The organism is Mycobacterium sp. NGS16 (assembly GCF_059813225.1).
This window is the reverse complement of record NZ_JCALEE010000005.1, coordinates 167,719-222,961: the sequence shown is the minus strand read 5'-3', so window position 1 is coordinate 222,961 and position 55,243 is coordinate 167,719. Positions and strand designations below refer to the sequence as shown.

The 55,243-nt window shown below is 68.9% G+C and carries 54 protein-coding genes, 2 tRNA genes and 1 pseudogene (2 of these 57 running past the window's edge); 32 read left to right on the top strand and 25 right to left on the bottom strand.

The window, feature by feature from the left end:
* The 3 genes in view from dnaJ to AC5Y4Q_RS14645 are tightly spaced (at most 3 nt apart) and all read left to right on the top strand, a layout consistent with a single transcriptional unit that may run on beyond the window.
* On the top strand, positions 1-718 hold the 3' portion of the coding sequence (gene dnaJ / locus AC5Y4Q_RS14655; RefSeq protein WP_064922040.1) for a molecular chaperone DnaJ. Its footprint begins 428 nt before the window's first position; only the last 718 of its 1,146 coding nucleotides appear in the window; its start codon lies off the left edge, out of view; the stop codon is at positions 716-718.
* 3 nt (positions 719-721) lie between these two features.
* Positions 722-1,465 (top strand): 16S rRNA (uracil(1498)-N(3))-methyltransferase, encoded by a 744-nt coding sequence (locus AC5Y4Q_RS14650; RefSeq protein ID WP_499959419.1) that lies wholly within the window; start codon positions 722-724, stop codon positions 1,463-1,465.
* Positions 1,458-2,159, top strand: a complete 702-nt coding sequence (locus AC5Y4Q_RS14645; protein ID WP_499959417.1) for a helix-turn-helix domain-containing protein — start codon at positions 1,458-1,460, stop codon at positions 2,157-2,159. The genes AC5Y4Q_RS14650 and AC5Y4Q_RS14645 overlap by 8 nt, the downstream gene beginning before the upstream one ends.
* Here AC5Y4Q_RS14645 and AC5Y4Q_RS14640 read toward each other — a convergent pair.
* From AC5Y4Q_RS14640 to AC5Y4Q_RS14630, 3 genes are read right to left on the bottom strand one after another with little or no spacing between them, the layout of a single operon-like run.
* Positions 2,138-2,785, bottom strand: a complete 648-nt coding sequence (locus tag AC5Y4Q_RS14640) for a class I SAM-dependent methyltransferase (protein ID WP_064922037.1) — start codon at positions 2,783-2,785, stop codon at positions 2,138-2,140. The genes AC5Y4Q_RS14645 and AC5Y4Q_RS14640 overlap by 22 nt on opposite strands.
* 48 nt (positions 2,786-2,833) lie before the next feature.
* Positions 2,834-3,217 carry a type II toxin-antitoxin system death-on-curing family toxin gene (locus tag AC5Y4Q_RS14635; RefSeq protein ID WP_064922036.1) on the bottom strand — a complete coding sequence of 128 codons (384 nt, stop codon included), beginning with the start codon at positions 3,215-3,217 and terminating at the stop codon, positions 2,834-2,836.
* A complete protein-coding gene (locus AC5Y4Q_RS14630) occupies positions 3,214-3,411 on the bottom strand; it encodes a hypothetical protein (RefSeq protein WP_064922035.1) in 198 nt (65 codons plus the stop codon). The genes AC5Y4Q_RS14635 and AC5Y4Q_RS14630 overlap by 4 nt, the downstream gene beginning before the upstream one ends.
* Before the next feature lie 151 nt (positions 3,412-3,562).
* Between AC5Y4Q_RS14630 and AC5Y4Q_RS14625 the strand changes: the two genes are divergently transcribed.
* The 6 genes from AC5Y4Q_RS14625 to AC5Y4Q_RS14600 all read left to right on the top strand — a co-directional run bounded on the left by AC5Y4Q_RS14625 (position 3,563) and on the right by AC5Y4Q_RS14600 (position 9,625).
* The gene (locus AC5Y4Q_RS14625) at positions 3,563-4,615 is read left to right on the top strand and encodes a PhoH family protein (protein ID WP_499959414.1); all 1,053 of its coding nucleotides are present in this window, start codon (positions 3,563-3,565) and stop codon (positions 4,613-4,615) included.
* The gene (ybeY, locus tag AC5Y4Q_RS14620; RefSeq protein ID WP_064922033.1) at positions 4,612-5,148 is read left to right on the top strand and encodes an rRNA maturation RNase YbeY; all 537 of its coding nucleotides are present in this window, start codon (positions 4,612-4,614) and stop codon (positions 5,146-5,148) included. The genes AC5Y4Q_RS14625 and ybeY overlap by 4 nt, the downstream gene beginning before the upstream one ends.
* A complete protein-coding gene (locus tag AC5Y4Q_RS14615) occupies positions 5,145-6,443 on the top strand; it encodes a hemolysin family protein (RefSeq protein WP_064922032.1) in 1,299 nt (432 codons plus the stop codon). The genes ybeY and AC5Y4Q_RS14615 overlap by 4 nt, the downstream gene beginning before the upstream one ends.
* Positions 6,444-6,544: 101 nt before the next feature.
* Positions 6,545-7,441, top strand: coding sequence for a GTPase Era (gene era / locus AC5Y4Q_RS14610; protein ID WP_064922063.1), 897 nt, complete (start codon positions 6,545-6,547; stop codon positions 7,439-7,441).
* Between the two features lie 49 nt (positions 7,442-7,490).
* On the top strand, positions 7,491-8,165 hold the full coding sequence (locus AC5Y4Q_RS14605) for a DUF5642 family protein (protein ID WP_165604331.1): 675 nt from the start codon (positions 7,491-7,493) through the stop codon (positions 8,163-8,165).
* 2 nt (positions 8,166-8,167) lie between these two features.
* Positions 8,168-9,625 carry a flavin-containing monooxygenase gene (locus AC5Y4Q_RS14600; RefSeq protein WP_499959411.1) on the top strand — a complete coding sequence of 486 codons (1,458 nt, stop codon included), beginning with the start codon at positions 8,168-8,170 and terminating at the stop codon, positions 9,623-9,625.
* Positions 9,626-9,633: 8 nt separating this feature from the next.
* On the opposite strand, the gene AC5Y4Q_RS14595 is transcribed toward AC5Y4Q_RS14600, so the two are convergent.
* From AC5Y4Q_RS14595 to AC5Y4Q_RS14585, 3 genes are all read right to left on the bottom strand, one after another.
* The gene (locus AC5Y4Q_RS14595) at positions 9,634-10,512 is read right to left on the bottom strand and encodes a sulfurtransferase (protein ID WP_499959409.1); all 879 of its coding nucleotides are present in this window, start codon (positions 10,510-10,512) and stop codon (positions 9,634-9,636) included.
* Positions 10,513-10,525: 13 nt separating this feature from the next.
* Positions 10,526-10,864: a hemophore-related protein gene (locus AC5Y4Q_RS14590; RefSeq protein WP_064922029.1), complete on the bottom strand. Its 339-nt coding sequence runs from the start codon at positions 10,862-10,864 to the stop codon at positions 10,526-10,528.
* 140 nt (positions 10,865-11,004) lie between these two features.
* Complete coding sequence (locus AC5Y4Q_RS14585) at positions 11,005-12,441, bottom strand: amidase (protein WP_064922028.1); 1,437 nt, start codon at positions 12,439-12,441, stop codon at positions 11,005-11,007.
* A 76-nt stretch (positions 12,442-12,517) separates the two neighbouring features.
* On the opposite strand from AC5Y4Q_RS14585, the gene recO reads away from it, so the two are divergent.
* The 5 genes from recO to AC5Y4Q_RS14560 all read left to right on the top strand — a co-directional run bounded on the left by recO (position 12,518) and on the right by AC5Y4Q_RS14560 (position 16,677).
* Positions 12,518-13,324, top strand: a complete 807-nt coding sequence (recO, locus tag AC5Y4Q_RS14580) for a DNA repair protein RecO (RefSeq protein ID WP_064922027.1) — start codon at positions 12,518-12,520, stop codon at positions 13,322-13,324.
* 112 nt (positions 13,325-13,436) lie between these two features.
* On the top strand, positions 13,437-13,955 hold the full coding sequence (locus AC5Y4Q_RS14575; protein WP_165604330.1) for a hypothetical protein: 519 nt from the start codon (positions 13,437-13,439) through the stop codon (positions 13,953-13,955).
* A 136-nt stretch (positions 13,956-14,091) separates the two neighbouring features.
* Complete coding sequence (locus AC5Y4Q_RS14570) at positions 14,092-15,315, top strand: class I SAM-dependent methyltransferase (RefSeq protein ID WP_064922025.1); 1,224 nt, start codon at positions 14,092-14,094, stop codon at positions 15,313-15,315.
* An 82-nt stretch (positions 15,316-15,397) separates the two neighbouring features.
* The gene (locus AC5Y4Q_RS14565) at positions 15,398-16,285 is read left to right on the top strand and encodes a decaprenyl diphosphate synthase (protein ID WP_064922024.1); all 888 of its coding nucleotides are present in this window, start codon (positions 15,398-15,400) and stop codon (positions 16,283-16,285) included.
* Positions 16,285-16,677 (top strand): hypothetical protein, encoded by a 393-nt coding sequence (locus AC5Y4Q_RS14560; RefSeq protein ID WP_064922023.1) that lies wholly within the window; start codon positions 16,285-16,287, stop codon positions 16,675-16,677. The genes AC5Y4Q_RS14565 and AC5Y4Q_RS14560 overlap by 1 nt, the downstream gene beginning before the upstream one ends.
* Positions 16,678-16,689: 12 nt before the next feature.
* On the opposite strand, the gene AC5Y4Q_RS14555 is transcribed toward AC5Y4Q_RS14560, so the two are convergent.
* A complete protein-coding gene (locus AC5Y4Q_RS14555; RefSeq protein WP_064922022.1) occupies positions 16,690-17,082 on the bottom strand; it encodes a Fur family transcriptional regulator in 393 nt (130 codons plus the stop codon).
* Positions 17,079-17,435 carry an ArsR/SmtB family transcription factor gene (locus AC5Y4Q_RS14550; protein WP_064922061.1) on the bottom strand — a complete coding sequence of 119 codons (357 nt, stop codon included), beginning with the start codon at positions 17,433-17,435 and terminating at the stop codon, positions 17,079-17,081. The genes AC5Y4Q_RS14555 and AC5Y4Q_RS14550 overlap by 4 nt, the downstream gene beginning before the upstream one ends.
* 148 nt (positions 17,436-17,583) lie before the next feature.
* Between AC5Y4Q_RS14550 and AC5Y4Q_RS14545 the strand changes: the two genes are divergently transcribed.
* Positions 17,584-18,993: a glycine--tRNA ligase gene (locus AC5Y4Q_RS14545; RefSeq protein ID WP_499959405.1), complete on the top strand. Its 1,410-nt coding sequence runs from the start codon at positions 17,584-17,586 to the stop codon at positions 18,991-18,993.
* 478 nt (positions 18,994-19,471) lie between these two features.
* Positions 19,472-20,974 (top strand): PGRS repeat-containing protein, encoded by a 1,503-nt coding sequence (locus AC5Y4Q_RS14540; protein ID WP_165604329.1) that lies wholly within the window; start codon positions 19,472-19,474, stop codon positions 20,972-20,974.
* A 97-nt stretch (positions 20,975-21,071) separates the two neighbouring features.
* On the opposite strand, the gene AC5Y4Q_RS14535 is transcribed toward AC5Y4Q_RS14540, so the two are convergent.
* Positions 21,072-21,812 carry a hypothetical protein gene (locus tag AC5Y4Q_RS14535; RefSeq protein WP_064922019.1) on the bottom strand — a complete coding sequence of 247 codons (741 nt, stop codon included), beginning with the start codon at positions 21,810-21,812 and terminating at the stop codon, positions 21,072-21,074.
* Positions 21,813-21,850: 38 nt separating this feature from the next.
* Entirely contained in the window at positions 21,851-23,842 is a 1,992-nt protein-coding gene (locus tag AC5Y4Q_RS14530) for a TPM domain-containing protein (RefSeq protein ID WP_499959403.1), read from the bottom strand.
* 126 nt (positions 23,843-23,968) lie between these two features.
* On the opposite strand from AC5Y4Q_RS14530, the gene AC5Y4Q_RS14525 reads away from it, so the two are divergent.
* Positions 23,969-25,222, top strand: a complete 1,254-nt coding sequence (locus tag AC5Y4Q_RS14525) for a deoxyguanosinetriphosphate triphosphohydrolase (protein WP_082952632.1) — start codon at positions 23,969-23,971, stop codon at positions 25,220-25,222.
* Between the two features lie 6 nt (positions 25,223-25,228).
* Here the strand turns inward: AC5Y4Q_RS14525 and AC5Y4Q_RS14520 are convergent, their stop codons facing one another.
* Entirely contained in the window at positions 25,229-26,023 is a 795-nt protein-coding gene (locus AC5Y4Q_RS14520) for a sensor domain-containing protein (protein ID WP_064922017.1), read from the bottom strand.
* An 82-nt stretch (positions 26,024-26,105) separates the two neighbouring features.
* Here AC5Y4Q_RS14520 and dnaG point away from each other — a divergent pair, with 82 nt between their 5' ends.
* Entirely contained in the window at positions 26,106-28,019 is a 1,914-nt protein-coding gene (gene dnaG / locus AC5Y4Q_RS14515; RefSeq protein ID WP_125224842.1) for a DNA primase, read from the top strand.
* Positions 28,020-28,243: 224 nt separating this feature from the next.
* On the opposite strand, the gene AC5Y4Q_RS14510 is transcribed toward dnaG, so the two are convergent.
* Positions 28,244-28,495 carry a hypothetical protein gene (locus AC5Y4Q_RS14510; RefSeq protein ID WP_125224840.1) on the bottom strand — a complete coding sequence of 84 codons (252 nt, stop codon included), beginning with the start codon at positions 28,493-28,495 and terminating at the stop codon, positions 28,244-28,246.
* Between the two features lie 129 nt (positions 28,496-28,624).
* On the opposite strand from AC5Y4Q_RS14510, the gene AC5Y4Q_RS14505 reads away from it, so the two are divergent.
* Positions 28,625-28,700: transfer RNA gene (locus AC5Y4Q_RS14505), tRNA-Asn, on the top strand.
* A 25-nt stretch (positions 28,701-28,725) separates the two neighbouring features.
* Here AC5Y4Q_RS14505 and AC5Y4Q_RS14500 read toward each other — a convergent pair.
* A complete protein-coding gene (locus AC5Y4Q_RS14500) occupies positions 28,726-29,130 on the bottom strand; it encodes a hypothetical protein (protein ID WP_125224839.1) in 405 nt (134 codons plus the stop codon).
* Between the two features lie 238 nt (positions 29,131-29,368).
* Positions 29,369-31,288 (bottom strand): acyl-CoA dehydrogenase family protein, encoded by a 1,920-nt coding sequence (locus AC5Y4Q_RS14495; protein ID WP_064922013.1) that lies wholly within the window; start codon positions 31,286-31,288, stop codon positions 29,369-29,371.
* Positions 31,289-31,340: 52 nt separating this feature from the next.
* On the opposite strand from AC5Y4Q_RS14495, the gene AC5Y4Q_RS14490 reads away from it, so the two are divergent.
* The 3 genes from AC5Y4Q_RS14490 (at position 31,341) to AC5Y4Q_RS14480 (ending at position 34,013) form a co-directional block, all read left to right on the top strand.
* Positions 31,341-32,471: an esterase-like activity of phytase family protein gene (locus AC5Y4Q_RS14490; protein ID WP_125224858.1), complete on the top strand. Its 1,131-nt coding sequence runs from the start codon at positions 31,341-31,343 to the stop codon at positions 32,469-32,471.
* 187 nt (positions 32,472-32,658) lie between these two features.
* A complete protein-coding gene (locus AC5Y4Q_RS14485) occupies positions 32,659-33,345 on the top strand; it encodes a TetR family transcriptional regulator (protein ID WP_064922011.1) in 687 nt (228 codons plus the stop codon).
* The gene (locus AC5Y4Q_RS14480) at positions 33,345-34,013 is read left to right on the top strand and encodes a TetR family transcriptional regulator (RefSeq protein ID WP_064922010.1); all 669 of its coding nucleotides are present in this window, start codon (positions 33,345-33,347) and stop codon (positions 34,011-34,013) included. Before AC5Y4Q_RS14485 ends, AC5Y4Q_RS14480 begins: the two co-directional genes overlap by 1 nt.
* A 4-nt stretch (positions 34,014-34,017) precedes the next feature.
* Here AC5Y4Q_RS14480 and AC5Y4Q_RS14475 read toward each other — a convergent pair whose 3' ends face one another.
* The 3 genes from AC5Y4Q_RS14475 to AC5Y4Q_RS14465 form a co-directional block, all read right to left on the bottom strand.
* The gene (locus tag AC5Y4Q_RS14475; protein ID WP_109535675.1) at positions 34,018-34,383 is read right to left on the bottom strand and encodes a PAS domain-containing protein; all 366 of its coding nucleotides are present in this window, start codon (positions 34,381-34,383) and stop codon (positions 34,018-34,020) included.
* A gap of 417 nt (positions 34,384-34,800) precedes the next feature.
* Complete coding sequence (locus AC5Y4Q_RS14470; protein WP_064922059.1) at positions 34,801-36,609, bottom strand: putative bifunctional diguanylate cyclase/phosphodiesterase; 1,809 nt, start codon at positions 36,607-36,609, stop codon at positions 34,801-34,803.
* Positions 36,610-36,835: 226 nt separating this feature from the next.
* Positions 36,836-37,285, bottom strand: a complete 450-nt coding sequence (locus AC5Y4Q_RS14465) for a MarR family winged helix-turn-helix transcriptional regulator (protein ID WP_064922008.1) — start codon at positions 37,283-37,285, stop codon at positions 36,836-36,838.
* Between the two features lie 138 nt (positions 37,286-37,423).
* On the opposite strand from AC5Y4Q_RS14465, the gene AC5Y4Q_RS14460 reads away from it, so the two are divergent.
* From AC5Y4Q_RS14460 to AC5Y4Q_RS14450, 3 genes are all read left to right on the top strand, one after another.
* The gene (locus tag AC5Y4Q_RS14460) at positions 37,424-39,418 is read left to right on the top strand and encodes an ATP-binding cassette domain-containing protein (protein WP_064922007.1); all 1,995 of its coding nucleotides are present in this window, start codon (positions 37,424-37,426) and stop codon (positions 39,416-39,418) included.
* A complete protein-coding gene (locus AC5Y4Q_RS14455; RefSeq protein ID WP_499959398.1) occupies positions 39,415-40,224 on the top strand; it encodes a CbiQ family ECF transporter T component in 810 nt (269 codons plus the stop codon). Before AC5Y4Q_RS14460 ends, AC5Y4Q_RS14455 begins: the two co-directional genes overlap by 4 nt.
* 198 nt (positions 40,225-40,422) lie before the next feature.
* On the top strand, positions 40,423-41,295 hold the full coding sequence (locus tag AC5Y4Q_RS14450; RefSeq protein ID WP_125224837.1) for a type IV toxin-antitoxin system AbiEi family antitoxin: 873 nt from the start codon (positions 40,423-40,425) through the stop codon (positions 41,293-41,295).
* 50 nt (positions 41,296-41,345) lie between these two features.
* Here AC5Y4Q_RS14450 and AC5Y4Q_RS14445 read toward each other — a convergent pair whose 3' ends face one another.
* The 3 genes from AC5Y4Q_RS14445 to AC5Y4Q_RS14435 are packed head-to-tail and all read right to left on the bottom strand — an operon-like array spanning position 41,346 to position 44,345.
* Positions 41,346-42,677 carry an ABC transporter substrate-binding protein gene (locus AC5Y4Q_RS14445; RefSeq protein WP_064922005.1) on the bottom strand — a complete coding sequence of 444 codons (1,332 nt, stop codon included), beginning with the start codon at positions 42,675-42,677 and terminating at the stop codon, positions 41,346-41,348.
* The gene (locus AC5Y4Q_RS14440; protein ID WP_064922004.1) at positions 42,674-43,486 is read right to left on the bottom strand and encodes a carbohydrate ABC transporter permease; all 813 of its coding nucleotides are present in this window, start codon (positions 43,484-43,486) and stop codon (positions 42,674-42,676) included. Before AC5Y4Q_RS14440 ends, AC5Y4Q_RS14445 begins: the two co-directional genes overlap by 4 nt.
* Positions 43,473-44,345, bottom strand: a complete 873-nt coding sequence (locus AC5Y4Q_RS14435; RefSeq protein WP_065019223.1) for a carbohydrate ABC transporter permease — start codon at positions 44,343-44,345, stop codon at positions 43,473-43,475. The genes AC5Y4Q_RS14440 and AC5Y4Q_RS14435 overlap by 14 nt, the downstream gene beginning before the upstream one ends.
* A 33-nt stretch (positions 44,346-44,378) precedes the next feature.
* Here AC5Y4Q_RS14435 and AC5Y4Q_RS14430 point away from each other — a divergent pair, with 33 nt between their 5' ends.
* Entirely contained in the window at positions 44,379-45,893 is a 1,515-nt protein-coding gene (locus tag AC5Y4Q_RS14430; protein ID WP_065019222.1) for a TldD/PmbA family protein, read from the top strand.
* A complete protein-coding gene (locus AC5Y4Q_RS14425; RefSeq protein ID WP_064922001.1) occupies positions 45,890-47,272 on the top strand; it encodes a metallopeptidase TldD-related protein in 1,383 nt (460 codons plus the stop codon). The genes AC5Y4Q_RS14430 and AC5Y4Q_RS14425 overlap by 4 nt, the downstream gene beginning before the upstream one ends.
* A gap of 10 nt (positions 47,273-47,282) precedes the next feature.
* Here the strand turns inward: AC5Y4Q_RS14425 and AC5Y4Q_RS14420 are convergent, their stop codons facing one another.
* Complete coding sequence (locus AC5Y4Q_RS14420; RefSeq protein ID WP_234786447.1) at positions 47,283-47,753, bottom strand: nuclear transport factor 2 family protein; 471 nt, start codon at positions 47,751-47,753, stop codon at positions 47,283-47,285.
* Positions 47,754-47,811: 58 nt separating this feature from the next.
* Here AC5Y4Q_RS14420 and htpG point away from each other — a divergent pair, with 58 nt between their 5' ends.
* Complete coding sequence (htpG, locus tag AC5Y4Q_RS14415) at positions 47,812-49,749, top strand: molecular chaperone HtpG (protein WP_065019221.1); 1,938 nt, start codon at positions 47,812-47,814, stop codon at positions 49,747-49,749.
* A gap of 2 nt (positions 49,750-49,751) precedes the next feature.
* On the opposite strand, the gene AC5Y4Q_RS14410 is transcribed toward htpG, so the two are convergent.
* The gene (locus AC5Y4Q_RS14410; RefSeq protein ID WP_065019220.1) at positions 49,752-50,756 is read right to left on the bottom strand and encodes a synaptic vesicle VAT-1 family membrane protein; all 1,005 of its coding nucleotides are present in this window, start codon (positions 50,754-50,756) and stop codon (positions 49,752-49,754) included.
* Between the two features lie 105 nt (positions 50,757-50,861).
* On the opposite strand from AC5Y4Q_RS14410, the pseudogene AC5Y4Q_RS14405 reads away from it, so the two are divergent.
* A pseudogene (locus tag AC5Y4Q_RS14405) lies at positions 50,862-51,536 on the top strand (carboxymuconolactone decarboxylase family protein); the annotation flags it as partial.
* Here the strand turns inward: AC5Y4Q_RS14405 and AC5Y4Q_RS14400 are convergent.
* Positions 51,529-52,401, bottom strand: coding sequence for an alpha/beta fold hydrolase (locus AC5Y4Q_RS14400; RefSeq protein WP_064921997.1), 873 nt, complete (start codon positions 52,399-52,401; stop codon positions 51,529-51,531). The pseudogene AC5Y4Q_RS14405 and the gene AC5Y4Q_RS14400 overlap by 8 nt on opposite strands.
* 114 nt (positions 52,402-52,515) lie before the next feature.
* On the opposite strand from AC5Y4Q_RS14400, the gene mddA reads away from it, so the two are divergent.
* Complete coding sequence (gene mddA, locus AC5Y4Q_RS14395; RefSeq protein ID WP_064921996.1) at positions 52,516-53,307, top strand: methanethiol S-methyltransferase; 792 nt, start codon at positions 52,516-52,518, stop codon at positions 53,305-53,307.
* On the opposite strand, the gene AC5Y4Q_RS14390 is transcribed toward mddA, so the two are convergent.
* Positions 53,249-53,632, bottom strand: coding sequence for a DoxX family protein (locus AC5Y4Q_RS14390; protein WP_065019218.1), 384 nt, complete (start codon positions 53,630-53,632; stop codon positions 53,249-53,251). The two genes, mddA and AC5Y4Q_RS14390, sit on opposite strands and share 59 nt — an antisense overlap.
* A gap of 79 nt (positions 53,633-53,711) precedes the next feature.
* Here AC5Y4Q_RS14390 and AC5Y4Q_RS14385 point away from each other — a divergent pair, with 79 nt between their 5' ends.
* Both AC5Y4Q_RS14385 and AC5Y4Q_RS14380 read left to right on the top strand, forming a co-directional pair.
* Positions 53,712-54,587, top strand: coding sequence for a sigma-70 family RNA polymerase sigma factor (locus AC5Y4Q_RS14385; RefSeq protein ID WP_065019217.1), 876 nt, complete (start codon positions 53,712-53,714; stop codon positions 54,585-54,587).
* A 126-nt stretch (positions 54,588-54,713) separates the two neighbouring features.
* Positions 54,714-54,787 (top strand) — tRNA-Ile (locus tag AC5Y4Q_RS14380).
* 94 nt (positions 54,788-54,881) lie between these two features.
* Here the strand turns inward: AC5Y4Q_RS14380 and AC5Y4Q_RS14375 are convergent.
* A protein-coding gene (locus tag AC5Y4Q_RS14375; RefSeq protein ID WP_064921993.1) for a PE-PPE domain-containing protein crosses the window boundary here: on the bottom strand, positions 54,882-55,243 show its 3' end. It continues 376 nt past the right edge of the window; only the last 362 of its 738 coding nucleotides appear in the window; its start codon lies off the right edge, out of view; the stop codon is at positions 54,882-54,884.

The window sequence follows — 55,243 nt, the reverse complement described above, 5'->3', positions numbered from 1 at the left end:
TGATCGCTGCCAGGGCCGCGGCACCCACGGTGATTCCCGGCCGATGGCCTGCGACACCTGCCACGGCCGCGGCGAGGTGCAGACCGTCCAGCGGTCGCTGCTCGGCCAGGTGATGACGTCGCGGCCGTGCCCGACCTGCCGTGGCGTCGGTGAGGTGATCCCCGACCCGTGTCACCAGTGCGGGGGCGACGGCCGGGTGCGGGCCCGCCGCGATATCAGCGTGAAGATCCCCGCCGGAGTCGGTGACGGCATGCGGGTCCGGCTGGCCGCCCAGGGTGAAGTCGGGCCCGGCGGCGGACCGGCCGGTGACCTCTACGTCGAGGTGCACGAGCAGCCCCACGAGATCTTCGCCCGCGACGGCGACGACCTGCACTGCCACATCTCGGTGCCGATGGTCGACGCCGCGCTGGGCACCACGGTGGCGGTGGACGCCATCCTCGACGGCCCCACCGAGATCACCATCCCGCCCGGCACCCAGCCGGGGGCCACCATCGCGCTGCGCGGCCACGGCATGCCGCAGCTGCGGTCCGGTGCGCGCGGAGACCTGCACGCCCACATCGAGGTGGTGGTGCCGGAGCGGCTGGACAATCACGACGTCGAGCTGCTGCGCAAGTTCAAGCAGCACCGGGAACGCGAGACCGCCGAAGTCCGCTCGGCGCACGCTGCGCACAGCGGTGGACTGTTCAGCCGGCTGCGCGAAACGTTCAGCGGCCGCTGAGCCTTGGGCGGCCTGTTCTACGTCGAGGCGCTGCCCGAAGTGGGGGCGCTGGCCGACGTCGGTGGCGACGCCGGCTTCCATGCCGCGACGGTGCGCCGAATCCGGCCCGGGGAAGACCTGACCCTGAGTGACGGCGCCGGTGCGGTCGCCGAATGCCGGGTCGAGGAGGCCGATCGCGGCGGGCTGCGGGCCCGGGTGCTGCAGCGCCGGACGGTCGAGGCACCCGTGCCGCCGGTCACCGTGGTGCAGGCCCTGCCGAAATCGGAGCGCTCTGAGCTGGCGGTCGAGCTGGCCACCGAGGCCGGTGCCGACGCGTTCGTGGCTTGGCAGGCCGACCGCTGCGTGGCCCGCTGGGACGGCCCGCGGGCCGACAAGGGGCTGCGGCGCTGGCGTGCGGTGGCCCGGGCGGCGGCCGGCCAATCCCGTCGGGCCTGGGTGCCGCCGGTGGACGGCGTGTGGGGCACCGCGGCGCTGGTGGCCTGGGTCGGCGAGCAGGTTGCCGCGGGTACGACGGTGCTCGTGCTACACGACGCGGCCGGATCCGGGTTGCCCGACGTTGCCGCTGCTCCGGCATTGGCGGTGGTGGTCGGCCCGGAGGGCGGTCTCACCGACGCCGAGCTGGCGGCGCTCACCGGCGCCGGGGCCGTTGCCGCACGGCTGGGGCCCACCGTGTTGCGCACCTCGACCGCGGCGGCGGTCGCGCTGGGCGCGCTGGGGGTGCTGACCCCGCGCTGGCGCCGTGGATAGCCGGCCGGATTCGGCGCCGTCGCTGGTCATCGACGACGGCTACGCGGTCTATCGGGGTCCGGTGGGCAGCGGCGGCCCGATTCACCGTCACGGCGCATTTCAGATCGTGGTCGCCGGAGGAGGCGAACTCGCGATGGTCGACGCCTCCGGAATCCGCCACCAGGCGGCCGCGCTGGTGGTGTCACCGATGGCGCCGCACCGCATCCTGGCCGCGCGGGAGCTGGTCACCTACTTCGTCGAGCCGCACTGCCTGTTCGCCGACCGGTTGCGCCGGCGCTACGGCGTGGGGGTCGCTGCCGCACCCGAGTTGGGTGAACTGACCGAGCAGGACGTTGCCGACGCGTGCCGCCGACCGTCACGAGACCTCGATGCGCGCCTGGTGACGGCCCTTGCCATGCTGGCCGACAGCACCGTCTCGATGCCGAGACTGGCTGCGGCGGTGGGTGTTTCCCCGCAACGGCTGCGGGCGCTGGCCCGCCAGGAACTGGGGATGCCGCTGACCCGGTGGCGCGTCTGGTCACGGCTACGGCGGGCCGTCGAGGCGTTGCAGTCCGGTGCACCGCTCGCCCAGGCCGCGGTCATCGCGGGGTTCGCCGACCAGGCCCACTTCACCCGGCAGATGCGGGAGATGATGGGGCTGACGCCGGCGCTGGTGTTGCACGCCCTGAGCGATCAGCGTTTGCGGGCGACGTAGATCGAGATCGAGCCGTTAATGGTGGACACCAGGTCGGCTTCGCGCACGTCGGTGAAGCCGGCGGCCGAAATCAGCTGCGGGAGAACGCCGTCGGCGTTGGGTTGGGTATCGGTCTTGCCGTCGGCGAACTGGACGAACCGAAACGCCAGGCGCATCAGCGGTGTCCGTTGTAACCCGAAGTCGGTGATCACCAGCCGGCCGCCCGGCCGCAGCACCGCGAACATCGACGCCAGGATGGCGCGTTTGACGTCCATCGGGCATTGGTGCAGCACCAGGCTGGACATCACGCCGTCCATCGACTCCGCGCCCACCGATGCCACCAGGTCGTCGCCCATCCCGGTCAGCCAGCGGACCCGGTCCTGCGTGTCCTTGTCGCGCGCCACCGCCAGGATCTCCGGATCGGGGTCCAGGCCCACGACCGTTGCCTGGGGTTCTACCCGGGCGGCGAGCAGCGCCAGCGATCCGGTGCCGCAGCCCACGTCGAGGATCGCGTCGCCGGGCCGCGGCGCCAGGTGCATGACGGTCAGGCTCCGCCACAGCCGCTCACGCGTCATCGCCACTACGTAGTCGAAGAATCGGGCCGGGGCCAGGCGGCCCAGGGCAGGGGTGAAGGTTTCCTCGCTCATGGCTGTCAGTCTGCGGGCCCCGAGGCGGTCGCGTCTTGAACGAAGCGCTCAGCGAGCCGCGAATGACGACAGGGGGGCGGCGATGTCCTCGATCGGGAGCTCACCGCGCTGTGCGACGTGGTTCATGAATGCCTCGGCCGCGTCGACATCGAAGTCAGGGGAGAGCTCAATGCCATTGAGATACAGGAAGGTCCATGCTGACGCCCAGGCAGTGCGCTTGTTCCCGTCCACCAGGGCATGGTTGCGGGCCAGCGACTGCAGCAGCGCCGCCGCCTTGGCGTACAGATCGGGATAGGCGTCCACACCGAAGACGGTCGCCTGGGGACGGGCGACGGCGGCGTCGAGCAGCCCGTAGTCACCGATCTCGCACGCGTGACCCAGGGCGAACGCACCGGCGACCAGCACGTCGTCGCGGTCGAGAAATTCGGTCAAGCCAGGCGGCGATTCAACTCGGCGGAGCGTTGCGCGATCAGGGCGGCCCCCTCCGCGACCCGGCGCCGGTGTTCGCTGGCCGCGCTGACGACTGCACGGTGCGCGAAGACTCGCAGCGAGACGTTCTCTTCCCCGGCGGCGGCGCGGACGGCGGCGAGTTCCTCGTCGGTGAAGGTGATGTTCAGAGACGGCACTCGACAATGGTACCGCGGACAGTACTGAAACCGGTACCGCAAGGGGCAGGATGAATGCCTGGGGCGTGACAGGGCCCGACGGTAGACTCACAGCATTCGTTTGACCCGCGGATCCCCCGCAAAAGCCAGGAAAGCAGGTATCGGAAACCCCGTGACGCCCCGCGATACCCCCGCTGCCGAACCCGTCGTTCGCAGCAGCGTCGACATTCCACCCGACCTGGTCGTGGGTCTGCTGGGTTCCGCCGATGAGAACCTGCGGGCGCTGGAACGCCTGCTGGCCGCCGACCTGCATGTGCGCGGCAACGCGGTCACGTTCGCCGGGGCGCCGGCCGACGTCGCGCTGGCCGAGCGGGTGATCTCCGAACTGGTGGCGATCGTGGCGGGCGGCCAATCGTTGACGCCCGAAACGGTGCGGCACAGTGTCGGCATGCTGACCGGCGCCGGCAACGACAGCGCATCGCCGGCGGAAGTCCTGACCCTCGACATCTTGTCCCGGCGCGGCAAGACGATCCGGCCCAAGACGCTCAACCAGAAACGCTACGTCGACGCCATCGACGCCAACACCATCGTGTTCGGCATCGGCCCGGCCGGCACCGGCAAGACCTATCTGGCGATGGCCAAGGCGGTCAGCGCGCTGCAGAGCAAGCAGGTGACGCGCATCATCTTGACCCGCCCGGCGGTGGAAGCCGGTGAGAGCCTTGGCTTTCTGCCCGGAACGTTGAGCGAGAAGATCGACCCGTATCTGCGCCCGCTCTACGACGCGCTTTACGACATGATGGATCCGGAGCTGATTCCCAAGCTGATGAACTCCGGGGTGATCGAGGTGGCGCCGCTGGCCTACATGCGGGGCCGCTCGCTCAATTCGGCGTTCATCATCCTCGACGAGGCACAGAACACCACCGCCGAGCAGATGAAGATGTTCCTGACCCGGCTCGGGTTCGGCTCCAAGATGGTGGTCACCGGCGATGTCACCCAGATCGACCTGCCCGGCGGCGCGAGGTCGGGCCTGCGGGCCGCGGTGGACATTCTCGAGGACATCGACGACATCTGTGTCGCCGAGATGAGCAGTGTCGATGTGGTGCGCCACCGGCTGGTCTCCGACATCGTCGACGCCTACTCCCGCCACGAAGCCGAACACAGCGGGCCGGGTCTGACGATGAACCGGGCGGCCCGGCGCGCCTCGGCGGGCAGGTCGCGCCGGTGAGCATCGAGGTCTCCAACGAATCCGGGCTGGATGTCTCGGAAGTCGAGCTGATCAGCGTCGCCAAGTTCGTGCTGGCCCGGATGGACGTCAACCCCGGCGCCGAGCTGTCGATGGTGCTGCTGGACACGGCGGCGATGGCCGACCTGCACATGCGCTGGATGGATCTGCCCGGGCCCACCGACGTGATGAGCTTCCCGATGGACGAACTCGAGCCCGGTGGCCGTCCCGACGCCCCCGAGCCCGGCCCGTCGATGCTCGGTGACATCGCACTGTGCCCGGAGTTCGCCGCCGAACAGGCCGCCGCGGCCGGGCATTCCCTGGGCCAGGAACTGGCCTTGCTCACCGTGCACGGGGTACTGCATCTGCTGGGCTACGACCACGCCGAGCCGGACGAGGAAAAAGAGATGTTCGCGCTGCAGCGTCGGCTGCTCGAGGAATGGGTCGCCGACCAGGTCGAGGCCTACCGGGCCGAGACCCAGAGCGAAAAAGATCGCCGGCTGCTCGACAAGACCAGGTACTTCGACGAACCGTGACCGGAACACCGCTGCTAGTCAGCGTGATCGCGCTGATCGGTCTGGGCGGGCTCTTCGCGGCGATCGACGCCGCGGTGAGCACGGTGTCGGTGGCGCGGGTCGAGGAACTGGTCCGCGCGAAACGTCCGGGCGCGGTGTGGCTGGCCAAGCTGATGGCCGAACGGCCCCGCTACATCAACCTGGTGGTGCTGCTGCGCATCACCTGCGAGATCACCGCCACCGCGCTGCTGGTGTTCCTGCTGCACGCGGTGCTGGGCCTGGACTGGGGACTGTTCGCCGCCGCGGCGATCATGGTGGTGGTGAGCTTCGTGGTGATCGGGGTGGGGCCGCGCACCCTGGGCCGGCAGAACGCCTATTCGATCGCGCTGGCCTCAGCGCTTCCGCTGCATGTGGTTTCGGTGTTGCTCACCCCGATCAGCCGACTGCTGGTGGTGCTGGGTAACTTGCTGACGCCGGGCCGGGGCTTCCGCAACGGGCCGTTCGCCTCCGAGGTCGAGTTGCGTGAAGTGGTGGATCTGGCGCAGCAGCGCGGGGTGGTGGCCGCCGACGAGCGCCGGATGATCCAGTCGGTGTTCGAACTCGCCGACACCCCGGCCCGCGAGGTGATGGTGCCCCGCACCGAGATGGTGTGGATCGAACATGACAAGTCCGCTGGCCAAGCCACCTCATTGGCGGTGCGCAGCGGGCATTCGCGCATCCCGGTGATCGGCGAGAACGTCGATGACATCCGCGGCGTCGTCTACCTCAAAGACCTTGTCCAACAAACCTATTACTCGACCAACGGTGGACGCGACACCACGGTGGCGCAGGTGATGCGCCCGGCGGTGTTCATGCCCGACTCCAAGGCGCTCAACGCACTGCTGCACGACATGCAGCGTGGCCGCTACCACATGGCGTTGCTGGTCGACGAGTACGGCGCGATCGCCGGACTGGTCACCATCGAGGACGTGCTGGAGGAGATCGTCGGCGAGATCGCCGACGAATACGACCAGGGTGAAGTAGCGCCGGTGGAGGAGTTGGGCAGCAGCAGGTTTCGGGTTTCGGCGCGGCTGCCCATCGAGGACGTCGGCGAACTATACGGTGTGCAGTTCGACTCCGGACTCGACGTCGACACGGTCGGCGGCCTGCTGGCGCTGGAGCTGGGCCGGGTTCCGCTGCCCGGCGCCGAGGTAACCTCACACGGGCTGCGACTGCAGGCCGAGGGCAGTCGCGACAGCCGGGGGCGGGTGCGGATCAGCACCGTGCTGGTGAGCCCGGTCGACCCCGAGGGTGAGGAGGCCGCAGGTGAGCGGTGAACCGGGGATGAGCATGCGCCGAGTGTGCGGTTTGGTACGCGACACGCCGGTGCGGGCGTATCAAACCGCACACCCGGCCAACAACTCCCGGGCGGGTGACCATGGCTGAATTCCATTCCGGCTTCGTGTGTTTGGTCGGCCGGCCGAACACCGGCAAGTCCACCCTGACCAACGCGCTGGTCGGCCAGAAGGTGGCGATCACCTCGAACCGGCCGCAGACCACCCGGCACACCATCCGCGGCATCGTGCACCGGGAGGATTTCCAGATCGTCCTGGTCGACACCCCGGGCCTGCACCGCCCACGCACCCTGTTGGGCAAGCGGCTCAACGATCTGGTCCGCGATACCTACGCCGAGGTCGACGTCATCGGCTTGTGCATCCCCGCCGACGAGGCGATCGGCCCGGGGGACCGCTGGATCATCGAGCAGATCCGGACGGTGGCACCCAAGACCACCCTGGTCGTCGTCGTCACCAAGATCGACAAGGCCAGCCGCGACAAGATCGCCGCGCAACTGCTCGCGGTCGGCGAGCTGGCCCCGGAAGCCGAGATCATTCCGGTCTCGGCCGTCACCGGCGAGCAGGTCGACGTACTGATCGATGTGCTGGCCGCGGCGCTGCCGGTCGGCCCGGCGTTCTATCCCGACGGCGAGTTGACCGACGAGCCCGAAGAGACCCTGATGGCCGAGTTCATCCGGGAAGCCGCCCTGGAGGGGGTGCGCGACGAACTGCCGCATTCCCTGGCGGTGGTGATCGAGGAGGTGGAGCGACGCGAAGGCCGGGACGATCTCATCGACGTGCACGCCGTGCTCTACGTCGAACGGGACAGCCAGAAGGGGATCGTGATCGGCCGCGGCGGTGCCCGGCTGCGTGAGGTGGGCACCGCTGCGCGTACCCAGATCGAAAAGCTCTTGGGCACCAAGGTTTTTCTCGACCTGCGGGTGAAGGTAGCCAAGAACTGGCAGCGCGACCCCAAGCAGCTGGGCCGGCTGGGCTTCTAAAAGGGGTGGGCCACCTGCGCTGGAAAGCGGCATTGGGTACATTCCAGGGGTGCCGGAACGCAAGCCGTTGGTTGTCGCCGCTGTTGCCTTGATCATGTGCGCGCAAGCGCTGACCGGCTGCGGGGGATCCCATAAGCCGCTCGATACCACCAAGCTGTTCAACGTCGAGTCGACGTTCGGCTCGGACTTCAAGACCCAGACCAAGGGACCCAACGACATCGATCCCAAAATCCTCGGCCCGCAGAAGATGCCGCCCGGCGTGACCTTCGATCCCGCCGACTGCGCCGACTACGCGGCCAGCAGCGGACGGCCGCCCAAGGGCATCCGCGGCAAGATGTCGATGGTCTCGGTCGTCGGCAACGGCAACCAGTTCGTCGCGATCGCCATGCAGGCCGACCAGGACCTGCCGTATGACGCGGCGGCCGCCGAGAAGTGCAAGCACGTCTCGTTCCAGGCCGGCAAGCTCACCGGCTACCTGGACGAGACGGACGCCCCGCAGATCGACCGCGCCCAGACCACGGGCTCGCACTCGGAGATCGAGATCACCGGCAAGGACGGCCAACAACAGTCCCGGGAGTCCTACACCTTCACCGCCTACCTCGGCAGCGCCCTGGTGCAGGTCACCGCGAACCCGCAGCCGGTGCGCGGGCAGCCGCTGGCGATGGTGGATGCCGACCGGGCCCGCCAGCTGCTGGTCGACGCGGTGTCGGCGCTGCGCAGCTAACCATGCCGGCACGCGAACCCCGCGTGGTCGTGATCGGCGCGGGCGTAGCCGGCATCACCACCGCCCACCTGCTGCGGGAGCGCGGGTTCACCGACATCACCGTGCTGGAGAAGGGCTCCGACGTCGGCGGCGTCTGGTACTGGAATCGGTATCCGGGGCTGCGCTGCGATGTACCGTCGCAGATCTACCAGTTCGGGTTCGCGCCGAAACCCGACTGGCGGGATACCTGGGCGACCGGTGCGTCGATCCAGCGCTACCACCGCGACGTCGTCGATCAGCTTGGGCTGGCGCCGCTGATCCGGCTCGACACCGAGGTGACCGCAGCGGAATGGGATGAGCAGCGCCACTGGACGCTGACCACCGCCAGCGGTGAGCAGCTGACCGCTGACTTCGTGATCTGCGCGACCGGCGTGTTGCACCACCCGTTCACTCCCGACCTTCCCGGGCTGGCCGACTTCGCCGGCCCGGTGGTGCACACCGCCCGCTGGGACGATGAGCTCGACACCGACGGAAAGCGGATCGCGGTGATCGGTACCGGATCGACCGGCGTACAGGTGGTTTCCGCGCTACAACCGGACGCCGCGTCGCTCGACCACTACGTGCGGTCGGCGCAGTGGATCCTGTGGGCGCCCATGTCGCTGCGGCAGCTGCCCGGGGCGGCCGCGGTGCTGGCGCGTTTCCCGAAGCTGCACCGGACGCTCTACCGGTTGATGGCGCTGGGCGGGTCGGCCCTGTTGACCGACGTCACGACCCGCCCGTCGTGGCGGCGCCGGGCGGTGCAGGCCTATGCCCGAGCGTGCCTGCGAATCCAAGTCCGGGACAAGGCATTACGGGCCAAACTCGAACCCGATGACCAGCCGTTGTGTAAGCGTCAGGTGGTGTCGGGAAGCTATTACCGGGCGATTCGCGCCGCCAATGCCGAGCTGATCACCGACGGCATCGCCGAAATCACCCCGCGCGGCATCCGCACCGCCGACGGCACCCACCGTGACACCGATGTCATCGTGCTGGCAACCGGGTTCCACGCCCATAACTACATGCGCCCGATGCGGTTGATCGGCCGAGACCGGATCAGCATCGACGACGCCTGGGCCAAAGGGCCGCGGGCCTACCGGATGACCACGATCCCCGGGTTCCCCAATCTGTTCACCGTGCTGGGACCGAATTCGCCCACCGGATCGATCTCGCTGCAGTACACCGCGGAGGTGACCGCGCGCTATATCGCGCAGTGGCTGGAGAAGTTCCGCACCGGGGAGCTGACCAGCGTCGAGGTCACCGAGCAGGCGACCACCCGGTTCAATGACGACGTCGCCGCCGCGATGGGCCCGACCGTGTGGAACACCGGCTGCAACTCGTGGTACCTCACCGCCGGCGGCGCGGTGGACCTGTGGCCGTTCGATCGGGCGACGATGACGACGATGCTGGGCAGTCCGGACCCAGCGGATTTCCACCTGGGCTGACCGAGGGCTCAGGCTTCGCCGCGGGCAATCGGACGGGACGGATCCGAACTCCACTGCGACCACGACCCCGGGAACAGCGCGGCCGGCCGGCCGGCGGCGGCCAGCGCCGCCACGATCACCGTTGCGCTGATCCCGGAACCGCAGTAGGCCCCCACCGTGTCGTCGCTGCCGATACCGCGTTCGGCCAGCAACCGGGCGAGCTCGTCGTCGGGCAGGAAGGTCCCGTCGGGCGCCAGCAGGGCGGTGAACGGCAGGTTCTTGGCACCGGGGATGTGGCCGGCAGCCGCGTCGAGCGGTTCGTCGTCGCCGCGGAACCGTTCGGGGGCACGGGCATCGAGTAGCGCCAAGGCGCCGGAACGGGCGCCGTCTCCGGCCTCGTCGGCGGTCAGGGTGGGGCGGATGCCGTCGTAGAGGTCTTCGGGCAGCAGGGTGACGTCGCCGGGTTCAGGCCTGACCTCACCGGTTTCGAAGCCGGTCTCCAGCGCGCCGCCGGCCGCCGTCCAGGCCGCCAGGCCACCGTCAAGAATGCGGACGTCCCGGAGGCCGGCGGTGGTCAGCAGCCACCATAGGCGCCCGGACGCGGCCCGCTGCCAGTCGTCGTAGACCACCACCGGCTGCCCGCGCCGCACCCCCCAGCGGCGGACGGCGGCCTCCAGGTTGCGGCCCGTCGGAAGCGGGTGCCGGCCCCGGCCGGTGACGGCAGGGTCGGACAGCTCGTCCTCAAGCGAGACGTACACCGCGCCCGGCAGGTGGCCCTGCAGGTATGCCTGCCTGCCGTCGGGGGCTTGCAGGCTCCAGCGGACGTCGAGGAGGGTCACCGGATCACCGGCTCGCAGCAGCTCAGCGAGCTCCGCGGCGCTGATCAGGACCTTGTCGCGTGGGCCCACCGCGGGGCGCCGCTCAGTAGTTGTTGCAGGAGTTGGCGATCGAGGTGATCGTGCCGATGTACTGCTGGGCCTCCGGCATCGCCTGGATCTGGGTGGCGATCCGCTGCCGCTTGTCGGGCGGCGACGACAGGAAGGACCGCAGCCAGGTCTGGGCGATCGGGGAGGCGTTGAACTCCGCGGCCGCGGCGGGGTTCTCGGCGTTCAGCGCCGCGTTGACCTGCGAGTAGTTGCAGGTGGTGTTGATGATCGGCCCGAGGTCGGGATCGGCCGATGCCAACCCGGCTCCAGCGGAGAGCGACAAAGCCAGACTGCCGGCTGCGACAGCGATCCTGGTCAACGACAGAGTGGCCATTTTGCAGACGCCTTTCCCCAGTGCACCTTTATGTGGATACGAAGACCTAAAAGACGGACCAAGCTTAGCGGACAGCCGATGACGTCGCCGTAGTCACAGGTCGGGGGGTTTTCGGCGTATCACCGGCTAGCCGGGCCGTATTAGGGCTCGATGCGCCACCACGGTGTGGGTTGCTGCGCAGCCCAGCCGCTGATGCCCTCCAGCTCCGCGGCCAGCGAGACCAGCAGTCCGTCGCTGTTGGCCGGTCCCATCAATTGCACCCCGATCGGCAGCCCTGCGCAGGTGAACCCGGCCGGGACGTTGATCGACGGCCACCCCAGCAGGTTCCACGGCCAGGTCAGCGGGCAGGCCGCGATTATGGCGCGGTCGGTTTCCAGGGCGTTCAGGTCGTCGAATGCGTGCACCAGCGGTGGCGGCTGGGCGGTGGTCGGTGCCAGCACCACATCGACGATCCGGAAGATCGAGCCCACCCGGCGCTGGTCCTTCGCCTCGTGCGCGCGGGCATTACGCAATACCGCCTGGGACAACAGCCGGCCGGTGCGCATGTTGGCCAGCGTGCGCGGGTCGAGCGTGACGCCGCCGCCCAGGCTGATCGCGGCATCGAGCACACCCGCAGTGGAGCGGGACAGAAAGTTCCACGACAGCCGCACCCCATAGTCGGGGTTGCCCGGGAGCACGATGTGCCCGAGTAGTCGCAGCCGAGCGGCGACGTGCTCGAGCGCGGCCCCGATCTCGGGGTGCAACCGGGCCGGAAACCCGGTATAGGGGAAGCGGGTGGACATCGCGATCCGCAGTTGCCCCGGCGCCTTGCCAACGTAGTCGGACACCGTGACCGGCGGCGGTTTGTGCAGGTCGCCCTCGGCATTGCCCGAGGCCGCATCCAGCACCAACGCCGCGTCCTCCACGGTGCGGGCCAGCACCCCGTTGACGGTGATGCCGTTGAACGCCTCCGGCAGCGGCCAGGTGGAGATGCGGCCGCGCTGCGGCTTGATACCCACCAGATGCGTCCACGCGGCCGGGATGCGCACGCTGCCGGCGCCGTCGGATCCGATCGCCGCGGCGACCAGGCCCGCGGCGACCGCGGCGGCACTGCCTCCCGACGACCCGCCCGGAGTGTGCCGGCGAGACCAGGGATTGCGGGTATGACCGAACCCCGGACCGCTGGTGAAGGGCCACTGGCCCAACTCGCAGGTGTTGGTCTTGCCGACGATCACCGCGCCGGCGGCTTTGAGTCGCCGCACCACTTCGGCGTCGTGGCGCGCGGGTTGGACGTAGCCGGAGGTGCCGAAGAAGGTCGGCACGCCGGCGATGTCGGTGTCGTCTTTGACCGCGATCGGCACGCCCAGTAGCGGAGCACGGTGGCCGGCCGCCCGGCGCCGGTCGGCTTCGGCGGCACACCGCAGCGCCGAATCGGTGAACACCACCCGGAAGGCGTTGAGTGTGGACTGGCTGGCGTCGATGGCATGCAGTGACCGGCGGACCAGGTCAACCGAGGTCACCTCGCCGCTGGCCAGCTGGTAGAGCTGTTCGGTGAGGGTGGGAAAGCGGGTCCCGGGCGCTGCGGGCGGGTGGGTCATCGGTGACGAGAGTATCCGGCGTGCCACGCCGGTGACCGTCCTCGAAACGCCCCTGCGGTGATGCGAAACTGGTGCGATGCGGCTGTACCGGGACCGGGCGGTGGTGCTGCGCCAGCACAAGCTCGGCGAGGCCGACCGGATCGTCACTTTGCTCACCCGCGACCATGGATTGGTCCGCGCGGTGGCCAAGGGGGTGCGCCGTACCCGCAGTAAGTTCGGCGCCCGGCTCGAGCCGTTCGCCCACATCGATGTTCAGCTGCATCCGGGCCGCAACCTCGACATCGTCACCCAGGTGGTGTCGGTGGACGCGTTCGCCACCGACATCGTCAGCGACTACGGCCGCTACACCTGTGCCTGCGTGATGCTGGAGACCGCCGAACGCCTCGCCGGCGCCGAGCGTGCCCCGGCGACGGCGCTGCACCGGCTCACTGTCGGCGCGCTGCGGGCGGTGGCCGACGGCAGCCGTCCCCGCGAGTTGGTGTTGGACGCCTACCTGCTGCGCGCGATGTCGGTGGCCGGATGGGCGCCGGCGCTGACCGAGTGCGCCCGTTGCGCTACCCCCGGCCCGCACCGGGCGTTTCACATCGCTGCCGGCGGCAGTGTCTGTGCGCACTGCCGGCCGGCCGGCGCCACCACCCCGCCGTTGGGCGTACTGGACCTGATGTCGGCGCTGCACGACGGCGACTGGGAGGCCGCCGAGCTTTCCACCGCGGCGCACCGCAGTCATGCCAGCGGCTTGGTGGCCGCCCATCTGCAGTGGCACCTCGAACGCCGGTTGCGAACATTGCCACTGGTGGAACGTGTTCAGCGGCCAGCGGGATATGACGCGGCGGCCGGTGCCGACGCGGGTGTCGACTCGAGGGCCACCGGCAGCGACGGCTGAGCCCGCCCCTAGGCGACCTGGCAATTGTGTGCGTTTCCGCGGACCACCGGCCCGTCGGCGGTAGGCTGATGCGACTTCACGATCCGAACGCTCAATTTGGAAGGCAGGCCGAATGATTCACGACACCGGGTGGGGGCGCTGGGCGCACAGCACTGCGCCGCGATACGCGGCCGGCCTCGGAGCAGCGGCGGGAGCGCTGCTGGTCGCGGGCTTGGTCCCGGCGGTCGGCCCGGTCGCACAGGCGGGCATCGAGCCCGTCCCCGGTGTCGGGATCATGGCGCCGTTGCCGGCTCATGCCCCGGGCGCTGATGGAGCCGACGGAGCGGACGGGGCCGATGGCGCGGACGGCGCTGCCGGCAAGGGCGGCCAAGGCGGCAAGGGCGGCCAGGGTGGCAAGGGCGGCCAGGGTGGCAAGGGCGGTCAAGGTGGCAAGGGCGGCCAGGGCGGCAAGGGCGGCGACGGTGGCCGAGGCGGCGCCGGTGGCCACGGGGGCGCCGGTGGCGCCGGTGGTGCGGCCGGCCCCGGTGGCCAACCCGGTGCGGGCGGTGCCGGTGGCGCCGGCGGTGCGCCCGGACCGGGCGGTCAGCCTGGTCAACCCGGTCAGCCCGGTCAGCCCGGTCGACCCGGCTGAGTTCGCAGAACATCATCAACCGACGGGCCTGGCACGGCACGGCGATGTGAGTCGCACCCGCCGTCCCGGGCCGAATAACCCCCGCTAAAGTCTGACTCGATCGTGGGGGGCCAATGCAGCAAGGAGCCACAAAGAAGTGACTGAGAACCCACGCGCAGACATCGTCTCCCGGCAGTACGAGCGGTGGACCTACCCGCCGCCCATCCACGACCTTCAGGCGTGGTCGGCAGGAAACTGGGAGTGGTTCGACCCGAGCCATGCGCACCGGGTGCTGTGGCCGGATCGGGAGTACCGTCCCGACCTCGACATCCTCATCGCCGGCTGCGGCACCAACCAGGCGGCAGTCTTCGCCTACAACAACCCCAAGGCCCGGGTGGTGGCCGTCGACATCAGCCAATCGTCGCTGGGGCACCAGCAGTACCTCAAGGACAAGCACGGGTTGTGGAACCTGGAGCTGCACCAGCTCCCGATCGAGGAGTTGTCCACGCTGGGCCAGGATTTCGATCTGGTGGTCTCCACCGGGGTGCTGCACCATATGGCCGACCCGAAGGTGGGCATGCAGGCGATCGCAGACCGCCTGCGGCCTGACGGCGTCGCCGGCATCATGCTCTACGCGCGCTACGGCCGCATCGGCATCGAGATCCTCGAGACGGTCTTCCAGGACCTGGGGTTGGAGCAGAGCGACGAGTCGATCCACACGGTTCGCCAGGCCATCCGGATGCTGTCCCAGGACCACCCGGTCCAGCCCTACCTGAAGATCGCCGGCGACCTGGCTTCGGATTCCGGCCTGGTGGACACCTTCCTGCACGGGCGGGCCAAGAGCTACGACGTCGACGGCTGCATCGACCTGGCCACCTCGGCCGGGCTGGACTTCCAGGGCTGGCTGCTCAAGGCGCCCTACTACGCCCATGATGTGGCCGCGCCGGCGGGCGGCGGCTTCTACGAGAAGGTGAACGCGCTGCCGGAGGCCAAGATCTGGTCGGTGATGGAGCGCATTCACACCCTCAATGCGCGGCACTTCTTCATGGCCACGCGCCCCGACCGTCCCAAGAGCAGCTACGTGGTCGACTTCTCGACGGCCGACAGCCTCGACTACGTGCCGCTGTTCCGCTTCAAGTGCGGCCTCAACGGCAATGAGATCTTCCGGCCGGGCTGGCGTATGCCGCTCAACCCGGCTCAGCTGCCGTTCGTGCAGAGCATCGACGGTCGCCGGAGCATCCGCGAGATCGCCGCGAACCTGGCGCAGGCCGGCGGTCCGAACCGGGCGAGCGCGGCGGACCTGGAGAAGTTCGGGCGGCGGCTGTTCCAGTCGCTGTGGCGCCTGGACTTCGTTGCGATGGACCTGAGCGTCGATTCCTGATCGTCGCGCTAACAGGTAAGTCGCCGCGGCGAATACGCCCTCGTAGCGGGCGGCGCGGTGCCGGTCGGGCAGGATAGGGCACATGGTGTTGAATCGGGCCAATCGGAAGGTCACCTTCCCGCAACTGCCTGCGGCGCCCGACGACTATCCGGTCTTCCCGGATAAGTCCACCTGGCCCGTGATCTTTCCCGAGCTGCCGGCTCCGCCGGGAGGGGGACCGTGCCGTCCGCCGCAGCACACCTCCAAGGCCGTGGCCCCGCAGATCCCGGCGGAGTCGCTGCCCAACCACGTCGCCGTCGTGATGGACGGCAACGGCCGTTGGGCCACTCAGCGCGGGTTGGGCCGCACCGAGGGGCACAAGATGGGCGAGGCGGTGCTGATCGATATCACCTGCGGCGCAATCGAACTCGGCATCAAATGGTTGACCGTGTACGCGTTCTCCACGGAGAACTGGAAGCGCTCCGCCGAGGAGGTCCGGTTCCTGATGGGGTTCAACCGCGAGGTGGTGCGCCGCCGCCGGGAAAACCTCAACGCGATGGGTGTGCGGATGCGCTGGGTGGGATCGCGGCCGAAGATGTGGCGCAGCGTCATCAAGGAATTCGAGATCGCCGAGGCCATGACCGTCGGCAACGACGTCATCACCATCAACTACTGCGTCAACTACGGCGGCCGCACCGAGATCGCCGAAGCAGCACAGGCCATCGCCGCGGAGGCGGTGGCCGGCAAGCTGAACCCGAACCGGATCACCGAGGCCACCATCGCCCGGCATCTGCACCGGCCGGACATGCCCGACGTCGACCTGTTGATCCGCACCTCCGGGGAGCAGCGATCGTCCAACTTCATGCTGTGGCAGGCGGCCTACGCCGAATACATCTTCCAGGAGAAGTTGTGGCCGGACTACGACCGCCGCGACCTGTGGGAGGCCTGCGAACAGTACGCCGCTCGGCAACGCCGGTTCGGGACGGCGTGATGCCGGGGCTGGCCGACCGCCTCGCCACCGTGCTCGCCACGGTGCTGACCACCGACGCGGAGCCTGACGGTGCAGTGACCGTCCACCACGAGGCCACCTTGGCCTCCTTGCGGGTGGTGCCGATCACCGACGAGCTGGAGCTGGTGTCGCTCACCCAGATCCTGGGCTGGGACCTGGCGCTGACCAAGAAGCTGCGTGAGCGGGCGGCCGAGCAGGCACGGCTTAGCCAACTCGGGACGGTCACCCTGGTGGAGAAGGGCGCCACCAAGACCGCGGATGTGTTGCTGCGCTACAACTTTCCGGGTTCGGGCCTGACCGACGACGCACTGTGCACGCTGGTCCTGCTGGTGCTGGCCAAAGGTGTCGACATCCGTGAGGCGCTCACTGCCTGAGGGCCGCCGCGCTCACTTCCTGCAGTCCGCGCAGGTGCCGAAGATCTCGATGGTGTGGCTGACATCGGAGAAGCCGTGCTCGGCGGCGATCTGGGCCGCCCACTCCTCGACTTCGTGATCGCCCACCTCGACCGTGGCGCCGCAGTGGCGGCACACCAGGTGGTGGTGATGGTGCTCCGAGCAGCGCCGGTACACCGATTCGCCGGTGTCGGCGCGCAGCGTGTCGACGGTCCCGGCGTCGGCCATTGCCTGCAGTGTCCGGTAGACCGTGGTCAGGCCGATGTTCTCCCCGCGCTCGCGCAGCGCGTCGTGCAGCTCCTGGGCCGAACGGAAGTCATCGATGGTCTCCAGCAATGCCGAGATCGCTGCGCGCTGCCGGGTGGAGCGCACCCCCGGGGCGGTCAACGGTCCTCACCGGCGTGGGCCACCGCGTCGATGACGATGTGCGCCAGGTGGTGGTCGGCCAACCGGTAGAGCACTTCGCGGCCCGACCGTTCCCCGGTGACCACCCCAGCCGATTTCAGGATTTTCAGGTGCTGACTGACCAGCGGCTGGGGCACCCCGAGCGCGTCGACGAGTTCGTGCACGCAGCGGTGCGATTCCTGCAGCTGCAAGACGATCGCGATGCGCACCGGAGCGGCCAGCGCGCGCAGCAATTCGCCGGCGGCATCGAGGATCTCCCGCGGCGGCGTCGCGGGGAAGGCGGGCCCGGTGTGCTGGTGATCGTCGGCGACCAGGCCGGATGCCGGGGGGGACATCCCACCACCTCCGCCCATGTTGGAAACCGTTTTCAGCTGGCTCCACTGTTCCATGCGTAATGACGCATGTCAAAGAAGCTCGGCGCTGTCGATACGATGTCGGTGCTCTGCGTGTCGGCGTTGCCGGCGCGGCCCCGACAAGACAGGAGTGCACCCCCTCGTGGCGTCCGTCATCGACACCGTCGTCAACCTGGCCAAGCGCCGCGGGCTGGTCTTCCCGGCCGGCGAAATCTACGGCGGCACCAAATCCGCGTGGGACTATGGCCCGCTCGGCGTGGAGTTCAAAGAGAACATCAAGCGACAGTGGTGGCGCTCGGTGGTGACCGCCCGCGACGATGTCGTCGGGCTGGACTCGTCGATCATCCTGCCGCGGGAGGTATGGGTGGCCTCCGGTCACGTCGAGGTGTTCAACGACCCGCTGGTGGAGTGCCTGTCCTGCCACAAGCGGCACCGCCAGGACCACATGCAGGAGGCGGCAGCGGCCAAGCGGCTCGCAAAAGGGGAGCAGGTCGATCCAGACGCAGTGCCGATGAGCGAGATCGCCTGCCCGGACTGCGGCACCAAGGGCCAGTGGACCGAGCCTCGCGAGTTCAACATGATGCTCAAGACCTACCTCGGTCCCATCGAAAGCGAGGAGGGGCTGCACTACCTGCGCCCGGAGACCGCCCAGGGTATCTTCGTCAACTTCGCCAACGTGGTCACCACCGCGCGCCGCAAACCGCCGTTCGGAATTGCCCAGACCGGCAAGAGCTTCCGCAACGAGATCACCCCCGGCAACTTCATCTTCCGGACCCGCGAGTTCGAGCAGATGGAGATGGAGTTCTTCGTCGAGCCCTCCACCGCCGCCGAGTGGCACCAGTACTGGATCGACACCCGGCTGCAGTGGTACGTCGACCTCGGTATCGCCCGGGATAACCTGCGTCTGTTCGAGCATCCGCTGGAGAAGCTGTCGCACTACAGCGCCGGCACCACCGACATCGAGTACAGGTTCGGTTTCCAGAACAACCCCTGGGGTGAGCTGGAGGGCATCGCCAACCGCACCGACTTCGACCTGTCCACCCACACCAAGCACTCGGGCGTCGACCTGTCGTTCTACGACCAGGCGTCCGACACCCGGTACACGCCGTACGTGATCGAGCCGGCCGCGGGACTGACCCGCTCCTTCATGGCGTTCTTGATCGACGCCTACCACGAGGACGAGGCGCCCAACGCCAAGGGCGGGGTGGACAAGCGCACCGTGCTGCGGCTGGACCCGCGGCTGGCGCCGGTCAAGGCCGCGGTGCTGCCGTTGAGCCGCAACGCCGACCTGTCACCGAAGGCCCGCGACCTGGCCGCCGAGTTGCGGCAGTGCTGGAACGTCGAGTTCGACGACGCCGGGGCGGTGGGCCGGCGCTATCGGCGGCAGGACGAGATCGGCACCCCGTTCTGCATCACGGTTGACTTCGACTCGCTCGACGACCAAGCGGTCACCGTGCGGGAACGCGACAGCATGACCCAGGAGCGGGTGGCCATCGACGCGGTGGCCGACTATCTGGCCGTTCGACTCAAGGGCTGCTGAAGGCTCCAGCGGCCTCGTGCCGGTAGCGGCTTACCCCACGATTGGTCGGGGACTCGACAGTACCTTGATCATTCTTCTGGTACGGCCGTGAGCCGATGAAGAGGCCCGCCCGTCGGCCGGCATGGTCCAGCAGGGGTAGCCGAATAACCGAGTGCGCCGCAACGGATTACAGACTCAAGTTTCGGACCGGGCGGCCGTTTCCGTAAGCGGCCGTCCCGCATAAACGACACGAAGCGCAGGCATACGTGAGACTGTTGCGGGTCAGGTTGACAGCCGCGCCCGGGCCGGTGTTGGCTCAACTTCGGCTGAGAAATCATCCAGAGTCTGGGTCGGGGAATTGGGTTCTAACACGGGAGGATGGCAGATGGCGGGAAGTAAATACGCAGGGAAACAGCATGATTCACGTACTGCGAAGGCCCGCCGTCGCAATCGTGTGATCGGGGCGGGGGGCTCGGCGGCCGCATTCTTGGCGTTCGGGATGGCCCCATTGGCCACCGCGCCGGACGCACACGCCGACGGACTCGACTGGCTGGTAGATCTGTTCGACCCGAGCATGGTCGCAGGTCCCGCCGTCGACACCACCGGGGTCGACGGCGTGTTCGGCGACTCGCCGTTCTGGGACCAGCTGCTGCTGGCCAACCCCGAGCTCGACCCGGCGAGCGTGGTCGAGTCGTGGATGTACGACCCGTGGCACACGGCCATGGAGGCGTGGATCACCAGTGACATCGGCCAGCAGATCGACAATGCCATCAACACCGCCTACATCCAGATGAACGGCGTGGACAGCCTCGAGGGCGCGTGCGGGCTGATCTGCAACGGTGTCGACGGCACCGAGGAGAGCCCGGACGGCGGCGCCGGCGGATTGTGGTTCGGCGACGGCGGCGACGGTTGGGACTCCACCGTGCAGGGCGTGGCCGGTGGTGACGGTGGTGCCGCCGGGTTCTTCGGCAACGGCGGCGACGGCGGCGACGGCTGGGATTCCACCGTGGCCGGGATCGACGGTGGCGCCGGCGGCAACGGCGGTACCGGTGGCAGCGTCATGGGCGACGGCGGGGTCGGCGGTACCGGTGGCGACGGGTACGACGCGACGGCTAACGGTGTCGGCGGCACCGCGACCGGCTCCAACGGTGGTGCTGGCGGTAACGGTGGCGACACCAGCGATGCCGCCACCTTGATCTTCGGCAACGGCGGGGCCGGTGGCGCGGGCGGTGCCGGCGGCGACGGCACCGCTAACGGTGCTACGGGCACCGTCACTGGCGGCAACGGTGGTGTCGGTGGCACCGGCGGGAACTCGTTCGCCCCCATCGGCAATGGCGGTGAAGGCGGCGCCGGAGGTGCGGGCGGCGCCGGTGGAGACGGGACTGCCAACGGCTCCCAGGGCAACTCGACCGGCGGCGACGGCGGTATGGGTGGCACCGGCGGCACTGCCGAGAACGGCCACGGTGGCACCGGCGGGGTCGGTGGAGCCGGCGGCGACGCCAGGTCTAACGGTCACCTCGGTGTCGCCACCGGTGGTGACGGCGGGGCCGGTGGCACCGGCGGCCAGGGTCTCATCGCCGGCACCGGTGGTGACGGTGGGGCCGGTGGCGACGCCAGGTCCAACGGTTCCGGCGGCATCGCGACCGCTGGTGCCGGTGGTACCGGTGGTGCCGGCGCCGAAGGTGCTACCGGCGCGGCCGGCCAGCCCGGCGGGACCGGTGGTGCCGGCGGCAACGGCGGGGCCGGTGGCGACGCCACGACCAAGGGGTCCGGGGGCACCTCGACTGCCGGTAACGGCGGCGACGGGGGCGCCGGTGGCAACGGCGGCACCGGCGGCACCGGCGGCGCGGTCGGCGGCCAGGGCGGCCCTGGTGGCACCGGCGGGGCCGGTGGCACCGCGACGGCAACCGGCAACGACAGCACGGCGACTCAGGGCACGGCCGGTAAGCCTGGGCCGGACGGCCAGCCGGGGGCGGCCGGACCGACCAGCACCGCTCCCTGAAACGTCTCGACGCAAAAGTGCCCGCACCCCTTGGGGCGCGGGCACTTTCGCGTCGGCGTCGGCGGCGAGATGAGGTTGGCGCCCTGGGGGATCGAGGTCAGTCTCCGGCGACTTCGGGGAATCTCGGCCTGGCTGGCTTGAACCAGTCGGTCCGGGTCCGCCAGGACAGCGCGGACGCGTAGACGAACGCGGTGGCGCTCACGCCCGCGCAGATCCAGCTGGGCAGCGTGACGCCACTACCGACCAGCACGCTGGTCAACTGCACCAGGATCGCCGCGGGTTTGAAGGTTGCCCAGACCAGGTACAGGTCGATGGCGGGTCTCGAGCGCGGATCGCTCCGGAGGATCAGCAGTACCCGGGCGGTGAACCCGAACAGATACAGCGCAACGGCGGCGACCAGCGCCCAGTACACCCCGAACCACGGTCCGCGGGGCGCGAACACGTCGAAGTGCTCAGGTTGGCCCCAGTCGGCGACGCAGAACACGACGACCACGAGCGGCAGAATGACTTTCAGCGGCGTCGTGACGTGCCGGTGCCCCAGCAAACGGGCTTGGTCGTCGTCGGTCAATCGCGTCGCCAAGTGCTCGAACATGACCAACACGGCGCAGAACATGCACAGCACAGCTAGCATCCCGGCGACGTTCCACAACCCGAGCACCTGGTGTACGAGCGGGTCGAAACGCGTCGTCCCGACCGGGGACATCAGCAGCCCGGCGCACCCGATGAGCACCAGGACGCGGGAAGGATTGGCGTCCCAGCGCGAACCCCAGGTGTGTCGGCGGACCCACAGCGCATACCCGCACGCCAACAGGATCACCGTGAGGGCGACGTCGACCACGGCTCAGGAGTCTACGTAGGAACCGGCAGGACGGGGCCTCAGAACCGGCCGCCGCCGCCGAAGAAACCCCCGCCACCGGAGGAACCGCCGAAGGACGTCGGACTCCAGCCTCCACCACCGCCACCGAAGCCGCCGCCCATCCCGCCTCCACTGAGGATGTTGCCGATGATGATGCCGCCGAGCATGGCCCCGGTGTCGTTGCCACCGCCGGGGCCGCCGTAGCGGCCGTAGTACTGCCGCTGCGCAGCTTGCACGTCCGCCTTGGCCAGGGATTGCGCCGCGGCCGCCAGCGTGGCGGCTCCGTTGGCCTGGGCGATGGCGCCGGCGACGTCGGTGGCGCGCTTGTCCTGCGCGGCCTCGAGCCGGCGTCTGGCCTCGGCCAACCGGGTGCGCGCCTCCGGGCCGACGCTGCCGCGGCGGGTGTCGATGTAATCCGACACGGCGCGGATCCGCGACGAGGCGGTGAACAGCGCCTGTTCCAGGGTGCGGGTCAGCCGCTCGGCGGCGGCGCGTTCCTCGGCCACGGTGTCCAACAGGGCGTCCAGGTCGGAGTCGGCCTTGGTCAACGCGGTAAACGCCCCCAGCGGATCGCCGGTGGCCCGGGCGGCGGCAACGGCCTGCACCGCGGTGTCGCGGGCAGCGGTCAGCTCGGAGCGGCGTGCGCCCGCACCGCGCTGCAGCTGGGCATTGGCCTGCGCGATCCCGGCCTCGGCGTCGGCAATGGCCTCCGGCAGCGTCGCGACCGCGTGGCGGATGTCGCGGGCGGCGTTGTCCACCGCGTCGAGCAGGGCCCGGCCCTGAGCCAGCCCCGACTCGGCGGCCCGCACCGCGTCGACCAGTTCGCTCTGCCCGCCGGTGATCGGGCGGTCGGCCAGGGTGCGCGCGCGGGTGATGTTGCGCTCGGCGAAGGCCGCCCGGTCCTGCGCCGTCTTGACATTGCCGGACACCGAACTCAGTGCCGTGGCGTCGAATTCCCCGTGCAACCCGACCAGATGCTGCTCGGAGGCCGGAATGCGCCCGGTCAGCTCGACGAGCTGCTTGGTCAGGTCGTCCAGGCGGGCCGGTGCATTGAGAACCAGGTCGCGCAACTGCTCGAACGATGCACGCTGGGTCTCCAATTCGCGGTCGGCCTTGGCGGCGGTGACGATCACCCCGGTCAACAGATCGCGCTGCTGGGCCGGCGTCTCGGGGATGTCGTCATCGAGTTGCTGACGCACCGCGAAGGCGTGCTCCATGGCCGCCTTGGCGCTGGCGACCGCCTGCGCGAACGGCCTGGTGCGTTCCTCGCCGAACTCGTCGACGGCCAACTGCAACTCGTTGGCGCTGGTGCGCACCGCGTTGTCGACGTCGACCACCTTCTCCCGCGACAGCGCATCCAAGGCGAACACCGGCACGTCGGCCAGCGCGTTCGGATCGGTCGAATCGACCCGCCGGGCCGCTGCCAGCACCGCGTTGTGCCGGCGCCGCCGCAGATAGCGTGCCACCAACAGCACCACCACACCGGCGGCCGCCACCGCGGCCAGCGCGATCAGGATCGGCACCCAGCTCACTTCGGCCGGCGCTGCCGCCACGTCCAGCCCGCTGGCGGCGACAGCGGCCGCCCCGGCCCAGTCCCCACGGTGCAGGGCCGGCTCGATGTCGTTGCGCCGCAAGGCGTCGACCTTGTCAGCGCTGATCTCGCCGATGCCGTTGGATACCAAAAACGCGTAACTGCGATCGGCGGTTGCCACCGCCAGCAGCGCGTCGTTTCCGCCCAGGTCGCTGAGCTGCGCCGTGCTGCGGCCCCAATCGTCGGCGGTCAGCCCGGAGAAGACGTCGACGTAGACCACCCACAGCCGGATGTGCCGGTCGGTGTAGAGCTTGTCGATCGCAGCCTGCACGCCGGCGCGGTCGGATGGCGAGAGCACTCCGGCGCTGTCGGTGATCGAGCTGGGCAGCCGCAACGGGGGTTGCGCCGCTGCGCCGGGGGCCACCAGCAGCACCGCGATGACGACCGCCAGGGCGGCGCTGAGCAGGCGCGTGATTCGCATGCTGGCCAATGTATATGCGATCTGCGGGTGGCCGCTGAAATTATGTGATGGGCCGGGGGTAGCTGGGCACGGCGTTTCGGCCCGGCATGTCATCGATGCGGACCGGGCCAAAATAGACTGGCGGCGGTGGCCACAAACTCATGCGACAACTACGGCGCGCACGACCGCGACCGCATGGTGGGGGAGTCGTCGAAAACCGCCGGCCTGCCCGGGACCGGCGGCCAGCACCGCACCGACTTCGCCCGCGACCGGGCCAGGGTGCTGCACAGCGCCGCCCTGCGTCGGCTGGCCGACAAGACGCAGGTCGTCGGTCCCCGCGACGGTGATACCCCCCGCACCCGGCTGACCCACTCGCTGGAGGTGGCCCAGATCGGGCGGGGCATGGCCATCGGGCTGGGCTGCGATCCCGACCTGGTCGACTTGGCCGGGCTGGCCCACGATATCGGGCACCCCCCGTACGGGCACAACGGCGAGCAGGCGCTCAACGAAATCGCCGCGGAGTGCGGTGGATTCGAAGGCAACGCGCAGAATTTCCGGATCCTGACCAGCCTGGAACCCAAAGTCCTGGGGCCGGACGGGGCAAGCGCGGGACTGAATCTGACCCGGGCGGCGCTGGACGCCGTCACCAAATATCCGTGGCCGCGCGAGTCGGGAAACGGCCCGGCCCGGACCAAGTTCGGCTTCTATGACGACGACCGGGCCGCCGCCGAGTGGATGCGCCAAGGCGCGCCGGAGGGTCGGGTCTGCCTGGAAGCGCAGATCATGGACTGGGCCGATGACGTCGCCTACTCCGTGCACGACGTCGAGGACGGTGTCATCGCGGGCCGTATCGACCTGCGCGTGCTCGCCGACGCCGCGACGGTGGCCGAACTGGCGCGCCTGGGCGACCCCGACGGCGTCCATGATCTGGCCGCGGCCGCGCATCGACTCACCGAGCTTCCGGTGGTGGCCGCTGTCGGCGGCTATGACGCGACCCTGTCGGCGTCAGTGGCACTGAAGCGGCTGACCAGCGAGCTGGTGGGCCGCTTCGCGTCCGCGGCGATCAGCGCCACCCACGCCGTTGCCGGCCGCCGGCCACTGAGCCGCTACCAGGCCGACCTGACGGTGCCCGAATTGGTGCGGGCCGAAGTTGCCGTGCTGAAAACCCTTGCAGTGCAATTCATCATGTCCGAAGATCAGCATCGCAAAATTCAGGAGGCCCAGCGCGAGCGGGTTCACGCGGTGGCCCACCGGCTGCTCGCCGGGGCGCCGGAGAGCCTGGACCCGATCTTCGTCCCGGCGTTCGCCGCCGCCTCCGATGACGGCGCACGACTGCGGGTCGTCATCGACCAGATCGCGTCGTGCACCGAGGGCCGACTGGAGCGGCTCGCGGCGGGCTGAGCCGACTCAGGCGAGCTTGGTGACCTTGTCCATCATCGCTCGCACCGCATCGATGCTGCTGGTCTGCGGGTCGCCGGAACCGGTGGCGTTCTCGGTGCCGGTGAACGCGATCAGCACCCCGACGATGCAGTTGCCCTGCACGCCGATGGCCCGGGTGTCCGGCGCCTTGGGGCTCTTGTCCAGCACGATCGACGCCGCCAGCACGTCATCGGTGACCCGCACGTCGGTGATATGCATTTCGGTGCCGTGCAGGTGCGGCTGCCCGCCCGAATCCGAGTCGGCGTTGACCGGATGCCCGTCACAGCGCTTCCACTGCGCGGCAAACTTGGCGAACAGCGCTTGTGCGTCCGCCGCAGTGGGCAGCGCGACCACGGCCTCCTTGACGAACATCACCCGGGTGGTGAGCGGCTTGAAGCCGTCCCGGTTGGGTTCGGAGTCGATCCAGGTCTCCCGCGCGTAGCTTTGAACGTCGGCTCCGGAGTACACACTCTTGGGGGCGACATCCACGACGCCGACACATTCGCCGGGCGACGACGAGTCCTCCATCGCTTCCAGACCGCCGTAGGACGGCGGGCCGGTGACGGTCGTGAACGGCTGATCCAGCATCTTGGTCAGCTCGGCGCCGTCGAGCAGGACCTGCTTGACGGTCTCGCCGGTGACCCCCGATGCGGCGCCGCGGGAACGGTCGGGCAGAACCAGCCAGGCGAGCAGCGCCACAGCGGCCAGGGCGGCGACCGCGATCACGAGCAGCAGGCGCGGTCGTCGGGATTTCGCCGCCGTTGGCTGCTCGGACAGACTCATGCGCGCTCCCTGACGTCGACGTTGACGAACCGAGCTTAAAACATGGCGGCTTGCGGCCGGCTGTGCGCTCTAGACTGACCCGGTGCCCGGCCGTATCTCCGATCGCGACATCGCCGCCATCCGCGAACGTGTCCGGATCGAGGACGTGGTCGGCGATTATGTGCAGCTCAGGCGGGCTGGGGCCGACTCGCTCAAGGGACTGTGCCCGTTCCACAACGAGAAGTCGCCGTCGTTTCACGTCCGGCCCAACCACGGCCTGTTCCACTGCTTCGGGTGCGGGGAAGGCGGCGACGTCTACGCGTTCGTGCAGAAGATCGAGCATGCCAGCTTCGTCGAGGCGGTCGAGTTGCTGGCCGACCGGGTCGGCCACACCATCACCTACACCGGGGCATCGGCGACCAACATCCAGCGCGAGCGCGGGGGGCGCAGCCGGCTGATCGCCGCCAATGCGGCGGCGGCCGAGTTCTATGCCGCGGCGCTGGGCACCGCCGAGGCGGCACCGGCGCGCAAATACCTCACCGAACGCAACTTCGACGCCGCCGCCGCGCAGCGGTTCGGTTGCGGTTTCGCCCCGTCCGGGTGGGACAGCCTGACGAAACACTTGCTGCGCAAGGGCTTCGAGTTCAAAGAGCTTGAGGCCGCGGGCCTGTCCCGGGAGGGGCGCCGCGGTCCGATGGACCGGTTCCACCGCCGGCTGCTGTGGCCGATCCGTTCCTCGGCGGGGGAGGTGATCGGGTTCGGCGCGCGCCGGTTGTTCGACGACGACCCGATGGAGGCCAAGTACGTCAACACTCCCGAAACCACGCTGTACAAGAAGTCCAATGCGCTGTTCGGCCTGGACCTGGCCAAGCGGGACATCGCGCGTGGCCACCAGGCCATCGTCGTCGAGGGCTACACCGACGTGATGGCGATGCACCTGGCCGGGGTGACCACCGCGGTGGCCTCGTGCGGCACCGCCTTCGGCGACGAACACCTGGCCATGCTGCGCCGACTGATGATGGACGACAAGTTCTTTCGGGGTGAGCTGATCTACGTCTTCGACGGCGACGCGGCCGGACGACAAGCCGCTCTCAAAGCCCTGGACGGCGAACAACAGCTGGCCGGACAGTCATTCGTCGCAGTGGCCGCCGACGGCATGGATCCGTGCGACCTGCGGCTGGCGCACGGCGACGAGGCGCTGCGCGACCTGGTGGCACGCCGCACTCCGTTGTTCGAGTTCGCCGTTCGCACCGCTCTGGCCGAGATGGATCTGGACAATGCCGAGGGCCGGGTCGCGGCGCTGCGCCGCTGCGTGCCGATGGTCGCCCAGATCAAGGACCCCATCCTGCGCGACGAATACGCGCGCCAGCTGGCCGGTTGGGTGGGTTGGGACGACGTCGCGCAGGTGATCGGGCGGGTGCGCGCTCAGGCCAAGCAGGCCAAGGATTCGCGCGGCGGCGCGGCGCGGGTCTCCACCGCGACCGCCACAGCCGCTGCCCAACCGCCGGTGGCGCGTCCTAACCCGGCCGATCCGACGCTGTGGCCGCAGCGGGAGGCGCTCAAAGCCGCGCTGCAGTTCCCGGCGCTGGCCGGGCCGGTGTTCGACAGCCTGACGGTGGAGAGTTTCACCCACCCCGGCTACGCGGCGGTGCGCTCGGCGATCGAGACGGCCGGCGGAACCGGCGGGACCGCTGCCGCGGCCGCCGGCGCGCAGTGGATCGAGACGGTGCGTGAGCAGACCACCTCGCCGCTGACCGTCGGGCTCATCCACGAGCTGAGTGTGGAGTCGATCCGCGTCGACGACGACAAGTTGCCCCGCTACATCGGCGGGGTACTGGCCCGGCTGCAGGAGGTGTGGGTGGGCCGGCAGATCGCCGAGGTCAAGTCCAAACTGCAGCGCATGTCACCGGTGGAGCACAGCGACGAATACCACGCGCTCTTCGGTGACCTGGTCGCGATGGAGGCCTATCGGCGCAGCCTGCTGGAGCAAGCCAGCGGCGACGAAGTGACCGCCTGATCGCCAGCCCGGCCGGAGGTCGGGCGCAGCGGGTCAGGCGTGATCGGCACCGCCTGATCGCAAGCCCGGCCGGAGGTCGGGTCCAGCGGGTCAGGCGTGATCGGCACCGCCTGATCGCAAGCCCGGCCGGAGGTCGGGTCCAGCGGGTCAGGCGTGATCGGCACCGCCTGATCGCAAGCCCGGCCGGAGGTCGGGTGCAGCGGGTCAGGCGCCACCGGCACCGCCTAGAGCTCGGAGTCCTCCGGGTCTTCCGGCCGCAGCACCGTGGTGCCGTCCTCGAGTTCGGTCAGGGTCACCATCGTGGGGTCGGGATGGATCCGGTTGGCGATGCTGCGCCGTCCCTTGTCGATCACCGCCTTGGCGATCGGGCTGCTGGTGAGCGCGTGGTAGGTGCCGACGATCTGCTCGTAGCGTCGACGGCCGGCTTTCGTGCCCATCACATACCCGACGCCCATCACGACGACGTACCCGATCAATGCTGCTCCCTACAACGTGCGGTGTTCCCATCCTGCCCCATCCGGCGGCGCGGCGATTCGGTGCGACCCCCGCGGGACGGTGCTCCTGTCGGCATGCGCTAGAGTCGTGCACGTCCACGCGGACAGCAGTCCCCTGTAGCTCAATTGGCAGAGCATTCGGCTGTTAACCGGAGGGTTGGTGGTTCGAGTCCACCCGGGGGAGCCACGTTTTACCGGCGTCAGCCCAACCCTCAGTCCAGCCTGGGAATCACCGAAGGACCGGACTGCTGCGGCTGCGCCTGAGGCGCGAACATCTGCGGCGGTTGCTGCGGCATTCCCGACTGTTGCTGCTGCTGTTTGGCGGCACGGGCCTGTGCGATCGCGTTGACCAGCGGGCTGGCGGCCATCAGTTCCCGGCGCTCTTCTTCGCTCAGCTCGTAGATCGCCCAGGCGCCCCAGGCGGCCGGGCGCACATACACGGTGACCTTCTGGCGGCCGTTGTTGAAGACGGCCGGAACCGCCACGGCTCGATCGGTGGCGGCGAAGCTGGCCATTTCCTGGGTGATCCGCTCGATATCGGCGGATTCCTGCAGCTCATAGGTCGGCGACTGGCCGCCCTTGGTCGGTGAGGCGTTCAGCGCGAGGAACCACGCCATGGGTGATACTCCTTTGTTTGGGCTCGATGCCGACAGCCTATAAAGGCGGCCGGCGACACGGCCAACCGGCGGTCAGCAAGCCTCGACGGAGGAGAGGCGAAGCTGGACCGCCGCATCAAACCCGCGGTTAGTAAGCCTCGACGGAGGAGAGGCGAAGCTGGACCGCCGCATCAAACCCGCGGTCAGCAAGCCTCGACGGAGGAGAGGCGAAGCTGGACCGCCGAATCAAACCCGGCGGCTAGACCAGGTGTTCCGGATGCAGCATCTCGGCGTATCGCAGCTGTTCGGGGATGCCGAATCCGTCGACCAGGGTTTGGGCGTGCGGCCGCAACTTGCGGCACCGGTCGTTGATGCCGCGGGTGACGGCCTTGGCCCGATCGGTGGACAGGTACCGGTGCTCGATGTACCACGCCTTGTCGTCCTCGATGACGCTGAGCGCGTACAGGTCGCACACCAGCTCCAGCAGATCGCGGGCCTCGGCGTCCGGGCAGGAGTCGATGCCGGCGACGAACGCCTCCAGCACCACCCGGTCGATGTGGGCGGTGGCGGCGTGCAGCACGTGGTCCTGGACCGCGTTGAACGCGTCGAAGTCGCTCATCTCCTCGGACTTGGCGCGCAACCGGCGTGCCACCGAGGTCAGCAGATATTGTTCGCGGTCTTCGAACATGTGCAGTTGGGTCCCGCGGTTGAACAGGCTGCCCTCCTCTTCGCTGTCTTGGCGGGCGTCCACGAACGTTTGGATGATCGTCTCTGCCGCGGTACGTTTCAGCACCCGGTCCCCGACGGTCTCGGCGGCGAACCGCACCCAGTCGACGGGGCTCATCCCGGCGATGTCGTCGGCGTAGGCGGTCAGCAGTTGCTTGGCCACCAGCTGGGTCAGCACGTGGTTGTCGCCCTCGAAGGTGGTGAACACGTCGATGTCGGCGCGCAACGCGATCAGCCGGTTCTCGGCCATGTAGCCGGCGCCCCCGCAGGCTTCCCGCGCTTCCTGGATCGCCCGGGACGCGTGCCAGGTGTTGGCGGCCTTGAGCCCGGCCGCCCGCGCCTCGAGCTCACGCTGCTCCTCGGCGTCGGGATCGTCGGACGTCTGCAGGTCATGGCAGCGGCCCACCAACTCGTTCTGGGCGAACTGCAACGCATAGGACCGGGCGATCAGCGGGAACAACCGGCGCTGATGCACCAGGTAGTCCATGATCAGCACCTCGTGTTCGGCTCCGTCATCGCCAGGCGCACTGAACTGCCTGCGCTGCAACGCATATCGGGTGGCGATATCGAGGGCGACCCGCGCGGCCGCTCCTGCGCTGCCACCCACCGAGACCCGGCCCCGGATCAGGGTGCCGATCATGGTGAAAAACCGTCGGCCGTCGCTTTCGATCGACGACCGGTAGCTGCCGTCGGCGTCGACGTCGGCGTATCTGTTCAACAGGTTCTCCCGGGGAATCCGGACCTGGTCGAACACGATGCGGCCGTTGTCCACGCCCGGCAGGCCGCCTTTGTAGTGGCAGTCCGAGGTCGTGACCCCGGGCAGGTCATTACCGTGTGCATCCCGGATCGGCACCAGGAAGCAGTGCACGCCATGACTTTTGCCAGCGGTGATCAGCTGAGCGAAGACCGCCGCGACGGTGGCGGTTTCGGCCGCACCACCGATGTAGTCCTTGCGCGCCGGACCGGTCGCGGAGTCGATGACGAACTCGCCCGTCGTCGCGTCGTAGGTGGCGGTGGTCTCCAGTGACTGCACGTCGCTGCCGTGGCCGGTCTCGGTCATCGCGAAGCAGCCGAGCATCTCGAGGTCGATGATCTTCTGCACGTAGGCGCGGTGGTGACGTTCGGTGCCCAGGTTTTCCACGGCGCCGCCGAACAACCCCCACTGCACCCCGGCTTTGACCATCAGGGACAGATCCGACATCGCCAGCAGTTCGATCATGCTGATCGCCGCGCCCACGTCACCGGTTCCACCGTGCTCCTTGCGGAAACTGTCGGCGGCCACGCCGGTGCCGGCCAGGATCCTGAGCTGTTCGGCGACTTTGGCGCGGGCGATCGCGGTGTTGGGGGTGTAGTGCGGACGGAACTTTTCATCGGAGAGGGTGGCCCGGACCCGGTTCTTCACCGCGCGCCAGCGGCCGTCCAAGGTGTCGCGCAGAGCTTCGGAAGTGGTCACTCCTGCACGGTATCCGGGCGAGGTGGCCGGTAAACGGGGTTTAGATTACGGTGTGCGCTCCACGCTGGCCGGGTTGCTGTCGCTGTGTTGGCTGCTGGTCGCCGGCTGCGGTCGCTGCGAGGCACCGACGCCGGGGCTGGAATATCTCGGCCAGATCCACCTTCCGTCGAACACCACATTCGACGGCACGGCGGTCGGCGGTCTGTCGGGCATCAGTTATGACCCCGGCCGCGACTGCTACTACGTGATCAGTGATGACCGGTCGGCCAAGGGGCCGGCGCGGTTCTACACGGTTCGGCTCTCGGTGTCGGATCGCGGCGTCGACGATGTCACGATCAGCGCCGTCCACTCGCTGCTGGACGAGCGCGGAGCGCCGTTCGGCCCGCGATCTTTCGGCAGTTCGCCGCCGGTGATACCGCCCGACCCGGAAGGGATCGCGTTCGACGGCGGCCGACAGCGGCTGTATTGGTCGTCGGAGGGCGAGCGGCTCACCGACGGCCCGCACGGCCCCGTGCTGGCCGACCCCTGGGTCAGGATCGCCGGGCTCGACGGCAGCTACCTCGGCCAGTTCGCCATGCCGCCGGAGCTTGCGATGTCGGCACAGCTCAGCGGGCCGCGCCGCAACACGACGCTCGAGGGTCTCACGCTGACCGCCGACGGCCGGCTGCTGTTCGCTGCGATGGAGGGGCCCGGCTACGACGACGGTGCCCCACCGGATCAGGTCCACGGGGCGCTGACTCGGATCACCGCCTACCGCCTGGACGCGCACGGCGACCCCGGGGCCCCGGTCGCCCAGTACGCCTACCCGCTGGAGCCGGCGACCCCGCCCACCGAAACCAACGGCCTCACCGACCTGGTGGCGCTGTCGGATACCGCCTTCCTGGTGATCGAGCGGGCGTTCAGCGCCCGACCGGCGGTGCGGCTGTTTCGCGCCGAGATCGGTGACGCCACCGACGTGCTGGGTGTGCCGGCACTGGCCGGGCGGACCCTGACCCCGATGACCAAGACGCTGCTGGCCGACCTGTCTGCCACGCCCGGCCTGGATCCGCTGGACAACATCGAGGGGATCACGCTGGGGCCGCGGCTGCCTGACGGCCGGCAAACGGTGGTGCTGGTCAGCGACGACAACTTCTCGCCGCGGCAGGTGACCCAGTTCGTGGTGTTTGCGGTGCCTGCGGCCTGAACCACCCGACGGGCCGGACCTGGGGAGACTGAATACGCTCCGACGACAGCTAATTGGACGTTTTCCGAATGCCGACGGCGGTAATTGACGATTCCGAGTATCGAAAAGAGTCAACTTCAACATTGCCCTGATAGCGTTAGCGCAATGCGGTACGACTGCCGGTCAGTGACGAGGCTGAGATCGCGCGTTGGCTGAAACCACCGACCGGCGCGCCGATGCCACGCGCCAGCAGATCATCCGCGCCGCTGCGCATCAGTTCGCCCAGCGGCCCTATCACGACGTCGGCCTTGACGACATCCTCGCCGAAGCGGAATTGACCAAGGGCGCCATGTATTTCCATTTCCGCTCCAAGCATGCGCTGGCTCTGGCCGTCATCGATGAACAACTGGCCAGGGCGGGGGCGGCGGTGCAGGCGCTGGTCGACCGCAAGCTCTCCGGCCTGGAAACCCTGATCGACGTCGGCTACCTGATGGCGGTCGAGGACATCTGCCGCGACACCGCGCGCGCGGTGCTGCATCTGCTGCCGGTGGTCGGCCGGGCCGAGGGCCTGCAGACCACGGTGCTCAACAACGCGGTCCAGGCGCTGAGCGTGGTCGCCGAACGCGCGATCGCCGAAGGCGACGTCGTCGACAGCGATCCGCACGACATCGCGCGAGTGCTGCTGACGCTGTACCTGGGTTTGCGGCAAGCCGGCAACCTCGACGAGCCCGAGCAGTTCCTGCGCCAGATCGAGCGGGCGCTGATCGTCGTACTTCCGGGTATGGTGCCCGCGGACCGGATCGACTACTTCCTCCAGTTCATCCGGCGACGCACTGCGCTGGCGGTCAAAACCACCTCGGCGGAGTTCGCCGCGGCCGGAGACCGGATCGACTGATGGCACGTCAAGTCCGATCCGAGGCGACGCGGCGGAAACTGCTCGACGCCGCTATCGACGTCTTCGGCGAGGTCGGCTATGTCGCCGCGGGGCGAACCGCCATCATCGAGCGGGCCGGGGTGACCAAAGGTGCCCTCTACCACCACTTCGACTCGATGGAATCCCTGGTGATGGCGATCATCGAGGGCGGATTCGCCACCATGTTGAACACCTTCCGGGGTATGTGCCAGCCGTCGTCGCCGGCGCTGGAGGGCATGATCCACGGCATGTTCGCCGTCACCGCGGTTCTGGCGGCCGACAAGGAGGCGCGCGCGGCGGGCCATCTGGTGTTCGCACTGTCGGAATCCAACGATCTCGGTGGTGATGTCGCCGGGGAGTGGGCGGCCGCGGTGACTGCGCAGACCACCCGCGCGATCGCCGAGGGCGACCTGCGCGAGGACCTCGATGCCGCCCAGGTCGCCGAGTCGATCACCGGCGCCATGCTCGGGACGTGGCTGCTGTCGCACTCCGGCGACAGCGTCGGGCGGCTGACCCGGATGTGGGGGGCGCTGCTCCCGGCGATCGTGGCGGCGGACTCGCTGTCGTATTTCCAGCAATTCCTGGCCCGTGAGGCGCTGCGTTATCAGGTCAGCCCGGGCGCCGACGAAGACTCAGCCGCCGACCGCTGAGCGGTTACCGTTCATCGAGCCACAGCTGCTCGGTGAGGTCCTGGAACGTCGCGAGCGCAACCCGGTCGTCGGCACGTTCGAGTGCCGACTTGCTCATCAATGCCCGCACCGTAGAACCGTCTCGATGTCCAAGGGAGACGACGAGATTGGCCAACGAGTGCATCACCGACAAGGCGGACTCCTCGGCGGGCGGGACGTCGCCGAAGATCTGCCGGAACTCCAGGGCCAGGACCTCTTCCTGGGTGTAGCCCAGCATCGCGGCGAACCCGGTGTTGGCGAACAAGATGGTGCCGTCGTCGGCGATCGCGAGCACCGGGACCGGGATCCGTTCGAGCGCGACCAGAGCCGGCAACTGCCGCAACGTCTCCATCGGGGTCTGAGGGGTTTGCGCGTTCCGCCGTCGCTCCATGTCTCTGATTATGACGGGCGGACACCGCCATCCGGGCTTCCTTGCCGGTGCCGGAGAGTCGGCCGGCGGCGGCCGGCATCCGCGGCGCCCGCGTGGTGTAACTAACAGTCTCGTGGGGGTTGGACACCATCCAAAAGGTATGTATCATTCCTGTTTATGCGAGGGACTGGTTTGCACGGATCGGCGGCGCGGCAGCGCGCGTCGTGGTCGGCGCCGCGCAGTTCCTCCCACAGCTTCGCCCGGGGCACCTCGAGGGGTCCGCACCGCCGATTGCCGCCGCACGCCGAGCCGCGTTGGTGCACCGCACCGACTGCTGCGCTCGCCGGCAGGCAGACGGGGGTGCGGTTGTGTGCCGCGTTTTACCGGGCGATGTTCTTGTCAGATCACCAGCGCCTGGCTGTCGGCTAGGAACGGCATCGCCATCCAGCGCGACGCCAGCATCGCCTCGGCGGCCGGACCCGGCACCGGACGGGAGAACAGGAATCCCTGGGCCCGGTGACAGCCGTGCCGCATCAAGGTGAGCGCGGCCGCTGAAGTCTCCACGCCCTCGGCGACCACCTGCAGGCCGAACGCTTCGGCAAGGGCGATGATCGCTCGTACGATCGCGAGATCACCGGGGTTGACGCCCAATTCACGCACGAACACGGTGTCGATCTTCAACGTGTCGACCGGCAGATCCTTCAGGTGCGACAGCACCGCGTAGCCGGTGCCGAAGTCGTCGATGGCGATCTGCACCCCGGCTTCGCGCAGCTCGGCCAGAGTGCGCCGGGTGGTCTCGATGTTCTGCACCACCGCGCGTTCGGTGATCTCCAGGCACAGCGACCCCGGCCGCAGGCCGAACTCGTCGACGGTCTCCACCACGTTCTGGACGAACCCGCGGGCGGCCAGCTGCACCGGGGAGACGTTGATGCGCAGGGTGGCGTTGGTCCGAACCCCGTTGGCCTGCCATGAGCTGAATTCTGCGCATGCGCTGCGCATCACCCACCGGCCCAGATCGTCGGCCAGGTTGGCGGATTCGGCGATGCTGATGAACGAGCCGGGCAGCAGCAGCCCCCGGGTCGGATGCCGCCAGCGGACGAGCGCCTCGACCGCCACGATCGCGCCACTCCACAGGTCGACCTCGGGCTGGTAGTACAGCAGCAGTGACTCGTCGTCGATCTTGCCCTGCAGGTGCAGCTCGATGTCCTTGCGGAACAAGCTCTTCAGTGACATGTCGTCGGTGGAGCTGACGGTCTGGTTGCCGCCGCCGCGTTTGGCGGCCAGCACGGCCTCGTCGGCGCGGTGCAGCAGTCCTGCACTGGTGTCCTCGCCGGGCAGTCCCACCGTCACGCCGACGCTGACCGTGCTGGTGACGGTGTGGCCCTGGATCTCCACCTTGTCGCGCAGCGCGCCCTGCAGCCGGTCGGCGAAGGTTTCCGCACTGGCCATCGACATCGGCCAGTCCGGGATGACGACGAACTCGTCGCCACCGATGCGCGCCGTCATGGTCCGGTTCCCGGCGTAGGCCCGTAGCCGGCGGGCGAAGTCCTGGATGAACCAGTCGCCGGCGGAGTGCCCGAGGTAGTCGTTGATCGGCTTGAGCCGGTCCAGGTCGATGTAGAAGACGCCGACCGGCCCGGGGCTGCCCGCGACCAGCCGATCGGAGAGGTGGGCGACCAGGGCGCGCCGATTGTGCAGACCGGTCAGGTCGTCGTGGTCGGCCAGATAACGCAGCCGCTCCTCGGCGACGACGCGGGCCTGCAACTGCGCGAACAGCGACGCGATCGCCTCGATGGTGTTGAGTTCCTCCGGGCGCCACTTGGGCCGGCGGAACTTGACCAGGTAGAGCATGCCGGTGGTCACCGGTCCGGAGATCAGCGGCGCGGTGGCCACCGACAGCGACTCGATGGCGTGGTCCCTCGCCATCTGGCGGACATAGCCGGACTCGGACGGCTCCGGCCGGATGACGGCCACCCGCTTGCCGTGCGCGCAGGTGGTGAAGACCGGGTCGGCGGTGGTGAACGAGACGACCGCCAGGGGATCGGGATCCGGCGGATCAGTGCGCGGCGGCCATTCCGCGACCAGCTTGGAGGCCCGGATCTCGTGATCGTTGTGGCGCAGGAATCCGGCGTCGACGTTGAGCTGCTCCACCAGCGTCTTCAGCACGCGCTCGCTGACCGCGGGCGCCGTGGACGGTGTGGTGGCCATCAGCTCGGCGGCGATCGAGGTGACCAGCGCCAATCTGTCCGCCACGGATGTCCTTCCCCCGAAGACCGCCGGCCCAGTGCAGGAGCCGCCGGGGCGGCGGGAGGCCTGGGGTCGCTTCGAGCCGATGCCGCCATGAGCATATTCGAAAACCGGACCAGGCTGGAAACATCTCAGCCGAATCTCCGCTGGTCCGATGGCGCCGACCCGGGCGGGCCCGTGATCGGCGTCAGCGCAGCGGTCTGGCCGGAGCGGTGTCGGCCAGGAAGCGGCGCAGCACCTCGACCGCGTCGGCGAGCGTCCGGCGGTCCTCAGCAGAGAGGCGGTCCAACTCCGGATCGATCGCCGCGGCCCGGTCCCGGCGGACCTGGTCGAGCGTGCGCACCCCTTTATCGGTGATCCGGATCAGCACGGCGCGGGCGTCCTGCGGGTCGGTCGTACGCGTGGTCAGGCCGGCGTCCTCGAGCCGGCGCACCTGGGTGGTCATCGTCGGCTGCGAGCAGTGGTCGACCGCGGCCAATTCGGAGATGCGGGCCTCGTCGAGATCCTCGATGGTCGACAGCAGTCGGGCCTGCGCACCGGGGATCGGCAGGGCGACCCGCTGGGTGGCCACCCGATTGAGTCGGGCGACGACGCTGAGCAGGTCGGCTCCCAGGCTGGCGTGGACGGGGGCTGCCATCGCGCGAGTATTGCACAACGGTGGAAGGAAGTGGATGAACTCGGTCGGTGAAGCGAAACGGGTGCTGTCGGGATCGGCTGGCAGAATCGACAGGTGACGAAGACCGGCCAGGGCCAGACCCGAGTCTGGACTCGGTCTATGCAACCGGTCGAGATCGCGCAGGCCGCGGTGATGGCGGCGTTGTGCGCGGCGACGGCGATCATCGCGGTCGTGGTGCCCTTTGCCGGCGGATTGGCGCTGCTCGGCACGGTGCCGATGGGCCTGCTGGCCTACCGCTACCGGATCCGGGTGCTGATCGCCGCCACGGTGGCCGCCGCGACCATCGCCTTCCTGATCGCGGGCATGGGCGGCTTCATGACGGTGGTGAACTGCGCCTACATCGGCGGGCTGACCGGTGTCATCAAACGCCACCGTCGCGGTCTGCCGACCGTGATCCTGGCCTCGGCGGTGGCCGGCGCAATCTTCGGTGCCGGCGTGGTGGCGTCGCTGGCCGTGCTGTCGCGGCTGCGCCACCTGATCTTCGATGCGATCACCGCCAATGTGCACGGCGTCGCGGCCGCCATGGCCAAGGTTCCGCTGCCCGAATTCCAGCGGGCCGCTGCCGACCTCACCGGATTTCTCGGCGTGCTGCTGCGCTACTGGCACCTGCTGCTCCTGGCGCAGACAACGGTCGGCGTGATGATCGTCTCCCTGCTGGGCTTCTGGGCCTTGTCCCGGGTGCTCGACCGGCTGCGCGGCGTGCCCGACGTACACAAACTGGACCTGACCGCCGAGAGCGGCCCCATCGCGCCGGTACCGGTGCGCCTGGGTCAGGTGCGGTTCCGCTACCCGCAGACCCGCCACGACGCGCTGGGGCCGGTGAGCCTGGAAGTACAAGCGGGCGAACATGTCGCGGTCACCGGCGCCAACGGGTCGGGCAAGACCACCCTGATGCTGCTACTGGCCGGGCGGGCACCCACCGCGGGCACCGTCGAGCGCCCCGGCGCGGTGGGCCTGGGCGCCCCCGGCGGCACCGCGGTGGTCATGCAGCATCCGGAGAGCCAGGTGCTGGGCACTCGGGTTGCCGACGATGTGGTGTGGGGCCTGCCGCCGGGCACCACCATCGACATCGACCGGCTCCTGGACGAGGTCGGTCTATCCGGTTTCGCCGAGCGCGACACCGGCGGCCTGTCCGGCGGTGAGCTGCAGCGGCTGGCGGTGGCCGCGGCGCTGGCCCGCGAACCGGCCCTGCTGATCGCCGACGAGGTCACCAGCATGGTGGATCCGCAGGGGCGTGAGGTCCTGCTGGGAGTGCTTTCGGGGCTATCTGAACGGCACAGCACCGCGCTGGTGCACATCACCCACTACAACGACGAGGTCGGCAGCGCGGACCGAACCATCGACCTGTCCGGCTCGCCGGACAACACCGCCATGGTCGAGACCGCTGACGTGCCGGTAGCGCCCTCCGGCGTCGCGCCGGGCCGCTCCGGCCCGCCGGTACTGGAACTCGCCGGCGTCGGGCACGAATACGGCAGCGGCACCCCGTGGGCCAAGACCGCACTGCGTGACATCAGCTTCACTGTCGACGAGGGCGACGGCTTGCTGATCCACGGCGGCAACGGTTCTGGCAAGTCCACGCTGGCCTGGATCATGGCCGGCCTGACGACACCGACCGTCGGCAGCTGCCTGCTCGGGGGTCGTCCCGCCGACGAACAGGTCGGGGCGGTCGCCTTGTCGTTCCAGGCGGCCCGGCTGCAGCTGATGCGCAGCCATGTCGGCCTGGAGGTGGCCTCGGCGGCCGGCTTCTCGCCGCACGATCACGCCCGGGTCAGTGCCGCGCTGGCGGCCGTTGGACTGGATGCGGCGCTGGCGGGTCGGCGCATCGACCAACTCAGCGGCGGCCAGATGCGCCGGCTGGTGCTGGCGGGCTTGTTGGCCCGCTCGCCGCGGGCCCTGATCCTCGACGAACCGCTCGCCGGTCTGGATGCCACCAGCCGGCACGGGCTGCTGCGGCTCCTGGAGGACCTGCGGCGCGAGACCGGCCTGACCGTGGTGGTCATCTCCCATGACTTCGCCGGGCTAGGGGAGTTGTGCCCGCGCACGCTGCACCTGCAGAACGGCGTGCTGCTGCCGGCACCGGCGGGTGCGGCATGACCAACCGGCCCCGTCGAACTCCGCGTCCGGTGGTGCTGCTGCGTCCGGTGCCCGGTGACTCCGCGGTGCACCGATTGTGGGCCGGGACCAAGCTGTTCGTTGTTTTCGCTATCTCGGTGCTGCTGACCTTCTACCCGGGCTGGTTAACGATCGGCGCGGTGGCGCTGCTGGTGTTCACCGCGGCCCGGGTCGCCCGCATTCCGCGCGGCGCCCTGCCGTCGGTGCCGCGCTGGCTGTGGGTGCTGCTGGTGGTCGGCGGTGCCACCGCCGCCATGGCCGGCGGTGAACCGGCCGGCCTGGGCGGGCTGCTGAACTTCCTGCGGATCACCGCCCTGTCGATCGTGCTGCTGGGACTGGGGGCGATGGTGTCGTGGACCACCAACGTCGCTGAAATCGCGCCGGCAGTGGCCACTTTGGGCCGGCCGCTGCGCCTGCTGCGAATCCCGGTGGACGAGTGGGCCGTTGCGCTGGCATTGGCGCTGCGCGCATTTCCGATGCTGATCGACGAATTCCGGGTGCTCTACGCCGCCCGCCGGCTGCGGCCCAGGACGCGGCCGCGTACCCGCCGGGAACGCCGGCGCCGCTGGGCGCGCGAGGCGATCGATTTGATCACCGCGGCCATCACCGTGACGCTGCGCCGCGCCGACGAGATGGGCGATGCGATCACTGCTCGTGGTGGAGTGGGCCAGATTTCGGCGCTGCCGTCGCGGCCGGGGCTCGCCGATGCTGTGGCGCTGACGCTGGTCGCCGGGGTGTGCGGTGCCGGGCTGGCGCTCGAGCTGACGGTGCTGACCACCGCCGGCTAACGGGCCTTCCCGTCGCCTTCCCCTGCTCGCCCCCTTCCCCCTCCGCTCGTCGCCTTCCCTCCGCTCGTCGCCTTCCCTCTGCTCGTCGCCTTCCCTCCGCTCGTCGCGAGATTGCACTCACGCAGGTTTCCCGGCCGATTTCCCTGCATGGTTGCAATCTCGGCGAGTTGTCGGTGCCCACGTGCATGCTCGCCGGGTATGAGGACATTTCTCGGCAGCGAAGCCGTCGCCCAGGGCATGGTCTCCCGGCATCGGCTGGGGCGGTGCCGACGCATCTTTCCCGACGTCTACCTGCCTGCAGACCAGCCGGTCCCCACGTTGCGGGACCGGATCGAAGGCGCTTGGCTGTGGTCGCGTCGGCGCGGAGTCATCGCCGGTGTCGCGGCCTCCGCACTGCATGGAGCGCGCTGGGTCGACGACGATGTGGTGATCGAGATGTTGCTGTGTAACGGCCGGCCACCGAGCGGAGTGATGACACGCAACGAGACGTTCGCCGATGACGAGGTGACTGTTGTCCGGGGTATCCGTGTCACCACGCCTGCCCGCACCGCTTTTGACATGGGGCGCCACCTGCCACGCGGGCAGGCCCTGGCCCGGATGGATGCATTGATGCGGGCGACGCCGTTCGAACCCGAGCATGTTCTGATGCTCGCCGAGCGGTATCCCGGGGCCAGGGGATTGCAGCAGCTTCGGGAACTGCTGCCACTGGTCGACGGCGGTGCGGCATCGCTGAAAGAGAGTTGGTTGCGGCTGCTGCTGATTGATGCGGGGTTCCCGACCCCGACCACCCAGATCCCGGTCCACATCAACTACCAGCTGTTCGCCATGCTCGACATGGGGTGGGAGGAGTTTCGCGTCGCTGCCGAGTACGACGGGGATCAACACCGCACCGACCGCCGTGAGTACGTCCGCGGTGAACGCCGCCAGCGCAAGCTGCCCCAGCTGGGCTGGCTCAATATCAAGGTGATCGCCGAAGACCGGCCCGACGAAGTGATCGACCGCGTCTACCGCGCACTGCGGTCCCGGGGGTGGCGGGGCACCCTCACCCCGAGATTGCATCGGCGCAGGTGATTTCGCGAATTTTCCTGCATGGTTGCAATCTCGGGGTCATGGCGAGGTCGCTACCGACGCGCTGCCGCGTTCGCGGCGTCTTGAGCCTTACGCAACGTGGCGGCGACATCGGCGCGGCCCAAAAACATCTCGTCGAAATAGGGTTTGATCGCCTGGTTGCCGGCCGGAAACCCCTCGAAGCCACCCGGAGCGGGGATGCGCGGGCCGGCGAGCACCGCGAAGAACGGGGTGACATCGACCCCGCGGTGCGCCCAGTAGTCGAAGTAGACGGGCTGGGCGCTGAGCACCGCCGGGATCGCCGCCCCCTGCCGGCCGACGTATTGGTTCCCTTCGCGGCCGCCCAGCCAGGACAACACTGTTCGCACCGCCTCCGGGTGAGGTGAGGCGGCGTTGCCGGCGGCGGCGATCCCGTTGGTGACGCTGACCCGACCGGCCGGTCCGACCGGCAGCATCGCCACGCCCCAATGGAACGCGGCCTGCTCGGCGACGGCCGCCAGGTTGTAGGTGCCGGATTGGAACAGCGCCATCTTGCCGGCCAGGAACTGGTTGCGGGAGAAGTCGCCGTTGGTGTTGGTGTCCGAGGCCGGCGGCGCCACGTGGTCGGCATTGATCAACTGCACCAAGTAGTCGAACGCGGCCGCCGCCGCCGGGTTGTCGAAGGCGAACTCGTCGTCGCGCTGGAACACCCCGCCGGCTGATCCGATGAAGTTCAGGTAGATGCCCTGCGGGTCGTTGGCGGCGTTGTAGCCCCACTGCCGGATCCGGCGCTGGTCGAATCCCGGTGTGGCTGCGCTGCGCCCGGCAACGTCGCGCGTGAGCTCGGCCAGAAGCGGTCGCAGGGTGTCGTTGCGGCCGTGTGGATCCCAGCGCAGCTGCGTCAACCGGGCGGGATCGACTCCGGCGGCGGCCAGCAGGTCCGCGTTGTAGTAGAGCGCGATACCGGCGTCGGTGAGCTGCGGCACCGCCCACAGCGTCCCGTCCCGGGTGAACTGATTGACCACCGACGGCTCCCAATCCGCCCCGACCGCATCGATTTTCATCAGCCGCCCGCTGTCGGCATAGCCGGCCAGGTAGGCGTCGGAGAGCCAGAAGATGTCGTCGGCGCCGCCGCCGGCGACGTCGGTGCGCAGCGTGTCGAAGTAGCTGGCGTAGGAGACGACGTTGACGCGCACGTCGATGTCGGGGTGGGTGCGGTTGAACGCCGCGAAGGACTGCCGGTAGGCCGCCGCGACCTGCTCGTCCCACAATCGCACCGTCACCACCGTCTTGCCGCCGGCCGAGCGGGTCGCGGCGTGATCGAGCAGCACCGCCGCCAGGCCGAACAGCGCGGCCACTGCGACGACCGCGATCGCGAACAGGGTGGAGAACCGTGGCCGACTCATTTGATCCCTGTGACGACGATCGAGGCCACGATCCGGCGCTGGAACGCCACGAACATCACGATCAACGGGATCATCGCGACCGTGGTCGCCGCCATCACCAGCGTCCACTGCGCGTTGTAGCGCGACTGCAGCGCTGCGGTGGCCACCGTCAGCACCCGCCACTTGTCGCCGCTGGTGATCACCAACGGCCACATGAAGTTGTTCCATTGCGAGACCACGGTGATCAGTCCGAGGGTGACCAGGATCGGCCGGCTGGCCGGCACCATCACGTGCACGATCACGTCCAGGGTGTTCGCGCCGTCGAGACGCGCGGCGTTCACCAGGTCGTCGGGGACGGCCCGGAAATACTGCCGCAACAGGAAAATCGCGTATGGGGAGCCGAAGACGAACGGCAGCACCAACGCCCAGAACGTGTTGCGCAGACCCAGCTGCGCCATCATCAGGTACAGCGGCACCACCGTCACGGTGGCCGGCACCATCAAGGTGGCCACATACACCCAGAACAGCTTGTCGCGGCCCGGGAAGTCCAGCCGGGCGAATGCATACGCCGCCAGCACCGAAAAGCTCAGCTGTCCCAGCACGATCACCGCTGTCATCAGCGTGGTCACCGCGGCCGCGCGGCCGAACCCCGCCCCGCCCAGATCGGCGTAGTTGTCCAGGGTCGGGGGATCGGGCCACGCCAGCGGAGTGCCAGTGGCGAACTGGCGGGCCGGGGTGAACGACGTCAACAACCCCAGTCCGAACGGCGCCAGGGTGATCAACGCGCCGAGCGTCAGCAGCGTGTAGACGCCGGCGTTACGTGAGGTCATAGCTGACCCGCCGTCCCAATGACAGCTGCTGCACCACCGTGACACCGACCAGCACCGCGAACAGCACCAGCGCCATCACCGCTGCCCGTCCGATCGCTGCCGCCCCGAACGCTTCGTCGTAGATGCGGTGTGCGATCAGGTCGGTGCGACCCGCGGGGCCGCCCCCGGTGAGCGCGTACACGGTGTCGAACACCTGCGCCGCACTGACCACGCCGGTGACCAGGACGAAGAACATGGTGGGTCGCAGCATCGGCAACGTGACCCGCCAGAACCGCTGCCAGCCGGTGGCCCCGTCGATGCGCGCCGCTGCGAGCACCTGGGTGGGAATGGCCAGGATGCCGGCCAAGAAGAACAGGGCGACGTAGCCGACGTTGGTCCACACCACCACCGCCGAGGTCACCGGCAGCGCCAACCCGGGGTCGGTCAACCATTCGATGCGATGCCCCAGCACGGTGCTCACCGCGCCGTCGGTGGGGCTCAGGATCCAGCGCCACAGCACCGCGATCGCCAGCGGCGCGCAGATCCAGGGCAGCACGTAGATGGTGCGGAACGCACCGCTGCCGGGCAACTCACGGGCCAGCAACACCGCCACCCCCAGCCCCAGCGCGGTCTGGACCGGCACGGCGATCGCCACGAAAAGCACCGTCACCGCAAGTGAATTGCCGAACACCGGATCGGTCAGCACCGAGCGCCAGTTGTCGGTGCCGACATAGCTGATCGGCCCCAGCAGGTCCCAGCGGTGCAGACTCAGCCATACCACCACCAGCATCGGCAGCAACAGGAACGCCACCACCCCGAACAGGCTGGGCGCCAGCAACGCGTAGGCCAGCGAGGTCGAGCGGCGCGGCGAGTCTGCCATGCAGGTATTAAAACCGCTCGTTACCGTGGACCGGTGACACCGAACCGGGGGATCGATGCCGATTTTCTGGCCCTGCCCCGCCACGAGCTGGCCGATGCCGCCTTGTCGGCGGCCAGAGCTGCCGGCGCCGAGCATGCCGACCTGCGGATTCACCGGATCGCGACCGAGATCGTCCGGTTGCGCGACGGCGAGTTGGAGACCTCCGTCGTCAACCGCGAACTCGGGTGCGCGGTCCGGGTGATCGTCGACGGCACCTGGGGCTTCGCCTCACATGCCGAACTGGCGCCGGGGGTGGCCGCCGACACCGCACGCCGGGCCGTGCAGGTGGCCCGCACGCTGGGCGCCCTCAACCGGGAACGCGTCGAGTTGGCCGCCGAGCCGGTCTACCGCGACGCGAGCTGGGTGTCGGACTATCGCATCGACCCGTTCGACGTGCCCACCGCCGACAAGATCGACGTGCTGGAGGACTACTCCGGGCGGCTGCTGGCCGCCGACGGGGTGCACCACGTCACCGCTGCGCTGACCGCGGTCAAAGAACAGACGTTCTACGCCGACACCTTCGGGTCGTCGATCACCCAGCAGCGGGTACGGCTGATGCCGGTCTGCGAGGCGGTCACCGTCGGAGCGGACGGTTTCGACTCGATGCGCACACTGGCCCCGCCGACCGCGCAGGGCTGGGAGGCGGTGGCCGGCGACGAGGTGTGGGATTGGTCGGCGGAGCTGGCCCAGCTGCCGCTGCTGCTGGCCGAGAAGATGAAAGCCCCCAGCGTGACGGCCGGGCCGACGGATCTGGTGATCGATCCGACCAACCTGTGGCTGACCATCCACGAATCCATCGGGCACGCAACCGAATACGACCGGGCGATCGGCTACGAGGCAGCCTACGCCGGCACGTCGTTCGCCACCCCGGACAAGCTCGGCACGTTGCGCTACGGCTCGCCGGTGATGAACGTGACCGCCGACCGCACGGTGCCCTATGGCCTGGCCAGCATCGGCTACGACGACGAAGGGGTGGCCGCGCAGAGCTGGAACCTGGTGCGCGACGGCCTGTTCGTCGGCTACCAGCTGGACCGGGTGTTCGCGCCGAGATTGGGTCAGGCCCGCTCCAACGGCTGCTCGTATGCCGACTCGCCGCACCATGTTCCGATCCAACGGATGGCCAATGTCTCGCTGCAGCCGGGCACCGAGGACGTGTCCACTGCCGACCTGATCTCCCGGGTCGACGACGGCATTTACATCGTCGGGGATCGATCGTGGTCGATCGACATGCAGCGCTACAACTTTCAGTTCACCGGGCAGCGGTTCTTCCGGATCCGCGACGGCCGGCTCGACGGGCAGCTGCGTGACGTGGCCTATCAGGCGACCACCACTGATTTCTGGAACGCGATGGAGGCCGTCGGCGGCGCCGCGACATGGCGGCTGGGCGGGGCGTTCAACTGCGGCAAGGCCCAGCCCGGCCAGGTGGCTGCGGTCAGCCACGGCTGCCCGTCGGCGCTGTTCCGCGGGATCAACGTGCTCAACACGCGGGCCGAGGGGGGCAGGCAATGATTCCGGCGCAGCAGGTGATCGACCTTGCCCTGGACGCCGCGGGCAGCGGCCGGCACGCCGGCACCGACACCGAGACCATCGTGCTGGTCACCGACCGCACCGAGGCGTCACTGCGGTGGGCGGGAAACTCGATGACCACCAACGGGGTCTCGAGCAGCCGGACCACCACGGTGGTCACGATCGCCCGCGACGATGAGGGGCCCCGGGTCGGCTCGCTGTGCTCGGCGGAGGTGGACCCCGCGCTGATTCCCGAGCTGGTGGCGGCCTCGGCGGAGGCCGCCGCGGGTGCGCCGGAAGCCCGCGACGCCGCAGAGCTGGTGGGCGGCAGCGGTATGCCGGATGACTGGGACGCCGACGCACCGGAGACCGGGGCCGAGGTCTTCGCCGGCCTGGCGGCGTCGCTGAGCCGAGGCTTCCGCGGGGCCGACCAGTTGTACGGCTTCGCCCGACACGAGGTGGCGACGACGTTCTTGGCGTCCTCGACCGGGCTGCGGCGCCGCTTCACCCAGCCCACCGGGACGGTGGAGATCAATGCCAAACGCGCTCGCGCCAGCGCATGGGCCGGGGTCAGCACACCGGATTTCGTTGATGTGCGCTGCGATTCGCTGCTGGAACAGTTGTCGAGGCGGCTGGGGTGGGCGGCGCGCAGCGTCGAACTGCCCGCCGGGCGTTATGAGACGTTGATGCCACCGTCGACCGTGGCCGACATGATGATCTACCTGGGCTGGACGATGAGTGGCCGCGGCGCCCAGGAGGGCCGTACCGCCCTGTCGGCGCCCGGCGGCGGGACCCGGGTGGGAGAGCGTCTGTCCGATCTGCCGTTGACCCTGTATTCCGACCCACACGCCTTCGGACTCGAGTGTGCGCCGTTTGTGGCGACCGGCACCTCCTCGGAAACGGTATCGGTGTTCGACAACGGCCTGGACATCGGCTGCGTGGACTGGATCCGCGGCGGGGTGATCAACGCGCTGGCCTACCCGCGGGCCGCGGCCGCGGAGTTCGGTGCCCCCGTCGCGCTGCCCGCCGACAACCTGCTGATGACGGGCGGTTCGGCCAGCATGGACGAGATGATCGCCTCCACCGAGCGCGGGCTGCTGCTGACCACGCTGTGGTACATCCGCGAGGTCGACCCGACCACGCTGCTGCTGACCGGGCTGACCCGTGACGGCGTCTATCTGGTCGAGGACGGCCAGGTGAGGGCGGCGGTGAACAATTTCCGGTTCAACGAGAGCCCGCTGGACCTGCTGCGCCGGGCCACCCAGGCCGGTATCGCCGAACCGACGCTGCCGCGGGAGTGGGGCGACTGGGCGACGCGGGCGGTGATGCCCTCACTGCGGATCCCCGACTTCCACATGTCGTCGGTGAGTCAGGCGCAGTGATAGCAGGGGTTCAGACCAGCTCGGTGGCGTCGCATATCCAGGACATGTCCTCGGTGGCAAGGTTCTCGAGGTAGTTGGGCGGCGCGAAGGCCAGCACACTGCCGTAGTCCCAATAGTCTTTCCACACCGTGATTTTCCCGTCGACAACCCGATGCACGGTGGCGAACCGCAGGGTGCCCTGCTCACCGGTCGGGAATATCCACGTCTCGGAGTGCTCGTACATGACATCCGGACCGTTCGACACCAACTGACCGCCGTGGTGCCGGTAGTCGGCCAGCCGGTCAAACAGCAACCGGAGCCGTTTGACGATGTCCTCGGGGCCGCGCGCCGCCGCTGCCGGCATCGGCATATCGACGTAGAGGCAATCGGGGGCCAAGAAGGTCTTGAGCGCGTCCCAATCATGTCGCGCCAGCGCCTGCCACATGCCCAGGACGATGTCGCGGGATGCGGTGGCTGAATCCGAAGCCGAGGCGTCCATCATGATGGTCACTGAACCGGGTCGCCGGGCTGGTGTCAATCATCGAGGAGGGAAGATCTCAATGAACGCGCGTGTGGAGCAGCTGGAGTTTCAGGCTGAGGCCCGTCAGCTGCTGGATTTGATGGTCCACTCGGTCTACTCCAACAAGGACGCATTCCTGCGGGAGCTCATCTCGAATGCCTCCGACGCACTGGACAAGCTGCGGCTCGAGGCGTTCCGCAACAAGGACCTCGAAGTCGACACCTCCGACCTGCACATCGAGATCGAGGTCGACAAGGCGGCCCGCACCCTGACCGTCCGCGACAACGGCATCGGCATGTCGCGCGAGGAGGTGGTGGACCTGATCGGCACCCTAGCTAAGTCCGGCACCGCTGAGCTGCGCCAGCAGCTGCGGGAAGCCAAGAATGCGCAGGCCTCGGAGGAACTGATCGGGCAGTTCGGCATCGGGTTCTACTCGGTGTTCATGGTCGCCGACCGGGTCGAGATGCTCACCCACAAGGCTGGGCAGAGCGAAGCCATCCGGTGGGAATCCAGCGGTGACGGCACCTACACCATCGAACCGGTTGAGGATGCGCCGCAGGGTACGTCGATCACCTTGCACCTCAAGCCCGAAGACACCGAGGACGAGCTGCACGACTACACCGCGGAGTGGACGATCCGGAGCCTGGTCAAGAAGTACTCCGACTTCATCGCCTGGCCGATCCGCATGCAGGTCGAGCGCCGGGTCCCGCAAGACGCAGAAGCAGAGGGCGGCGGGGAGACCGTGACCGTGGAGACCGCGACGCTGAACTCGATGCAGGCGCTGTGGGCGCGGCCCAAAGACGAGGTCTCGCAAGAGGAATACAACGAGTTCTACAAGCACATCGCGCATGCCTGGGACGACCCGCTCGAGGTCATCGCGATGAAGGCCGAGGGCACTTTCGAATACCAGGCGCTGTTGTTCATCCCGTCGCACGCCCCGTTCGACCTGTTCAACCGGGACGCCCACGTCGGGGTGCAGCTCTACGTCAAGCGGGTGTTCATCATGGGCGACTGCGACCAGCTGATGCCCGAGTACCTGCGCTTCGTCAAGGGCGTCGTCGACGCCGCGGACATGTCGCTCAACGTCTCCCGGGAGATCCTGCAGCAGGACCGCCAGATCAACGCGATTCGCCGGCGGCTGACCAAGAAGGTGCTGTCCACCATCAAGGAACTGCAGGCGCAGCGCCCGGAGGACTACCGCACGTTCTGGACCGAGTTCGGCCGCGTCGTCAAAGAAGGACTGCTCTCCGACTTCGACAATCAAGAGACGCTGCTGGCGATCAGCTCCTTCGCCTCGACGCACAGTGACTCCGAGCCGACCACCTTGGCCGAGTACGTCGAACGCATGAAAGACGGCCAGGAACAGATCTTCTACGCCACCGGTGAGTCCCGCCAGCAACTGCTGAAATCACCGCACCTGGAAGCGTTCAAGGCCAAGGGCTATGAGGTGCTGCTGCTCACCGACCCGGTCGACGAGGTGTGGGTGAACACGGTCACCGAATTCGACGGCAAGCCGCTGCAGTCGACGGCCAAGGGCGAGGTGGATCTGGATTCCGAGGAGGACAAGACCGCGCACGAGGCCGAGCGCAAAGAGCAGGAGAAGGATTTCGCCGAGCTGATCGCCTGGCTAAAGCAGATCCTGACCGACCACGTCAAAGAGGTGCGGCTGTCCACCCGGCTGACCGAGTCCCCGGCCTGCCTGATCACCGACACCTTCGAGATGACCCCGGCGTTGGCGCGCATCTATCGCGCCAACGGTCAGGAGGTGCCGGTCGGCAAGCGCATCCTCGAACTGAACCCGGGCCATCCGCTGATCACCGGTCTGCGCCAGGCGCACAGCGAGCGGGCCGAGGATGCCGGGCTGGCCGAGGCCGCGGAGTTGCTCTACGGCACAGCGCTGTTGGCCGAGGGCGGGTCGCTGGAGGATCCGGCGCGGTTCGCCGAGCTGCTGGCGCAGCGACTGGCCCGCACTCTGTGAGCTCAGGGCACCAGCACCACCTTGCCGACGTTTTCTCGCGCTGCCAGAATGCGGTGCGCCTCCGCAGCTTCGGCGAACGGCACCGCCGCATGAACCAGCGGTGCCGCGGTCCCGTTGGCCAGCGCCTGTGACAGTGGGGCGATCCAGGGTTCGAGCGTGCCGCGATCGTCCCACAGCCGCAACATGTTCAGGCCGATGACGGTCTTGGATTCCTCCATCTGCTTGAGCAGGCTGAAGCCGCGCAGCATCGCCAGCGCCTGGGGTGCCGCCCGCCGCAGTGACCGCTTCTCGCCCTGCTGCAGCGACGACAGGCCGTAGGCCACCAGCCGTCCGCCGGGCCGCAGCAACGCGAATGATCGCCGCACCGAGGTGCCGCCGAGCGCGTCGAGCACCAGGTCATAGGGTGGCAGGCCATTCCACCAGCCGGTGCGGCGGTAGTCGATGGCGCGGTCGATGCCCAACGCGGTGAGCTGATCGTGCTTGCCCGGCGATGCGGTGCCGTGCACGATCGCGCCGGCGGCCTTGGCCAGCTGGATCACCGCGATCCCGACCCCGCCGGCCGCGGCGTGCACCAACACCCGCTCTCCAGCACGCAGGGAACCGTAGCCGTGCAAGGCCGCCCAGGCCGTCGCGTAATTCACCGGTATCGCAGCGCCCTGCTCGAAGCTCATCGCCCCGGGAAGCGGCACCGTGTCGGCGGCGCTGGCGTTGACGATCTCGGCGTAGCCGCCGAACCGGGTGCCGGCCAGTACCCGCTCGCCGACGCGGGCCTTATCAACGCCCTCTCCGACCGCTTCGATGGTTCCGGCCACCTCGTAGCCGACCACCGCGGGCAGCTTCGGCGCTTCGGGATACAGCCCGACCCGGGCGAGGTGGTCGGCGAAGTTCACGCCCGCCGCGCGCACCGCGATCCGCACCTGGCCGCGGGCGGGCGGCGGGGGATCGGGGCGATCCTGTACCTGCAGCACCGACGGCGGCCCGTGGTTGGTGATGACGACGACGCGCATGGCTTTCAGCCTATTGCGGTTGCGGCCATAATCCTTGGGATGGACGTTTTCGATGAGCTGTACCGGTTGGCGGCGTGGTCGGGCGAGGCGGCCGCCGACGCAGATCCCGCGGTGGCCGAGTTCGCCGAGCAATTCCGGGTCGACGTCTCGATGATCACCGACGCGCAGCGCGCCCGGCTGCGGGAGGCGTTGGGGGACGCCACCTTTGATGCCGTGGTACGGATCTTCCTCGCCGACTTCGTGCCACGGGTGCTGGCCGGCCTGGATGCGCTCGGGGTGGCGGTGCCACCGCCCCCGGTTGCCTCGGATCCCTCGGGCCATCCGGCTGAGGTGCTGTTCAACGGCTTCATGCCGGCCGTGGCGCGCCTGCGATCCCTGGACGAGGTGACCTCTGAGGTGGTGCGGTTGCGGGGTGCGGCCCAGCACAATTGCCGCCTGTGCAAATCGCTGCGGGAGACCACCGCCCTGGATGCCGGCGGATCCGAGTCGCTCTACGGCCAGATCGAGCGGTTCGAGGACTCGGAGCTGCTCAGCGAGGCGCAGAAGGCGGCGCTGCGCTACGTCGACGCCCTGATCTGGACACCGGCGCACATCGACGCCGAGGTGGCTGCCGGGGTACGCCGGCACTTCAGCGACGAACAGGCCGTCGAACTGACCCTGGACGTGATGCGCAACGCGGGCAACAAGATCGCGGTCGCGCTGGGCGCCGACGCCCCGCGGGTGGCCGAGGGCACCGAGCGCTACCTGCTGGATGCCGACGGCCAAACCGTGTTCAGCTGACGCCGTCGCCGTGGCGGGCCAAAAAACCCAGGACGGCGTCGGCGAAGATGTCGTTGCGGTCCCCGGCGACCATGTGGCCGGCGCCGGCGACATCGATGAACTCCACCTGGGGGAATCGGGCCAAAAACGCTTCGGCGCTGCCCGCGCTGACCAGGTCGCTGAGTTGGCCGCGCACCAGCAGCATCGGCACGCCGCCGTCGAGGATGGCCTGCACCGCGGCGTTAAGACGCTCGACGTCGTGGATCTCCATCGGCCCCTGGTGCTCGGGGCCGCTGATGAACTGCGGATCCCAGTGCCAGTACCAGCGATCGCCGCGGCGGCGCAGGTTGGCGGTGAGCCCGGTGAGGTCAGTGGGGCGGGGCCGGTGCGGGTTGTAGGCGGCGATCGCGTCGGCGACCTCGTCGAGGGAGTCGAAGCCGGACTCCATGTTCTCGGCCATGAACGCCTGCACCCGTTCCGCGCCGGAGGTGTCCATATTGGGCACGATGTCGACCAGCACCACCGCGCTGGCGGCCCCGGGCGCCAGTTCGCCGCAGAGCAGCATCGCGGCGCACCCACCCAGCGAGGCGCCCACCAACACCGGATCCGGCGGCAGGGTGCGTAGCACCTCGTGGATGTCGGTGGCGAAGCTGACCAACCGGTAGTCTCCCTCGGCCGCCCAATCCGATTCGCCGTGCCCGCGCAGGTCGACGGTGACGGCCTGCCAGCCACGCTCGGCCACCGCCGCCGCGGCCCGGCCCCAGGAACGACGGGTCTGGCCGCCGCCGTGCAGGAACACCACAGCGCGGGCGTCGGGGTCCCCATGGCGGTCGGCGATGATGCGCACATCGCCGGGCGCGTGGGTGACGAACGTTTCCGCAGTCATTCTGGGATGGTAAGCATGTGCTGCTGGGCGGTTCTCAATTGGCCAGGCAAAACCCCTATTGAGCTGGGCGTTACCGGGGCTACGATGGAGTATTCCTCACCTTGGGAGGCCGTCATGGCCCGCTTTCTCGCACTCGCATACGGGGTGTTCAACTATCTGGTCTTCCTCGTGGTCTTCCTGTACCTGGTCGGCTTCGTCGGCGACTTCGTCGTGCCGCGCAGCGTGGACCACGGCCCGCCGGCGCCGGTGGGGTTGGCGATCGTCATCGACGTCGCGCTGGTGGCGCTGTTCGCGGTGCAGCACAGCGTGATGGCGCGTCCGGCGTTCAAGCGATGGTGGACCCGAGTGGTGCCCGAGAGCATCGAGCGCAGCACCTACGTTCTGGCCTCGAATCTGGTTCTGGCCCTGCTGTTCTGGCAGTGGCGGCCAATCCCGGCGACCCTGTGGAACCTGACGGTGCCGGCGGAGCGCACGGTGCTGTGGGGACTGTTCTGGATCGGCTGGGCGATAGCTTTGGCGTCGACGTTCATGATCAGCCACCTGGACCTGTTCGGGCTGCGCCAGGTGTACCTGGCGTCGCGCGGAGAGCCGTACAACCATGTCGGCTTTCAGACCCGGGCGCTGTACCGGGTGGTGCGGCACCCGCTGATGCTGGGGTTCGTGATCGCGTTCTGGGCCACGCCCACCATGACCGCCGGCCACCTGCTGTTCGCGGCCGCCGCCACCGGCTTCATCCTGATCGCGCTGCAGCTCGAGGAGCACGATCTGGTCGGGGCGCTGGGCGAGGACTATGAGCAGTACCGCACCGAGGTGCCGATGCTCGTGCCCGTGCGATGGCGCGGCGAGTTCAGGCGAACGGCTGCAGGGCGAACCGGCCCCAGGCCAGGAACGCGAACAGGGCGATAAAGACGATGTCGCCGCCCAGGTAGCCCCACTCGCTGCGACGCAACCTGATTGTGGCGGCCCCGGCCATGAACAGCATCAGCCCGCACGCGGCGATCGGTACCAGCAGCGGTGCCACGCCGACGGCCGCGGGAAGCACCAGGCCGATCGCGCCGATCAGCTTGAGGGTCCCGATGGCCTTGAGATGACTGCCCCCGAAGTCGTCGACCCAGTGCTGGTTGGCGCCCAATGCCCGGTACTTCTCCTTCGGCAGCAGCAGCAGGGCGGCGCCGCCGGCAACAAACCCGGTGGCGACGACGGCGGCGATGATCCACAGCGCGGTGTTCATGTAGTACTCCTTCGTGGTTACCTCGGTCGGGTGCGGTTCGTCATTACCTATGACGGACCAGGACCGCGAGAGGTAACCGATGACCCCCGAGACCCAGTTGGCGGAAGCTTTCGAGCAGCAGCGCCGTCGCCTGCTCACGTTGGCGCACCGGGTGCTGGGCTCGCGATCCGACGCCGAAGACGTGGTCCAGGAGGCGTGGCTGCGGTTGTCCCGCCAGGATCTGGAGGCGATCGACAACCTGCCCGGGTGGTTGACGACCGTGATCAGTCGCATCTGCATCGACACCCTGCGGGCGCGCGCCGCGCGACCCCCCGAGGTCTCGATCGACGACGACCTGCCCGAACTCGTCGTTACCGATGACCAGGACACGCCAGAAGACGTTGCGGTGTTATCGGATTCGGTCGGGCTGGCGCTGCTGGTCGTGCTGGGGTCGTTGCGTCCCGATGAACGGCTTGCGTTCGTGTTGCACGACATGTTCGCCGTCCCGTTCGCCGAGATCGGGCCGATCATCGGGAAATCGGCCGATGCCGCCAAGATGCTGGCCAGCCGGGCCCGCCGCAAGGTCCGGGGTGTTCCGCAGCCGGCGGGGGATCGGCGTGAGCAGCGCGAGGTCGTTGATGCCTTCCTGTCGGCCGCCCAGTTGGGCGACTTCGACGCCCTGCTGCGGATACTCGCTCCCGATGTCACCTGGCGCCGGCACACGGCCCGCGGCGTCACCGTCACGAGCGGATCCGGCGAGGTCGTGGAGGCGGTCCGCCGGGGTCAGGGGGCGCGCATCACCGCACGTCGCGTCCTGGTCAACGGCGAACCCGGAATCCTGGGCTGGGGCCCGACCGGGCGGCCGCTGAGCCTGATGGCGTGCACGGTCCGAGACGGCCGCCTGGTGGGCATCGTGTCGATCGCCGACCCGGTCCGGTTGGCCGGCCTCGACCTGCCCAGGCCTCCCGAGGCGTAACCGCTGACTCTTGATCAGCGGTCCGAAGGACGACCGTGGTCTGCGGGACGGGGCGCGTCGAGCACACCACCGTGTGTCGTCAGTGCGCCGCGCGGGCGCTAATCTCATGGTCGCTGGTTAGTGCCGGGGGCGGTAGCTCAGTCGGTTAGAGCCGCGGACTCATAATCCGTTGGTCGCGGGTTCGAGCCCCGCCCGCCCCACAAGGTCCGGATGACGTCGGACGGTGCTTGAGAGTTACATCGGCTGATCCTTGACGCTGCCCGGCGCCGCTTGGCTCACTGCGGCGCCCGTGTATCACGCGGCGCTGAGCGCGTTGAGCAGCGCATCCCACAATTCGGTGGAGGTCAGTGTCGGAATGTCGTTGATCGTGGTCAATCCGTCGACTGTCGTTGTGGCCGCGTCGATTTCGGCTGGCGTCAACCCGAGGTAGGCCTCGTGGAGTTCCAACCCGAGCATGAGGTCCTGCCAACTTGTGCCTAAGACGCCGGGTTCGGCGTAGGCGTCGCCGTGAATGTTGTACACCTCGGTCGGGTACAGGTCGTTGGGGACGACGGTGGTGTTGGCGCCGAGCATGACGAAACGCAGCGCGTCGCTGGGGACGCCGGCTTCGGCGAGTTGCTGTTCGGCGAGGGCGGCCACCAGGCTGCTTTGCGAGT

Bases quoted from the DNA above. Each gene is read 5' to 3' on its own strand.
- AC5Y4Q_RS14600 (WP_499959411.1), top strand. From the start codon at position 8,168: ATGCCGGCACGCGAACCCCGCGTGGTCGTGATCGGCGCGGGCGTAGCC.
- mddA (WP_064921996.1), top strand. From the start codon at position 52,516: ATGGCCCGCTTTCTCGCACTCGCATACGGGGTGTTCAACTATCTGGTC.
- recO (WP_064922027.1), top strand. From the start codon at position 12,518: ATGCGGCTGTACCGGGACCGGGCGGTGGTGCTGCGCCAGCACAAGCTC.
- AC5Y4Q_RS14445 (WP_064922005.1), bottom strand. From the start codon at position 42,677: ATGAGTCGGCCACGGTTCTCCACCCTGTTCGCGATCGCGGTCGTCGCA.
- AC5Y4Q_RS14585 (WP_064922028.1), bottom strand. From the start codon at position 12,441: ATGACCCACCCGCCCGCAGCGCCCGGGACCCGCTTTCCCACCCTCACC.
- AC5Y4Q_RS14465 (WP_064922008.1), bottom strand. From the start codon at position 37,285: ATGGCAGCCCCCGTCCACGCCAGCCTGGGAGCCGACCTGCTCAGCGTC.
- AC5Y4Q_RS14480 (WP_064922010.1), top strand. From the start codon at position 33,345: ATGGCACGTCAAGTCCGATCCGAGGCGACGCGGCGGAAACTGCTCGAC.
- AC5Y4Q_RS14550 (WP_064922061.1), bottom strand. From the start codon at position 17,435: ATGTCCCCCCCGGCATCCGGCCTGGTCGCCGACGATCACCAGCACACC.
- AC5Y4Q_RS14475 (WP_109535675.1), bottom strand. From the start codon at position 34,383: ATGGAGACGTTGCGGCAGTTGCCGGCTCTGGTCGCGCTCGAACGGATC.
- htpG (WP_065019221.1), top strand. From the start codon at position 47,812: ATGAACGCGCGTGTGGAGCAGCTGGAGTTTCAGGCTGAGGCCCGTCAG.
- AC5Y4Q_RS14520 (WP_064922017.1), bottom strand. From the start codon at position 26,023: ATGAGTCTGTCCGAGCAGCCAACGGCGGCGAAATCCCGACGACCGCGC.
- AC5Y4Q_RS14565 (WP_064922024.1), top strand. From the start codon at position 15,398: ATGGTGTTGAATCGGGCCAATCGGAAGGTCACCTTCCCGCAACTGCCT.
- AC5Y4Q_RS14435 (WP_065019223.1), bottom strand. From the start codon at position 44,345: ATGGCAGACTCGCCGCGCCGCTCGACCTCGCTGGCCTACGCGTTGCTG.
- AC5Y4Q_RS14460 (WP_064922007.1), top strand. From the start codon at position 37,424: ATGCAACCGGTCGAGATCGCGCAGGCCGCGGTGATGGCGGCGTTGTGC.
- AC5Y4Q_RS14470 (WP_064922059.1), bottom strand. From the start codon at position 36,609: ATGGCCACCACACCGTCCACGGCGCCCGCGGTCAGCGAGCGCGTGCTG.
- AC5Y4Q_RS14530 (WP_499959403.1), bottom strand. From the start codon at position 23,842: ATGCGAATCACGCGCCTGCTCAGCGCCGCCCTGGCGGTCGTCATCGCG.
- AC5Y4Q_RS14455 (WP_499959398.1), top strand. From the start codon at position 39,415: ATGACCAACCGGCCCCGTCGAACTCCGCGTCCGGTGGTGCTGCTGCGT.
- era (WP_064922063.1), top strand. From the start codon at position 6,545: ATGGCTGAATTCCATTCCGGCTTCGTGTGTTTGGTCGGCCGGCCGAAC.
- AC5Y4Q_RS14410 (WP_065019220.1), bottom strand. From the start codon at position 50,756: ATGCGCGTCGTCGTCATCACCAACCACGGGCCGCCGTCGGTGCTGCAG.
- AC5Y4Q_RS14385 (WP_065019217.1), top strand. From the start codon at position 53,712: ATGACCCCCGAGACCCAGTTGGCGGAAGCTTTCGAGCAGCAGCGCCGT.
- AC5Y4Q_RS14420 (WP_234786447.1), bottom strand. From the start codon at position 47,753: ATGATGGACGCCTCGGCTTCGGATTCAGCCACCGCATCCCGCGACATC.
- AC5Y4Q_RS14575 (WP_165604330.1), top strand. From the start codon at position 13,437: ATGATTCACGACACCGGGTGGGGGCGCTGGGCGCACAGCACTGCGCCG.
- AC5Y4Q_RS14450 (WP_125224837.1), top strand. From the start codon at position 40,423: ATGAGGACATTTCTCGGCAGCGAAGCCGTCGCCCAGGGCATGGTCTCC.
- AC5Y4Q_RS14400 (WP_064921997.1), bottom strand. From the start codon at position 52,401: ATGACTGCGGAAACGTTCGTCACCCACGCGCCCGGCGATGTGCGCATC.
- AC5Y4Q_RS14500 (WP_125224839.1), bottom strand. From the start codon at position 29,130: ATGGCGTGGTTCCTCGCGCTGAACGCCTCACCGACCAAGGGCGGCCAG.
- AC5Y4Q_RS14590 (WP_064922029.1), bottom strand. From the start codon at position 10,864: ATGGCCACTCTGTCGTTGACCAGGATCGCTGTCGCAGCCGGCAGTCTG.
- AC5Y4Q_RS14540 (WP_165604329.1), top strand. From the start codon at position 19,472: ATGGCCCCATTGGCCACCGCGCCGGACGCACACGCCGACGGACTCGAC.
- AC5Y4Q_RS14440 (WP_064922004.1), bottom strand. From the start codon at position 43,486: ATGACCTCACGTAACGCCGGCGTCTACACGCTGCTGACGCTCGGCGCG.
- AC5Y4Q_RS14560 (WP_064922023.1), top strand. From the start codon at position 16,285: ATGCCGGGGCTGGCCGACCGCCTCGCCACCGTGCTCGCCACGGTGCTG.
- AC5Y4Q_RS14390 (WP_065019218.1), bottom strand. From the start codon at position 53,632: ATGAACACCGCGCTGTGGATCATCGCCGCCGTCGTCGCCACCGGGTTT.
- AC5Y4Q_RS14640 (WP_064922037.1), bottom strand. From the start codon at position 2,785: ATGAGCGAGGAAACCTTCACCCCTGCCCTGGGCCGCCTGGCCCCGGCC.
- AC5Y4Q_RS14425 (WP_064922001.1), top strand. From the start codon at position 45,890: ATGATTCCGGCGCAGCAGGTGATCGACCTTGCCCTGGACGCCGCGGGC.